We start from the raw sequence: 56757 nt of genomic DNA, 5'->3' as shown, positions 1-56757 counted from the left end.
TGCCGTCGTGGACCTGGATGATGTCGGCCTCGGTGATCGCGCGCTCGGCGCCGCCGTCGTCCGCTCCGCCGTCGGCGTCCGGCGCCGCGGCGCCGCCGCCGGCGCCCGTGCTGCCGCCGGCGTCTTCCCCCACGTCTCTCCCGCCGGGGCTCCTCGGGCTGCCCGAGATGAAGTCGGTCGGTGCGTCATCGGGTGAAGGCCCCGTCGTGGAGCCTAGCTGGCAGCCGGTGAGCCCGGCCGATGCCGCTGCCGTCGCGAGGACGAGCCAGCGGGTAGAAGTTCTGGACAGGAAGGTCATGGTCACCTCGTTCGCGACAAGACACGGAGCGTCATGGCTTCGCCGGTGTCCGGTGCGCTTGTGGAGTCCCGCGACGGGCGCACTTAGCAAGCGGCAGGCCAGGCAAAATGCAGCAGGAATCCCGCGGATCATCGCGGTGTACGCTGACCGTGTGCCAGAGTGTGCAGCGGCGCCTGCCACGGCTGGCATCCGCAAAGCGTGCGCCTCCTGGCCGCGTGTGCGCCCTTGTCCGGAGATGAGCTCACGTGGCCCGGGGGCGGCTCGTTTCCTCGTGCGCGCCGCTCGTTGCGGCGGGAGCGCCGCGTTCACGCGCCGAGGACGCCCGGGCACAGGGGTGTGAAGCGACAGGAGGGCGCTGGCGCCTGCGGCTTTCGGGTGGCAGGGTCGATCTCTCGATAGGAGGCTTGACCATGGATGTGTTCGGCAAACGTCATCGGCTCGTCTTTGCCATGCTCGTGCTCTTCGTTCCCCTGCTCACCGGCGCCGAGGGCAAGGGCTGTCAGGCCCCGGGCGACGGCGGGCCCGGAGGCGGCGGGACGGCGGGGGGTGGGCCCGGGGGTGGCGGGCCCGGGGCCTGCTTCGAGACCGGCTGCAGCGGGCAGATATGCGCCGACGAGCACGTGACCACCACCTGTCAGTACCGCGAGGAGTACGCGTGTTATGCGGAGCTCGGCGTCTGCGAGCGCGGCGCGTCGGGCGAGTGCGGCTGGCGGCAGACGCCGGAGCTCGCGGCGTGCATCGAGGAAAAGCGCGGCGAGCCCGCGCCGTGCGTGGTGACCGGCTGCAGCGGGCAGGTCTGCGCCGACGAGGACGTGGTCACCGACTGCGAGTACCGCGAGGAGTACGCGTGTTACGCGGAGCTCGGCGTCTGCGAGCGCGACGCGTCGGGCGCGTGCGGCTGGCGGCAGACGCCGGAGCTGGAGGAGTGCCTCGAGGGCAAGGACAACGGCGGACCGCCCGTCGAGCCCGCGCCGTGCGTGGTGACCGGCTGCAGCGGGCAGGTATGCGCCGACGAGGACGTGATCACCACGTGCGAGTACCGCGAGGAGTACGCGTGTTATGCAGAGCACGGCGTCTGCGAGCGCGACGCGTCGGGCGCGTGCGGCTGGCGGCAGACGCCGGCGCTGGAGGAGTGCCTCGAGGGCGAGGACAACGGCGGAGAGCCCGCCAAGCCCCCGCCGTGCGTGGTGACCGGCTGCAGCGGGCAGGTCTGCGCCGACGAGCCCATGGCGACCACCTGCGAGTACCGGGACGAATACGCGTGCTACGCGGCGCACAGCGTGTGTGAGCGCGACGCGTCGGGCGCGTGCGGCTGGCGGCAGACGCCGGAGCTCGAGGCCTGCATCGAGGAGGCCTCGGGCGGCAGCGGGACGCCCTGAGCGGGCGCTGCGGCGGGGAGCTCTGCGGCGGCCCTGCCCTGAACGGCGGTGTATCTCAGCGCGCGCCGGCGACGGCGCGCCACCACGGCGTCGGCGCGTCGATGTGCTCGGGCTCGACGGCCGCGCCGATGTGCGGCGTCACGACGCGCGCGCGCCGCTCGGCCGAAAGGGAGAGCAACGTCTCGGCCGGCTCGTCCCAGTCGTGGAGCGCGAGGTTGAAGGTGCCCCAGTGGACCGGCAGCAGCGTGCCGCCGCCGAGCATCTCGAGCGCGGTCAGCGCGTTCTCGGGGCCGAGGTGGATCGCCGCCCACGCGGGGTGGTACGCGCCGACCTCGAGCATCACCAGATCGAAGGGGCCGTGTCTCCGTCCGATGTCCGCGAGCTCGGGGAACAGCCCGGTGTCGCCGGAGAAGAAGACCTTTCGCCGGTCTGCCTCGATGACCCAGGAAGCCCAGAGCGTCTTGTTGCCGCTCGTCGGCCCGCGACCCGAGAAGTGCTGCGACGGCGTCGCGGTGAAGCGGACGCCGCCCACCTCCGCGTGCTCGTGCCAGTCGAGCTCGGTGATCCGCGCGGGGTCGACGCCGAGCGCCTCGAGGTGCGCACCCACGCCGAGCGCCGTGACGATGGGGACCCGCGTGCGGGCGAGCGCGTCGATGGTGGGAGCGCAGAGGTGATCGAAGTGGTCGTGCGACAGCAGGACGGCGTCGAGCGGCGGCAGCTCCCCGAGCGCCGCCGGGACGGGGTGGAAGCGCATCGGGCCTGCGAACGAGACGGGGGAGGCGCGCTCGCCGAACACCGGATCGGTGAGCACGCGGCGGCCGTCGATCTCGAGCAGCACGGTGCTGTGGCCGAGCCACGTGACCCGCAAGCCGGTCGCGCTCCGTCGTGCCCAGGTCTCGTGAGGTCGCGCGAGGGGCAGCGGACCTGGGGGCGCCCGCCGGCCACGCCGGAAGAAGTACTCGCCGATCACGGGCAACGCCGAGCCGTTCATCGCGGGGCCGGCGCCCGACGGGTTCCGGAACCTGCCGCCGCTGAACTGAGCGGAAGCGCGCGCCCGCTCGATCCGGAGCCCCTTGCGACGCTGAGAATCATTCATGACGTGACGACCTCCTGCCGGGCGCGGCGCCTGGCGAGCCAGAATCCGACCGTGACGATGACCAGAGCGGCGCCCACGCCGACCCACGTCGAGGGGGGCGCGTCGCGCAGGGCGTCGAAGACCCGCTCTCCGAAATACGCAGTCGCCAGCAAGGGAAGGAGATAACCGGCCAGCGAGCCCCAGAAGTGAGTGGAGAAGCGCACCCCGGAGACGCCGAAGAACGCGTGGAGCATGGGCGGCATCCAGAGGACGAGGCGGAGCACGAACACCGTCAAGAACGCCCGCCGATTGAGGGCCTCGTCGTAGGCGTGGAAGCGCGCCGGCACCCGCTTCGATACCCAGTCGCGGGCGACGAAGCGAGCGAAGGAGAAGCCCACGACGCTCGCCGCCATGGTGCCTGCCATGGAGAGCGCGAACGCCACCGGCCAGGGCCAGATGAGCGGCGCTGCGAGGATGAACACGGTGCCCGGCACGCCGAACGGCTGGAGCGCCGCGTACGCCGCCACGAACGCGACATACCCCCAAGGCCCGAGCTCCACGAGCGCCCGCTTGATCCGCGCGGGCTCGCCGAAGAGCTCGAGGAGGCCCGCGCGCTGCGCGACAACGAGGAGCGCGACAACAGCGGCGACGGCGCCGATCTTCGCGCTCCGAAGTCGGCCGCCGGCCGCGGACGGACCGGGGGGCGCAGGCGGCGAGGTCCCGGGCGGCTCGCCGGGGGAAGCGGCCGCGCCGCCTGGCGGGAGCGCGAGCTCGGGCGGGGCATCGGACGAGCGCACCGAACGAGGTTTACGTCTTGAGACCAGGTTGTCAAGTATGACGTTGACAAGAAGAGCCCATGCTGTCAACTTGAGTCACCGTGAGCGAAGGGAGCGCCACCGACACGCCCGTCGATGACCCGCGCCGCCGCAGGCTGATGGACGCGGCGATCACGGTGTTCCTGCGCTTCGGCTTCCGGAAGACGTCGATGGACGAGGTCGCGCGGGCCGCGAACGTCTCGCGACAGGGCCTCTACCTCCACTTCGCCACGAAGGAGGAGCTCTTTCGCGCGTCGGTGACGTACTTCCTCGACACCGCGCTCGCCGCCGCCGCGGCCGCCCTGGCCGACACAGAGCGCTGCCTGGAGGAGCGGCTCGTGGCCGCGTTCGACACGTGGATCGGCCGGTTCGTCGGCGCGCTCGGGTCCGACGCGGCGGACATCGCGGCCGCAACGAAGGAGCTCGTCGGACCCATGGTCGCCGATCGCGAGGGGCAGTTCGTCGAGGCCGTGGAGGAGGCCCTGCGCGCCTCCGGGCTCGTGGCCGCCTACGCGCCCGCGGGCGTCACGGGGCGCCAGCTCGCGGACACCCTGTACGCTGCGGCGCGCGGCCTGAAGTACGGCGCCGCGACGCGCGAGGCCTTCGTCGAGGGCGTGTCCGTCGCCGTGCGGGTGATGTGCCTGCCGCGGCGGGAGGAGCGAGAGGGGCGGACGGAGCGAGCGCCGCCGAGCCTTCGCCCCGAGGGCGACCGGCCGCGCAAGGCGCGCGGCGCGACACGATCGCGGTAGCGACACGCAAGCTCGGCGGCTCCTGCGCGCGCGACGGATCGTGGGGTACTTTGGCCGATGGTGGGGGCTTTTGAACCGCCAAGGCGCCATAAGACGCCAAGAAAACACAAGAATCTTGGCATCTTGGCGGTTCCATCATTCCGGCAGGGTGGGGGGATGGTGGGGGCTTTTGAACCGCCAAGGCGCCATAAGACGCCAAGAAAACATAAAAATCTTGGCGTCTTATGGCGTCTTGGCGGTTCCATCATTCCGGCAGGGTGGGGGAAGTCCCCCGCCACCGCGCGACGCGCGGGCCAGCGCGACGCCGCACGGGGCCAGCCGCCGCGGTCGGGCCCTCACTCGCTCACGAGCCGCAGCCCCACCGGCAGCCCCTCGCCGAAGAACGCCGCGCGCTCGGCCTCCTCCACGGCCACCACCTCGCGCACGGCCCTCACCCACGCCTCCGGCGCGCCCACCTTGACGAGCCGGCGCTCCACCTCGCCGCGGGTCCGGTCGGACACGTCGCGCGCCCGGTCGCCGGTCCGCCGCGCGAGCTGCACCGCGGCCGGCGCGGCGGACGGCAGCCCCTCCCACTTCTCGCGCAGCAGGTGGTCGAGCCACCGCTCGGCCGCGGCCGGCGAGACCACGTGGTGCACGCTCGCGTAGGCCGGTACGCGCGCCCCGATGCGGCCGATCGCCGCCCAGAGCCGCGCGTCGCGGTCGGTCCACGTGCGCTCCAGGATCCAGGCGCCGAGCTCGCTCCGCCGGCCGGCGGGCACGCGCTCGAGCGACGCGCACAGCTCGAGCAGGTCGTCGAGCGCCTCCGGCTTCACCCCCTTCGGCTTCTTCAGCCGCTGCTCGGCCGGGGCGAGGAACGGATCCGCGAGGTCGCGGATGGCCACCTGGAGAGGCTCGTCGAGCCCGCCCGCGACACGGCGCCACGCGATCCAGAACTGCTGCCACGAGCGCGCCTCCTGCGGGAACGCGAGCCGCTCGGCGAAGAGCGGCGCGAGCGCGGCGATGCGCGCCGGGTCGCCCGCGTCGCCGAAGCCGGGGCGGAGGCAGTAGCCCGCGAGCGACCAGAACACGCGCTCGTGATCGGCCGAGCGCCGCCGCGAGCGCGCGCTCGGCGCGAGCGTGTCGAACAGCGCCCGCGCGGTCTCCGTCGTCCAGGTGGCGCGCTCCCCGAGCACGCGCTCGAGCTCGCGCACGAGGTTCTTCACCTCCCGCGGCGCGACGTCGGGCCGTCCCTTGCCGAACACCCGCTCGATCGCCTCCCGCGCCTCGTCGAGCCGTTTGCCCCCCGGCGTCGCCGCCGCCTGCGGCCTCGCCGGCGGGCCTCCCCCGGCCTCGGCGGCGCGCGCGCCCCCCTCGGCTGGCGCCCCCTCGGCGGCGCGCGCGCCGCGGCCGTCGTCGCGCAGCTCGAACGCGAGCCGGAAGCGGCGCGGCGCCGGGACGCCCACCTCGACGCAGGCCAGATCCAGGGTGCCGATCGCGGTGAGCTCTCCCTCGATCTGCACGCGCACCTCGGCCCGCTTGCCGCCTCCTTCTTCGCCGCGCGCGCGCGCGGCGCCTGCGTCGAACGCCACCGCGACCGGCGGCAGCGCCTCGAACCGGTCCTCCTCGAGCGGGACGAGGTCGCCCGCGCGGTCCTCGCGCGCGTCGTCCGACGCGAACAGGTCGAACCGGACCGGGCGGCCCACGACGAGCGCGAACGTCCGCCCGGCCGCCGCGTGCACGCTGCCCTCCTTCGCGCCGCGCGGCACGACGCAGACCGCGGGCCGCGGCCCCCCGCCGGCGGGCGGCTCGAGGCCGACGTAGTAGCCGCGCGCCGCGCCCCCCTCGATGCGCACGCCGCGGCCCGCGAGCGCGAGCCCGTAGGCGACCGCGCCCCGCGCCACGGCGAGATCGGGGTCGGCGTGCGGGAGCATGTCGAGCGGCGGGCCGCCCCAGCGCTCGATCGCGCGCGCGAGCCGCTCGGCGACGCGGCGCGCGCGGAAGACGCCGCCGTTCAGGAGCAGCGCGCTCGGCCCGCGCGACGCCGGCGCGTGGCGCGCGAAGAACCAGGCCACGTGCCGGGTGATCGCGACGTCCCGCTCGTACGGCAGCCCGAACGCGACGAGCCCGCTGCGCCCGCGCTGCGGGCGGGCGTCCCGCGGCGTGTCCGGGAAGAAGCCGTCCAGCACGACGCGCTCGACCTCCTCGCGGCCGAGGCGCGTCGTCAGCGCGCCGCCGACGAGCCGCGCGCCGTGGGAGAGCACGGTGACCGGCGCGTCGTCCGGCGGCGCGGGCGCGGCCTCGCCGTCGTCCGGCGCGCCGCCGAGCAGGCGCTCCTTGGCGGCGCGGCAGGCGAGCACGAGCTGCCCGAAGCGCGCCGGGTCGAGCTTCTCGCCGGCGCCGACGAGGCGCGGCTCGCACAGGTGGGCGAGCGCGAGGTCCATGTTGTCGCCGCCGAGCAGCAGGTGGTGGCCGACCGCGACGCGCGAGACGTCGACGGGCGGGCCGCCGGGAGCGCCCTCCGGGGATCCATCGGCGGCGCCCGCGCGCCGGGCGACGCGGATGAGCGACAGATCGGTGGTGCCGCCGCCGACGTCGCAGACGAGGACCATCGCCTCGCCGCCCGACCGGTCGAGCAGGGCGTCGAGGCCTCCCGCGCCCGCGAGCCGCATGAAGTCGTAGAACGCGGCCTGCGGCTCCTCGAGGAGCCGCGCCGACAGGCCGGCGCGGTGGGCCGCCTCGACGGTGAGCTCGCGCGCGACCTGGTCGAACGAGGCCGGCACGGTGAGCACGACCTCCTGCTCCGCGAGCGGTCGATCCGGAAAGGCGTCGTCCCAGGTGCGCTTCACGTGGGCGAGGACGCGGGCGCTCGCGTCGAGCGGCGAGACGCGCGGCAGGTCGGGCGCTTCGTCGCCGGCGCCCCACGGCAGGATGGGCGCCGTGCGGTCGACGGCGGGGTGGCAGAGCCAGCTCTTGGCCGAGGCGACGAGCCGGCCGGGGACCTCGCCGCCGCGCCGGCGCGCCTGCTCGCCGAGGACGAACGGCGCGTCGCCGAAGGGGTCGGCCGGCGCCTCGCCGGGCACGGGCGCGTAGAGCAGCGACGGCAGCAGCGGTCGCGCCTCGACCTCCGTGGCCGTCACGAGCTGCGGGATCGGAAAGACGCGGATCGCGCCGGGGTCGGCGTCGCGCTCGGCCCACGCCACGACGGTGTGCGTGGTGCCGAGGTCGATTCCGACGATCAGGCTCGGGTTCTTCGCGGGGGCGGACATGCGTGCGCGCAGCAACGATACTGGATCGCGGCGGCGCCTTCCGCCCGCCGATCGGGCGGGGCGTCGCGCCGGGGCGCCGGCCGCGGCGCGTCGGGCCGGCCGTGAGCGCGCCGTGAGCGTACTTTTTTCGGGCGATTCCCCGTGCTAGAGCCGCGAAATGCGAGCGAACCGAGCGATCTGGCTTGTGGTCATGGGCGTCCTGGCGGCGGGGTGCGGGTCGGCGAACGCCGAGATGTCGCTGGCGGCGAGCGCGGCGCCGCCGCCCCCTCCTCCGCCTGCGCCCGTCCAGCCGGCGGCCCCTGCCGAGGCGGTGATCGAGGGGGATCGCATCAAGATCGCCCGGCCGATCTTCTACGATCTCGACAAGGACGAGATCCGGCCCGAGTCGTTCTCGGTCCTCGACGCGGTGGCGAACATCCTGAGGACGCACCCGGAGATCACCTCGCTCACGGTCGAGGGGCACACGGACAACCAGGGCACGGTGGAGCACAACATCAAGCTGTCCGAGCGCCGCGCGAACGCCGTGGTCCGTTACCTCGTCCAGCGCGGCGTCACGACGCCGATGACGGCTCCCGGCTACGGCGCCGCCGCCCCGCTCTGCTTCACGAACGACGAGGGCTGCCGCGCCATGAACCGGCGCGTGGAGTTCCGCATCAAGACGAAGTGACGCGCCCGCGGCCCGCCGCCGCCGCCGGCCGCGCGCCCTTCTTCCTCATCACGCCACCCGCGCCCGCTCTCCCGCGCCGCTCGTGCTCCTGGACAACAGGCCAGGTTAACACGGGTTCTCCCTCGAAATCGCCTCGTTTTCGCCGCGGCTTACGCGAGCGCGTTTGCCGCGTTGCGGCCCTCGCGTCCTGCGTCGCCCCGCGCGGCGGCCGGCGGGTGAGGGTGCCTGTCTCTCTGTGTGCCTGTGGGAGAAGCGGCTCCCGAAGATTGTTCGTGCTGCAAATTTCTGTTGAACGACGTCTCCCGATGGTGGTTAATACATCACGGGAATACGCGCGCTGAGAGCGACGCGCCGGTCCGAGCAACACATTGCAGTGCATGGTGGATCATGGCGAGCGTTCGTCGTTGTCCGTTGGGGATCGCTTGTCTCGTCCTTTCGGGGCTCTCGTGGCTTTCGCCGCGCCCTGCGGCCGCGCGTGACGTCGGCCATCTCAAGTGGGCCGAGCGCCTCGTTGATAACGTGGCTCCTGAGAACAACGAATATTCGACTGCCAGCTTCGTGTCCTGGGCAGGCGTGGGCGGCGCGCGTCGTTACATGAACCGGACGCAGTGCGCCACCTTCTTGACGGAGCTCCTCAAGCGGAGCTACGGGTGGACCGAATCGTCGTTCAGCAGCTGGCTCGGTAGCCGGAGCCCGACCGCCGCCGCGTACCACGACGCCATCGTCGAGGAGAATGGATTCGAGAGGATCCACGACCTCGGCGATGCGCGCGCCGGCGACGTCATCGCCCTGCGTTATTCATCGGACGAGTCGTCGACAGGGCACGTCGCGATCCTCCGCCGTGCCCCGCGGGTAAAGCTTCCCGTCAGCCCCTTCGTGGTGGGCACGTTCCAGTACGAGGTGAGCATCGTCGACTCGACGAACACGCACCACGGCCCGTCCGACTCCAGGCAGTCCTCGGGCGGCCGGTGGGCCACCGGCGCGGGGTACGGCGTGATGCGCATCTACACGAACGTGTGGGGCACCATCGTCGGGCACACCTGGAGCACGGCCACCAACACGACGTACTATCCGACCACGCAACGCCAGATCGCCATCGGCAGGCTGGTGCTCTCCGACGAGGACCGGGGGCCCGGCGGCGACGACTCCGACGAGGATCGGTAGCGACGTGCCGGCGACTGGTACGGTCCCCGGAGCGCATCGCTCCTGAAGATCGCGTACCGGTCGCTGAGCCTGCGAAGACCGGGCCGCCGGAATATCCAGCACCCGTGGCCCCCGCGCGCCCTGGCCCCCGCGCCTCGCCGCGCCGCGCCATCCGCGCCCAGATCCCAATGTAAAATTCGCACCACGACGTAATTCTGCGTTGTCTGCCACACACCGCCCGCGCCATGGAGTGCGACGGGAGCGCGACACCGCTGCGACCGATCGAAGTGCCGCATTTCGCCCGGAAAAACGCCGACCTACACCCCCGCTGGCCCCGTTGACAACCAGCGCGGCAGGGGTCTAGAGTGGCGGCCCTCTGAGCTCGCTCGGAGGCCCCTGACCCAACCATCATCGGCTTATCGAACTATCGAACCCGGGGCAGCCCTGCCGCTGGGTTTTTTTCTGTCGTTCACGGGAGAGAAGCCCCCCGCTTCCGACCCAGCTTACGACTCCACCGAATCCACGGAGACCGCGCGTCCATGAGCAATCAGTACGGCCACTTCGACGACGAGAGCCGCGAGTACGTCATCACCCGGCCCGACACGCCGCTGCCCTGGCTCAACTACCTGGGCTCGGATGAGATGTTCGGCCTCTGCACCAACACGGCCGGCGGCTACACGTTCTGGAAGGACGCCAAGCTGCGGCGGCTCACGCGCTATCGCTACAACAACGTGCCCATGGACGTCGGCGGGCGCTACCTGTACGTGAACGACGGCGGGGTCGTGTGGAACCCCATGTGGAAGCCGGTCAAGACGGCCCTGGATCGCTACGAGTGCCGCCACGGCCTCGGCTACACGAAGATCACCGGCGAGAAGAACGGCGTCGAGGTCGAGGTGCTCTTCTTCATCGTCCCCGGCGAGAACGTCGAGATCTGGCGCACCCGGGTCACCAACAAGAGCGGCGCGAAGAAGGACATCCAGCTCTTCTCCTTGCAGGAGTTCTGCTTCTTCGAGGCGCTCAATGACATGACGAACTACCAGCGCACCTACTCCATCGGCGAGGTGGAGATCGAGGGGAGCGCCATCTACCACAAGACCGAGTACCGCGAGCGCCGCTCCCATTACACGCTCTTCGCCTGCACGCGGGCCGTCGACGGGTTCGACACGAGCCGCGACGCCTTCTGCGGCAGCGTCCACCACGGCCTCCACGAGGCCCAGGTGCCGGCCCGGGGCAAGGCCACGAACTCCAAGGCGTTCGGCTGGAACCCCATCGGCAGCCACCAGGTGAGCCTCTCGCTCGAGCCCGGCGCGACCGAGACCCTGAGCTTCGTGCTCTCCTACGTCGACCAGGGGGATCTGCCGAAGTTCAAGGCGCCCTTCGTCATGAACAAGCAGAAGGGCAAGGAGATCCTGGCCAAGTACTCGGCGCCCGGCGTCGTGGACGGCGCGTTCGCTCAGCTCAAGGCCGACTGGGCCGGTCTCCTCGCGAACTTCCAGGCCGACTGTCCGGACGAGCACGCGCGGCGCATGCTCAACACCTGGAACCAGTACCAGTGCATGGCCACCTTCAACCTCTCGCGGTCGGCCAGCATGTACGAGACCGGCATCGGCCGCGGCATGGGCTTCCGCGACTCGAACCAGGATCTCCTGGGCTTCGTGCACCTCATCCCGGAGCGCGCTCGCCAGCGCATCCTCGACATCGCCGCCACCCAGCTCAGCGACGGCACCTGCTACCACCAGTACCAGCCGCTGACGAAGAAGGGGAACGCCGATATCGGCGGCGACTTCTACGACGATCACCTGTGGCTCATCCTCTCCACGTGCGCGTACATCAAGGAGACGGGCGACAGGAGCATCCTCAAGGAGGCCGTCGGCTACGCCGACAAGCCGGGCTCCAAGGAGGACCTCCTGCACCACCTGGAGACGTCGATCGCGTACACGATGAAGAAGCGGGGCCCGCACGGCCTGCCGCTCATCGGCCACGCGGACTGGAACGACTGCCTGAACCTGAACTGCTTCAGCACCGAGCCGAACGAGAGCTTCCAGACCGCGGGCGACGTGAAGGACTCGAAGGCCGAGTCCGTGATGATCGCCGGCCTCTTCCTCTACGCCAGCCGCGAGATGGCCGCGCTCTACGACTGGATGGGCCAGCGGTCCGACGCCGACCGCATGCGCGGGCACCACGCGGACATGCTCGCCGTCGTCGAGAAGGAGGCCTGGGACGGCGAGTGGTACCGCCGCGCCTACGACGCCGAGGGCCGCGCGGTCGGCAGCAAGGAGAACGAGGAGGGCAAGATCTTCATCGAGAGCCAGGGCTGGTGCGTGCTCGGCGGCGCCGGCGCGGACAACGGCCGCGCGAAGCAGGCGATGGAGAGCGTGCACAAGCACCTCTACACGAAGAACGGCATCGTGCTGCAGCAGCCCGCGTACTCGACCTATCACCTGGAGCTCGGCGAGGTGACCTCGTACCCGCCGGGCGTGAAGGAGAACGCCGGCATCTTCTGCCACAACAACACCTGGATTCACCTGGGGTGGTGTCTCCTGGGCGAGGGAGAGCGCGCGCTCGAGTACTATCTCTCCATCTGCCCCTCCGCCAAGGAGAGCCAGATCGAGACCTACCGGGCCGAGCCCTATGTCTATGCGCAGATGATCGCGGGCAAGGACGCCCCGGTCTTCGGTGAGGCAAAGAACGCCTGGCTCACCGGCACCGCGGCGTGGACGTTCGTGTCCGTCAGCCAGGGGATCCTCGGCGTGCAGCCGCAGTACGACGGGCTGAAGCTCGACCCGTGCGTGCCCAAGGCGTGGAAGAGCTTCTCCATCTCCCGCCGCTTCCGCGGCGCCACCTACGAGATCAGCGTCAAGAACTCGGGGGTGTGCAAGGGCGTCAAGAAGCTCACCGTGGACGGCAAGGCGGTCGAGGGCAACGTGATCCCCCTGGCCCCCGCCGGCAAGACGGTGCGTGTCGAGGTCGAGATGGGCTGAGAGGCCCTCGCCGGAGCGCGCCGCGGCCAGCCCCGCGGCGCGCACGGCCAGCCCGCGGCGCGCACGGCCAGCCCGCGGCGCCCGCGGACGCCCCGCTGCGCGCGGCTCAGTCGCCCTGAGGTGAGGCGACCCATTGCCCGTTCAACATGACCCGCTTCACCCGGCGCATCGCCCCGATGTCGGCGAGCGGGTCGCCCTCCACAAGGACGAGATCGGCGAGCTTGCCCGGCTCGACGCTGCCGAGGCGATCGTCGATGCGGAAGAACCGGGCGTTCTCCAGGGTGCCGGCGACGAGGACCTGCATGGGCGACAGGCCGCTCTCGACGAGCAGCTCCATCTCGCGCTGGTAGGCCCACCCTCGCTCGGCGCGCGGCGCCACGCCGTGAGAGCCGACGACCACCCGGACGCCGGCGCGCCGCGCGGCGCCGGTGAGCCGCATCATGTTCTCGAAGCCGCGCACGTGGGTCTCGGTCGCGCCCTCGTCGCCGGCGCGGCGCTCGAAGACGGCGAGGGTGGGGGTGACGAAGGTGCCGCGCGCCGCGAGCAGCCCGAGGAGCGCGGAGGTCCGCGGCGCGCCGAGGGAGATGCCGCGAAAGAGCTCGTAGCGGCCCTCGACGCGCGCCTCGTTGCAGGCGATCACCGCCTGCCGGTAGCGCTCGGCCTCGCGCGGCGGCACGAGCGCCGTGCCGAGCGACGTGATGTGCTCGATGCCGTCGAGCCCGGCCCGGATCGCCGCCGCGGCGTCCACCGTCTCGAGGTGCGCGGTGGCGATCACGCCGCGCGCGTGCGCGGCCTGCGCGACCGCCTCGACGAGCCCGAGCGGCAGGCGGAAATAGACCTTGATCGCCGACGCCCCGCGCTCGACGAGCTGGTCGACCGCCCAGCGCGCCTCGGCTGCGTCGCGCACGATCAGCGCGCTTTCCGGGTAGGCGGGATCCGGCCCGTCGAGCAGCGGCCCCGCCAGGAAGAGCCGCGGCGCCGGGCCGAGCTTGCGCGCGGCGTCGTACGCCTCGATCCATTGCCCGGGGTCGCGCAGCGAGGTCACGCCGCGCTGCAGGAAGAGCCCGGGCAGCCCGTCGTCGCCGTAGAGGTGGAAGTGCGCGTCGATGAGGCCGGGCAGGACCGAGAGCCCCGCGCCGCGGACGATCTCCGCGCCGGCCGGGACGTCCGCTGTGCCGCGCGCGCCCGCGGCGACGATGCGATCGCCGCGGACGACGACGACGGCGTCCCGCACGGGCGGGCCTCCGCGGCCGTCGATGAGCGTGGCCCCGACGATCGCCACCGGGCGCGACGTATCCGGCTGCGCGATCGCGTTGATCTCCCGTGCGGGCGGGAGCCTCCGCTGCCCCTCGGGCGAGGGCCACTGCACGGGCGCGCTCGCGCAGGCGCACAGGCCCGCGAGCATCGCCAACAGCCACACGCGCAACCGAAAGCTCATCGTACCCTCCCCGTGCCCTGAACCGTATGACAAGCGCGACGAGCGCGCGCCGCCGGCGCCTGAGCGGCGCGCGTGGGGCCGTGTCGCCGGCGCCCGGCACCCACGATCGCAGAGCGATGTCCGGATCTGCGGCCGCGGGCGGCTGCGAGCGTCGCGCCTTTCATCATAGCAGCTCCGGGCCGCTCGGCCGCGAACACGGGCGCTTTCCAGCCTCCACGCTCATGCCGCGTGATCGCTCCCGGCGACGTCCACCTCGATCTCCGGGCTCACCCGGTCGATCGACAGCGCGAGTCCCTGCGCGGAGCCGGCGCGCGCGGGCCCTTTCCGGGCTTCGTCGCGCGGTGTTTCGTGGAGCACAAGGCGGCTCGGAAATCGTGACTCGCTGGATTCGGCACGACGCCCAGGCGCCATCGCCGCCCGCTGCGACGCCGCGCTCGGTCCGCGGCGGGCAACTGCGGGTCTCCCGCTGTCCGGGGCCGGGGTCAGGCGATTCCCGATCCGAGGATCCCGGCGAGCGCGTCCTCGTCGGGCCCATGTCACTGTATTTCGGTCGCGCGCGGGGCGAAGCTCGGAAAGCCGTCGCTGCGCGCGTATCGAAGACTGTTGAGCGCCACAGCCTGGGTGGAGTAGGGTGCCACCGCCGGCGCGCGGGGAACGCCGCGACCGGCATGTCCCGGTGGGACCGGTGACGATGCGACTTTCGAAAGCTGGCGCTCGTTCAAGCGCTGGAGGACATCATGCGTAGCATCCACTTTGTTGGCACTGTCTCGATGGCTCTCATGCTCGGCGCGACCGCATTCGTCGCGGGGTGCGGAGACGACTCCGGCGAGGACACGAGCGGCGGGACGACCGCGAGCAGCACGACCTCCTCGAGCAGCACGACCGGCGCCGGCACCGGCGGCGGCGGCGGCGAGGATACCGGAGGAGAAGGCGGCGGTGGTGGTGGTGAAGACGCGGACTGTGTGAGCTGCTCGGCGCCCCTGCTCCTGGGGGCCGATTCGGCCGATCTGTGTGAGTCGTCGGTGCCGAAGTACGTTGCGCTCACGGACTGTATCTGCGAGGCCTGCGGCGCGGCCGAGGGCGACCCCTGCTACAACGTGTGCTCCGAGGAAGGCGGGGAGCGGAGCGCGGAGTGTACGACGTGCGGCGAGATGGCGGCCACCACCGCGGAGGGCGAGTGCGCGGCGGAGGGCACCACCTGTCTTCAGGACATGCCCGAGTGATCTCGACCCGCTGAGGGATCGCGGACGCTTCCGATCGATCCTCGGCGATCAGCCCCGCGGCCGCAGGGGCGGGCACGACGCCCGTCGCCCCTGCGGCCGTCTTCGCGCGGGCTCCGATGCGTTCTCGAGCGTCGCGATGGCTCCAGTCGACGCGCGGGCGATACCGCAGCGGAGCTCACCGCACCTCGGACACCGTCACATCGACGGTCATCGTCTCCGTGGCCGGCGTGTAGAGCGTCCCCGCCGTGGGAGTGACGTCCATGGTGTTGCCGCCGTGGCCGACGCGCACGTGATCGACGCTGGTCAGCACGCCGTTCGTTGGGTCGAACCCCTTCCAGCCGATGTTCGGGAGGTAGAGCTGCACCCACGCGTGCGTCGCGTCGGAGCCCGCGCGGGTCGTTCCGACATTGCCGGTATAGATGTACCCGCACACGTAGCGCGCCGGAACGCCGAGGAGCCGCGCGAGGCAGATGAACAGGTTCGCGAAATCCTGACAGACGCCGCGCCGGTTCACGAAGACGTCGTGAGGGGTTGTCGACAGGTCGGTCGAGCCCGGCGCGTACTGGTATTCGCGGAAGAGCGTCAGGTTGATGTCGAAGAGCGTCTCCATCAGGTCCGCGTCGTTTCGCGCGACGAACGACATGGCATGACGGAAGAGCTCCTGGAGCTGGTGTTCCGGAAGCTCGACCGGGCGCACGTACGGCGCGATCATCGCCTGCTCCCAGGGGGTCCAGACGAGGGGAAATGCGGGCCGGATCTTCGCCTTCGCGAACGCGAACGGATCCGCGTCGAGCAGCTCCACGACCGATTCCGCCGAGATGGTGAGCGCGGTATACGGGGAGGTGATCTCGAAGCGCGTGACCCGGTTTCCGAAGGCGTCCTCGAGCTCCACCGTGGGGACCGCCGGATCGAGCGTGAGCGTGTGCGAGAGCACGCGCTGATCGCCGTCGTCCACCGGGCGGAGATGCAGATCGTGCGCGCTGCGCTCCACCGGGCGATCGTAGGTGTATCTCGTCGTGTGGACGACGCGGAGCGTGCGAGTCGTCAGCGGCATGTCGCGATGTCGTTTCCTCGGTGAGCTCGAGAGCTCTTCCGGCGCGGTGACTTGCCCGCTCCCGGGCGTGGGCCGGGAGGGGGGAGCGCGCCGACGCGCCGGTGTGACGCTGTGCGTTGGTGCGCCTCGGGTCGTTTCCGACGCGGCGCGCCGCGCCTCACGTCTCCGCGCGCACGGACAGCTCGATCCGCCAGCGCTCGTTCGGCTTCTGCGCCTCGCGCGGGATCGCCTCCAGGAGCAGCGTCCCCACCTCGGTGACCGAGGCGCGCAGCCGCACCGGCACCATGTCCCCCTCGCGGCGCCCCTCGGCGGGCAAGGTGACCTCAATGGGCGAGAGCTCCTCGAGCTCGCCGGGCCTCCAGTCCTCGAGCTCGGTTCCGGCCTGGTCGTCCCGCCGCACCGACGAGCTGAAGAAGCGGAAGCGCACCGGCTCGCCGACGACGACCCCGAACTCCTGCGGCGGCAGCGTCGCCTCGGTGCCCTCCTCCATGCCGAACGGCGCCAGGCACAGCGCCGTGATCGGCGGCTCCAGGCCGGGCACCGCGGGCACCGCCCCCTCGATGCCCACGTAGTACGCCCGCGCCGTCCCGCCGCGGATCCTGAGCCCCCGGCCGCGCCGCGCCAGGCCGTAGGCGGCGGCGCCGCGCGCGACAGCGAGGTCCAGGTCGTCGCTCGGGAGCACCCGCGGCCGCGGCGCGCCGTCCTCCTCGAGCCAGGCGCCGAGCGTCGCGACGAGCCGCTCGCGCAGCGCCGCGCTCTTCATGACGCCGCCGTTGAACAGCACCGCCGTCGGGTGCAGGAGCTGCGGCGCGCGGCCGTGCTCATCCCCCGCCGCGCCCTTGGGGACGAACCCCTCCAGCTTCGCCGTCGCGCCCGCCTGCCGGCCGAGGAAGGCCGCGAGGTGGCGGGTGATCGCCGGGTCCTGCGCGTACGGCAGGCCGAGCTGCGTCAGCCCGGCGCGCGCGCGCGTCGCCGGGCGCGCGGAGGACGGGACCTCGGGGAAGAACCCGTCCACGAGCGTCCGCGTGATCTCGTCGCGCGTGAGCTCCGTCCGGATCGACGCGCCGAGCAGCTTCGAGCCGCGGCCAGCGATCACGATCGGCGCCTCGGTCATCGACGGATCGCCGAGCAGCCGCTCCTTCGCGACGCGCGCCGCGTGCGTGAGCGACGTCATCTGCCAGCGGTCGAGCTCCTTTCCCTCGGCCGAGAGCTTCGCCTTCACGACGTGCGCGAGCGCGAGGTCCATGTTGTCGCCGCCGAGCAGGATGTGGTCGCCGACCGCCACGCGGACGAGCTCGAGCGAGCCATCGTCGCGCGGCACGGCGGCGATGGCCGAGAAGTCGGTGGTCCCGCCGCCGACGTCGACGACGAGCAGCACGTCGCCCGGCTGGAGGTGCTTGCGCCACGCCTCGCCGGCCGCGTCGATCCAGGCGTACACGGCCGCCTGCGGCTCCTCGAGCAGCGTGAGATCCTCGAAGCCCGCGGCGCTCGCCGCCTCCACCGTGAGCTCGCGCGCGGCGGCGTCGAACGACGCGGGCACGGTGATCACGATCTCCTGCTTGGCGAGGGCGAGCTCCGGATCGTCCTTCGCGAACAGGTGGTCCCACGCCTCGGTGAGGTGCTCGAGGTAGCGCCACGACGCCTCGACCGGCGAGATCTTCTCGACGTCCTCGGGCGCGCCGACCGGCAGCGTCGACCCGCGCCGGTCGATGCCCGGGTGGGAGAGCCAGCTCTTCGCGCTCGAGATGAGGCGCGCCGGCGCGTCGACCCCGCGCGCGCGGGCGTGCTCGCCGACGACGAACCGCCGCTCCGGGTCCCACGGCAGGACCTGGAAGCCCTCGCTCTCGTGGGGGATGTACATGAACGAGGGCAGGAGCGGCCGCGCCTCGAGCGCGCCCTGCGCCACGAGCTGCGGCACCGCCAGCACCTCGGGCGGCGGCGTGAGCCGCGGATCGGCGCCCTCGTCCGGGATGCGCGCGTAGGACAGCGCGCAGTGCGTGGTGCCCAGATCGATCCCGATGATGTAACGCGCGCTCATAGCTCGACCTCCGCGGGGGCGATGACGCTGGCGTCGTGGCCGGCGACCGGCGTCGGCAGCGAGATCTCCTCGGCGCGCCAGCCGCGGTGGCGGAGCACGCCCCGGTACGGCGCGCTCCCGGACACGTTGCCGATGAGCTTGATCTCGGCCGGGCTGTAGCCTGCCTCCAGCGTCACGCTGGCCCCCTCGTCCTCGCGCCGCACGGGCGCGAGCTTCGCGTGGCTGCGCAGCGCCTTGCGGCAGCCCTCATGGACCATCCTCGCCGCCACGCCGACGTCCGCGTCGCCGAACGAGGCGATGTCCTGCTCGAGGAAGTCGACGAGCCGCCCCTCGCGCTGGAGCAGCGCGAGCAGCTGGAGCGCCGAGGTCGCGACGGGCGCGGCCGGCTGCGCGGGCGCGACCGGCTGCGCGGGCGCGGCCGGCTGCGCGGGCGCGGGCGCCTTCTTCGCGTCTTCCTTCACGGTCACGGCCTCCGGGGCGCCGGGGAGGCGGGGCGCGCCGCCCTCTCGTGCCCGCTCGATCGTCTCCTGCTCGCCCCGCCCGGCGGGCGGCAGGGCGGCCGCCGTCCGCGCTCGCCAGGCCCGCGCGGCGAACTGCGCATCGAACAGCACGCGGAAGAAGCACGCGAACGCGAACCAGAGCCGCGTGGACCAGGGGAGCGGGGGATCGTCGAGATCGGCCACGGCGAGAGCCTAACGCCGAGCGTTGCGATCGGCACAGAGACCGGCGAGCGGGGCAGGGGGCGCGCCCGGCCCCGCCGCGCGGGCCTCCGCCGGCCGATCAGAACGTCGCCCGCAGGACGGGGAAGCGGACCTCGTGCCCCTGCGCCACGCCGAACTTGACCATCTCGTCCTGCGAGTAGAGCGGCTTGAGCGAGAGCGCCGGCATGCCGAGCGCGACCTGGCCCGGCGTGATGTCGATGAGGCCGAGCCGGGGCTGCTCCCAGCGGGCTCCCCGGACGAACCGGGCTGCGTCCGTCGTGAGCTGAACGCTGACGCCCGGCTGGGGAGGCTCCACGGACGGTTCGTTGCGAATGGGTTCGCTCTGGTCGGTCTCCGGGGGCCTGTACGCGGTGGCGTTCAGCGTGACGACGAGGGTCGGGATGACCAGCGCCATGCCGCCGGCGAGCATGTAGAGCGGCGCCTCTGCGGGCGGCTCCGAGGCCTCGATGAAGTAGCCGGCGACGCCGCCGCCCACCGCGCCGAGCCCGCCGAAGACGAGGTAGGGCCAGGCGCGCTCGACCCCGATCGCGCCCATCGTCAGCATCACGACCTCACCGCCGAGCAGCGCGCCGCCGACGATCCCCTTGCCGGTGACGCTCACCCTGTCGCTCTCGCCCGCTTCCTGGGCGCTCGCGCGCTCCGGAGCGCCGGCGAGCACCGCCGCCGCCACCGACGCCCCTGCCAGACACTGCGCTGCCTTTCGATTCATGCGGTTGATCGGCATCGTGTTTTCCCCGTGTCGATGATCGCGAAGCCGGCGAGGGCCGGAGCTCCGGACCGCCGCCGGCCGCGCCTCGCGCGCGGCCCGGCGTCCGGCCCGTCCGGTCGGCGGTCCGCCTGGGCCGTCGAGCCGTTCTTCAATTGTGAACTGCTGGCGGAGCGAGCGGGGGCGCACGCGCCTCGTCTCTCCTCCAGCAAAGCCGGTCGCGCGAGCCTAGCACGGCTTTCAAGGCTCCGAACCGCTGCATTGCCCGTGCGGAGGATGGGTGGTATGGGTCGACGCGAACCGGGCCGTCGCCCGCCGCCTCTCGCGGGGAGCACGGCAGCCTTCGAGGGATCACCGCTATGGGCCGCATTGGACCGCTGGAAATCGCCCTTCTCATCGGGCTTGCCCTGCTCCTCTTCGGCGCGGGGAGGATCGCAGACGTCGGCAAGGGCATCGGCGAGGGCATCCGGAATTTCAAGAAGGGGCTCCGCGACGACGACGAGGACGACCCCTCCAAGCAGCTCCCGGCGAAGACCGACACCAAGGAAGAGGACACACACAAGCCCGTGTAGTGTCCGCCTCGGCGCGCCGGGCGCCGCGTAGCGCGCGCCCCGCGCCGATCGACGTCGGTCGACGCTCGCCGGCGCGCGTCTATACTCGAGCGCCGTATGCCCCATCGACTCCTGGAGCGCATCGTCAAGGCGCTCGTGGTCTTCGCCGCGTTCCCGCTGGCAGCGTACTTCGTTCTTCAGTTCGGCCCCGGGGGGCTCTGGCGAGGGTTCGAGCCGGCGCTCGCGGTCACCGGTCAGGTGGCCAAGGCGCCGTACGACCTCACCCGCCTCGAGGCCGTGAACGAGACGCTCAAGATGATCCGCGACAAGTACGTCGAGCCGGATCGCGTCAAGCCGAAGGAGATGCTGCTGTCGGCGCTGAACGCCGTGCAGCGCGACGTCGCGCAGGTGATCGTCCTCAACGAGGATCCCAACGAGGTCACCGTCCGCGTCGAGACCAGCGAGAAGAAGTTCCGGATCGACAACATCCAGGGCCCCTGGGACGTCTCGGCGCGCCTGCGCGAGGTCTTCGGCTTCCTGCAGAAGAACCTCAAGGGCACCGAGGTCGACCTCCGCGAGGTCGAGTACGCCGCGTGCAACGGCATCCTGCACACGCTCGATCCGCACTCGTCGTTCCTGAGCCCCGAGGCGTACAAGGAGATGAACCTCTCCACGTCGGGCGCGTTCGGAGGGCTCGGCGTCGTGATCTCGATCCGCGACCAGATGCTCACGGTGCTCAACCCGATGCCCGACACGCCCGCGGGCAGGGCGGGCCTCAAGCGGCTCGATCGGATCGTGAAGATCAACAACGAGTCGACGCTCAACATGCCGCTCGACGACGCCGTGCGGAGGCTCCGCGGCGACCCCGGCACCGCGGTCACCGTGTGGGTGACCCGCGAGGGCGAGGGCGGCTGGCAAGGCCCGAAGCCGTTCGAGCTGACCCGCGAGGTGATCAAGGTCCGGTCCGTCGAGTCGCGCGCCCTGGAGGGCAACGTCGGCTACGTGCGGCTGAAGACGTTCCAGGCGACGTCGACCGCGGAGCTCGACGCGGCGCTCGACAACCTGCGCAGCAAGGGGCCGCTGAAGGGGCTCGTGCTCGACCTGCGGGGCAACCCGGGCGGCCTGCTCGATCAGGCCGCGCGCATCGCCGACAAGTTCCTCGCCGACGGCGTCATCGTCTCGACGGTCGGCGCCTCCGAGGGGCGCGAGGAGAAGCGCGCCAAGGGGCCCGGCACCGAGCCGCTGTACCCGATCGTCGTGCTCGTGAGCGGCAACAGCGCGAGCGCGAGCGAGATCGTGGCGGGCGCGCTGAAGAACAACGACCGCGCCGTCATCGTGGGCTCGCAGACGTTCGGCAAGGGCAGCGTGCAGCTCGTCTTCCCCGACGTCACGGCCGAGAAGGCGGCGCTCAAGCTGACGATCGCGCAGTACCTGACGCCGGGCGACGTCTCGATCCAGGGCGTCGGCGTCACGCCGGACATCGAGCTCGACCCGATGACGGTCGACGAGCTCGAGATGGATCTCACCGTGCAGAAGGACGGGCTCCGGGAGCGCGATCTCTCGGCGCACCTCTCGAACGCGCGGGCGGCGGCGGGCAAGCCGTCCGAGGTGGTCCGCTACCAGCTCACGAGCGCCGAGCGCGAGCAGATGCGCGACCGCGGCGGCGACATCGACGAGGATTTCTCCCTCGACTTCCCGATCCGCTTCGCGCGCGAGCTCGCCGCGCGGATGCCCGCCAACACGCCGAGGATCCAGCAGCTCCGGTCGGTGCACGACCACATCGAGCAGGTCGGCAAGGAGGAGCTGGCCAAGGTCGCGGCCGAGCTGGCGAAGCTCGGCGTCGACTGGTCCGACGCGCCCGAGGGGACGGCGCCGGCGGCGAAGTCCGAGCTCGACGTGAAGGTCGAGACCGATCGCCCGAACGCCGAGGTGACCGCCGGCCAGCCGATGGAGCTCCGGGTCACGGTCAAGAACAACGGCAAGCAGCCGGTCTACCGCCTGCGCGGGACGACGGAGAGCGACAACCTCTACTTCGACAGCAAGGAGCTCATCTTCGGCAAGATCGGCCCCGGCCAGACGAAGACGGCGAAGGCGCCGCTCGGCTGGTGCGAGGTCGAGGGGCGGAAGATCGGCTCGACGAAGCCGAGGAAGGCCAACGAGAAGCGCGTCTGCAAGATCCCGATGGACGCCCTCTCGCGGAGCGACGGCCTCAAGGTGAAGTTCGAGGTCGCCGGCGCGCCGGAGCCGCCCCCGGTCGAGATCCGGCCCACGATCCGCGCGCTGGAGCGGCCGCTCTTCCAGTACGCCTACCAGATCGTCGACGACCGCGAGGGCAACGGCGACGGGCTCATCCAGAAGGGCGAGCGGGTCAGCATGTACCTGACCGTCAAGAACGTCGGCAAGGGCCCGTCGTACGAGACGCAGGCGAACATCGCGAACCTCTCGGGCGAGGGGCTGATGCTCCACGCCGGGCGCTTCGACGTCTCGAACATCAAGCCGGGCGACGTGCGCAAGGTGGTCTTCACCTTCGACGTGGAGCCGCAGCTCTCCGAGCCCGAGGCGACCCTCACCCTGTCGGTGGGCGATCGCGATCTCCGCGAGTTCGCCAGCGAGAAGGTGAAGATCCCGATCCTGCCGCGCCTCCAGCTCACGGGCGGCGGCTCCACCGTGAAGGCCGGGGCGCAGGGGGCGACGCTGCTGCCGTCGCCCCAGGCGAGCGCGCGCGGCTTCGGCCGGCTCCCTGCGGGCGCCGTGGTCAAGGTGCTCGGCGAGGCGCCCGGCGGGTTCCTCAAGACCGATCTCGGCGGAGGCCGCTTCGCGTTCGTCGCGGCGCGGGAGGTGACCCAGGGCGGCGGGCCGGCGCCCGCGACCGTCGCGTTCGAGGACGTCTACTCGCACGCGCCGCCGACGCTCGACATCGCCGCGGCGGCGCTGGCGACGACCGCCGACACCGTGAAGATCACGGGGACGGCGTCGGACAGCGAGCGGCTGCTCGACACCTTCATCTTCGTCGGTTCGCGCAAGCTCTACTACAAGTCGAACCGCGACGGCGCGGACCCGAAGAAGGCGGATTTCTCCTTCGAGGCGCCGCTCCGGCCGGGGGTCAACGTGATCACCGTCGTCGCGCGCGAGACGCCCGACACGACGACGCGGCGCACGCTCGTCGTGCGCAAGGACGGGCCCGACGGCTCGATCTTGAAGACCCCGAAGTCCGACAACCCCGTGGACGACTGGATTGCGGACCGCGGGGGTGAGGACTAAGGCGCCGGCCATGGCGATGGATGACGATGACGGGCGCAACGAGCGGCGCCTCGCCGGGCAGGGTGCTCCGGCGAGGCGACGTTCCGCCGGGCTGCCCTGCCCGGCGATGATCTGGTAGCTTCGACGCGTGGGACTCCTCGCCTGGCTGGGCCTGAAGCAGGGGGGCTCGTTCCCGAACCTCGACGCCCTCTTGAAGGAGCTCCGCGCGGCGCTCCCGGACGACGAGGCGGTGGTCCTCCGCTACATCGCGACCGTCATCGTCCTGCTCGGCAAGGTGGCCTGCGTCGACGGCCGCTTTTCGTCGAAGGAAGACGAGCTGCTCCGCGAGCTGCTCACGCACGTCGACGGGCTCGCGCCGAGCGGCGTCGACGCGGTGTTCAACGCCCTCCAGGGCAAGCTGCCCGCGCTCCAGGAGGGCGAGGTCGATCGCTGCTACCGCGAGCTCAAGGCGCTCTGCAACGCCAGGGAGCGGGTGGAGGTGGTGCGCCTCCTGATCCGGCTCGCCGCGGCGGACGGCGCGCCCACGCCGGCCGAGCGCGCGGAGATCACGAGCATCGCGGAGGAGCTCGGCGTCCCGCTCGCCGAGATCGAGCCGGACCTCTCCGGCCAGGTCGGCGGCGGCCCGACCAGCGCCCCGACGGCGCCGGACGAGCAGCGCGATCCCGGCGGCGACACCCGGGGGTGAGCCAAGCGGTCGTGGCAGCCGGCGCGCCCGAGCCGCGTGGCCCGGGCGGAGCCGCGCCGCGGATCAGTCGCGCGCGTCCCGCGGGTCGGCGCTGCTGTCGGGGCTGGGGGCGCGGCCCGCGGCGCCGAGCGCGCGGCGCTGCTTCAGCGCGGTGAGCGCGACGAAGAGGACGAAGAGGACGGCCCCGAGCACCGCCACGAGCGTGGCGAAGTTGAAGAGGTAGTGCGCGCCCGCCGCGCCGCCCACCCCCATCAGGAAGATGCCGAGCAGCGCGATGCCCGCGCCGATGGCCGGATCGGGGCCGGCGTCGTTCTCCGAGGTCGCATGCGAGAGCCCGCCCCCCTGGACCCCGCCCGCCTCGTTGCTCATCGGATGGCTCACGCGGGTGAGCTTAGCAAACTGGTCAACCGCCCGAAACCCGCCAGCGCCGGACCCGGGCTATGCTGCGCGGGTGAGCACGCCCACGCACCCCCCGAACGACCGTCCTTCCCGTCCAGCGTCGCCCGACTTCGCCGGGCGCCGCGTCATCACGTTCGAGAGCCGCCGCGCTACCGAGATGGCCTCGCTGATCCAGCGGTACGGCGGTGTGCCCGTCACGGCGCCGGCCCTGCGCGAGGTGACGATCGAGCGCAACGAGCGCGCGCTCGACTTCGCGCGGCGCCTCACGGGCGCCGAGTTCGACCTCGTGATCCTGTTGACCGGCGTCGGGACCAGGGCGCTCGTGGCCGAGGCGGCGCCCGCGCTCCAACCTCCGCAGGCGGAGGGCGTGACGTCCGACCAGGACGGTCGTGGTGCGCAGGGGGCGTCCCTCATGGCCGCGGCGCTGTCGTCCGTGCAGCTCGTCGTTCGCGGCCCGAAGCCAGCTGCGGCGCTGCGCGAGCTGGGCGTGACCCGGTTCGTCACCGTGCCCGAGCCGAACACCTGGCGGGAGATCCTCGAGGTCGTCCGCGGGCTCGGCGATCTGAGCGGAAAGCGCGTCGCTGTGCAGGAGCACGGGGCGCCGAGCCACGAGCTCTACGCCGGGCTGGAGGCGGCCGGCGCCCGGGTCACGCCGGTGCCGGTGTACCGGTGGGCGCTCCCGGAGGACACGACGGCGCTGCGGCAGGGGCTGCGCCTGCTGGCGGACGGCGATGCGGCGATCACGCTGTTCACGAGCCGCGCGCAGGTCGAGCACGCGCTCCACGTGGCGGCCGAGGAGGGGCTCGTCGAGCGGCTGCGCGCCGGGCTGGCGCGGGGCGTGGTGGCGTCGATCGGGCCGGTCTGCTCCGAGGCGCTCCGCGCGGAGGGGATCGAGCCGGATTTCGAGCCCGAGCACCCGAAGATGGGCCATCTCGTCAAGGAGGCGGCCGCGCGCTCGGGTGAGATCCTCGCGCGCAAGGGGAACCCGGGCGACGCGCCGGCGTCGGCTCAGTCTTCGTAGTCGGATTGCGCCACCGTCGCCGGCCGCGGCTCGGGAGGGGGCGCCGCGCCGGCGGCCGCCGCGGTCGCGCGCAGCGGCGCGTCCGTGTGTCCCCGGTCGACCAGCTCGGCCCGGTAGAGAACGCGGCCGTCCTCGGTCGTGATCTCGCCGCCCACGTCGCCCCAGACGAAGTCGTCGCTCTGGAGCGTGCGCATCGTCGCCTTGGTCTTGCCGATGCGGACGCGGAAGCTCGTCTTCTGGCAGGCGATGGCGGCGCCGCCGACGTCCACGTTCACCGCCTCGGTGCCGAGCACCTCCTCGTTCTCGTCGGCGGCGAGCGCGGTCTTGGCCATCATTGCGTCGTAGGCCGCGAGGGTCGCCGGGCGCTCGGCGCCGTCGGCGTCGATCCAGGCGGCGCCGAGGATCTCGCCGCGCCGGCTGGGCGCGTCGCTCATGCGGACCCGCAGCGCCTCGGTCTCCTTGTCGCCCTCGAGGGTCACGTCGACGACGAGGACGTCCCCCTCGCGCGCGATCACCCGCTGCGTGAGGAGCAGCGGCGCCTTCCTGAAGCTGCCCGAGAACCGGTAGGCGACGTAGTCGCCGGGCTGCCGCGCGGCGGCCGTCTTTTCGGCGCTGCGGCTGCTCTTGTCGGCGCCGTCCTGCGCGTGCTGCGCGACCTCGCGCCGCGTCTCGGCCGCCACCTTGGCGGCGGCGCCCCGGGGGTGGCCGGCTCGAGCGTTCGTTTCGAGCCCGGCCCCGCAGCCAACGGCCAGGATCGACGTGAGGGCGGCGAAGAGGAGCGGTCGGTTCATGCACCCCCGGTACCTGAGAGCGCCCCTCCTGGCCCAGTTTCTGGCATTTCCACGGACGCACCGAGGTTGAGCGGCAGCCGACCGAGGTTGAGCCGCCGACCGGAGCCGCCGACCGAGGTTGAGCCGCCGACCGGAGCCGCCGACCGAGGTTGAGCCGCCGACCGGAGCCGCCGACCGAGGTTGAGCCGCCGACCGAGGTTGAGCCGCCGACCGGAGCCGCCGACCGAGGTTGAGCCGCCCGCCGAGACCGACCGCCGGCGCTCCCCGGGCGGCGCGGGCTGCGCTCAGGGCAGCTTGCCGCTCGGGAGGAGATCGTCGAACGCGGCGTCGAACTCGTCCGCGATCATCTCGGCGCCGACGGCGCGCGCGGCCGGCTTCGGGACGTCGATGCGGCGCAGGCGCTCCGCGACGCTGCCGCGCGGGTCGTTGTAGCTCGGGCTCATCCGGGCGACGCGCTGGAAATAGTAGAGCGCCTGCTCGGGGACGCCGAGCATCTCGTAGGCGTTCGCGATCTCGTACGTCAGCGCGAGCTCCTGCTCGACCGTCTTGTGCGAGGCGTGCAGCCCGCGGATGAGCGCGTCGATGCCCGCCTCGATGTTGCCCATCTGGAGGTGGGTCATGCCGATCATCGACTGGCAGACGCATTCCCGCCCGGGGTCGCGGGAGGCGAGCTCGAACTCGGCGATGGCGTCCGCGTACAGGCCCATCTCCTTGTAGGCCACGCCGAGATCGTAGTGCGTCGACGCGTCCGACTCGGAGACCTGCGCCGCGACCCCCGCCTTGAACTGCTCGAACACGCTCTCGACGCTGATCTGCCGAGGATCGTCCTGGACGCCCGTGACGGAGCCCGGCGCGACCTCGAGCTCGTCGATCATCTTGAGCGACTCGGCGATGTCGAACGCGCGATCCTCGTCCGGCCGCTCGCTGCCGCGCGGGACGACGCGCGTGCCGCTCTCGGTGTCCGTCGCGACGCGGTTCTGCGACGCCAGCTCGGTGACCTCGCGCAGCCGCTCCATCAGGAGCGGGTGGTTCGGCAGCCGCGCGAGCTGCTCCTCGAGGATGTTCCGCGCCTCCTCGAACATCCCGTGCTGCGCGAAGAACTCGACCTCCTCGAGCGCGTCCTCGTCGAGCGCATCCGCGCGCCGGAGCGACCCCGGCGGCACGGAGCGCGCCGACGCCGGCCGGACCGACGCCGGCCGGACCGACGCCGGCCGGACCGACGCCGGCCGGACCGAGGACGGGCTGTACAGGGCCGGCGGCGGGGCGAGCACCGGCGGCGGGGGCATCGAGGACGGGGACGGCGCCGGCGGCGCCTGGGAGGCCGCGACGGCGAGGGGGTGCTCGGGCGCGCGGCTCGGGTTGACCGACGCCGTCTCCTCGTCGTCGTCCTCCTCGAGCTCCTCGATCTCCTCGACGTCCTCGACCTCTTCGACCTCCTCGACGTCCTCGATCGGGAAGCTCGGCAGCGGCGGCTCGTTCGCGAACGGGTCGTCGAGGTGCGTGACCAGCTCAGGCCGCCGCGGGAGCGCCTCGACGACGCCGTCCTCGTCGAGGGTGTACGCGGGCAGCGGCGCGTCGGGGTCGTAGAGGTCCTGGCTCGGCACCTCGGACGCGTACGCGTCGTTCTCCCCGGCCGTCGGCGAGACCTCCGGGCCCGTGTGCTCCTCGTCGGCGAGCTCGTCCTCCTGCGGCACGGCGTAGCCGAGCAGGTTGAGCATCTCCGTGGCCCGGGCGTTGCCCGGATCGAGCAGCAGCACCTCGTCGAGGAGCCTCGCGGCGTCGTCGACGGCGCCATCGCCGGCGAGCTGGTCCGCGAACGCGAGCATCTGCTCGACCGCTCCGTCCTGGTCACCCGCCTCGATGAGGATGTCGCAGAGCTTCTCGCGCAGCTCTCGCGCGGACGGCAGCCGGCTGATGCCGCCCTTGAGGAGGGCGATCGCCTTGTCGTACTGGCGGTCGCGCCGGAAGCTCTCGGCGTGCGCGACGAGCTGCCGGGGGCTCGCGACCGGGGACGTCGAGGGCTGCGACGCGCGAAGCGGGATCGGCGCCTCCGACGAGGGCTCGACGTCCTCGACCTCGAGCTCCTCCGGCTCGTCGTCCTCGTCGAGCTCGACGTCGATCGACGCGCGCGTGCTCCGCGCCGGCCCGAGCTGCGCGGCGAGCTGGCGCACGCCCTCATCGTTCGGGGCGCGTGCGACCAGGGCGGACACGAGGACGTTGAACTGGTCGAGCCGCCCCGCCTCCTTGGCGATGCGCGCCGACTCCTTCTGCACCTCGATCGCCTTCGCCGGCTGCCCGAGCAGGTCGAAGGCGCGGGCGAGGAGCGCGAGCGTCTCCAGGTCCCGCGGGTTCTCCTTGAACGCGATCTGCAGCTTGGTGAGGGCCGACATCCCGTCGCTCGGGTCGCCGCGGTCGAGGTAGATCTCGGCGGCCATGCGGGCGAAGCGGGCGTCCGGGCGGTGCTGCAGCAGGCGCTCGACGACCTTCAGCGCGTCGTCGCGCCGCCCGAGCTTCAGCAGGAGCTCGGCCGCCGTCCCGAAGCGCTGGATGGCGGCGTCGTAGTCGCGGACGCGGATCAGCGCCTCGGCGAGGCGCAGATACGCAAGCGGGTTGTTCGGGTCGAGGTCGACGACCCGCTTGAAGATGTCGATCGCGTCGCGATCGCGCCCCGCGCGGAGCAGGCGCGTCGCGACCTCGTCGTAGGCCGCGAGCGCGTCGCTCGTGAGCCCGAGCTGCGTGTAGATCTCCGCGAGGCGCGGGACGATGTGGCCGAAGCGGTCCTCGTACTGCGGGACGTGCTTGTGGATGATCTCGCGGATCTGCTTGTAAACGGCGATCGCCTTGAGCGCGAAGCCCTGAAGGGAGTAGAACTGGCCGACGCGCTCGTAGGTGGTGATCGCCTCGACGTACTCCTCCGTCCGCAGGTAGAGATCGCCGATCTTGAGCAGCGTCCGGACGTCCTTCGGATCCTCCGCGACCAGCTTCTGGTACTCGGCGATGGCCTTGTCGAAGCGCTTGCGCTCGACAAACTTCTGCGCGGTCTGGAGTACCTTGTCGCGATCGACCGCCACGGCGATGGGAATCTCCTACTGAGGGGAGCGAGGCGTTGCTCGGGCGCCCCGTCGGCATCCCTCACCTCACCTAAAAACACCTAGCCAATCCCGCTACCACGTACAAGCGCGCGGCATCGGAAGTTCCGGAAGCTACCGCCAAGGTGCTTGTTTGCAGCACGCGCCCTCCGCGGCCCCTTGTGGGGATCGCGGCGACCGCATGGCGCGGTGGCGTCGAGCCCCCGCCCCGGTCGGACGCCAGGCAGGTCCGGTCGAGGCGTGTGGAAGAGCGCGCCCCACCGTGGAAATGCGGGGTGAAGGCGCGCCGATCAGCAGGGGAAACGCGAAGATTGCGGAGAAAACGGCCTGCGCCGCCCTCCACGCGAAGACGGCTCAAAGCATAGCAGTCAAGCGACCTTCTTGCACATTTCTGCACACATCTCGGCACCTCGCGGGGCCGCCGATCCGCGTCCGCGCGCCCGCCCTGCGACCCCTGCGCGCCTGACACGCCCTCGCGACGCCTGAGCGTCTGACACGTCCGCGCCGGCGGTGGCCGCACGGCGCGCGTGCGACGGCGCGGACTCGCCTCCCGCGCTCTGCTGTGCTCGTCGGCCGTACACGCCGTGCGCCGCGCGCGCCGTGCGCAACGGTTGCGCGCCGAGGGCCCGCGACGCGCCGGGCGAGGACGCGGGAGGGTGGGAGGGGCCCGAAAGGCCGACCGCTTCTCGACCGCCCCGGCGAATGGACCTAGAGTTGGCCACCATGTCGCGCAGCCAGGCCTACCGCGCCCCGTTCGCTCCAGGAGAGGAAAATGCCGTCGACGCAGCGCTCTGTGAGCGGCTCCTCTCGGTCGCCCTGTCCAAGGGTGGTGATTACGCCGACCTCTTCTTCGAGTACCGGGCGGGGGGCGGGTTCACGTTCGACGAGGGCATCCTCAAGGCCGCGTCGCGCGGGGTGTCCATGGGCGTCGGCGTCCGCGTCCAGCGGGGGGACGCGACCGGCTACGCGTACACCGAGGACCTCACCTGGGACGCGATGAAGCGCGCGGCCGAGACGGCGGCGCAGATCGCGACCGGCTCGGGCGGCACGCAGAAGATCGAGCTCCGCCGCCGCGCGCTGCCGGGCCGCTACGAGCTGCCCTTCGTCTCGCTCGACGTCCCCGGCCTCGAGAAGCGCGCGCTGCTCGAGCGCGCGAGCGCCGCGGCGCTCTCCTTCGATCCCAGCATCGTCAAGGTGGAGGCCAGCTTCGCCGAGGAGGTGCGCGAGGTGCTCGTGGCCACGAGCGACGGGCGGATGGCGCACGACGTCCAGCCGCTCCTCCGCTTCGGCGTGCGGGCGCTCGCCGAGCGCGGCGGCAAGCGCCAGGAGGGCTCGAGCGGCGGCGGCGGACGCATGACCACCGCCTACTTCGAGGGCAAGTCGCCGGAGTGGCACGCGGAGGAGGCGGCGCGCCAGGCGGTCGCGATGCTCGACGCGCGCGACGCGCCCGCCGGCGAGATGAGCGTCGTGCTCGCCCCGGGCGACAGCGGCATCCTTCTCCACGAGGCCGTCGGGCACGGGCTCGAGGCCGACTTCAACCGCAAGGGGACGAGCAACTACTCGGGACAGATCGGCAAGGAGGTCGCGAGCCCGCTCTGCACCGTCGTCGACGACGCGACCCTCCTCCAGTCGCGCGGCACCATCAACGTGGACGACGAGGGGCACGAGCCCGAGCGCAGCACGCTCATCGAGAACGGCAAGCTCGTCGGGTACATGCACGACCGGCTCTCGGCCAGGCACTACGGGCTCACGCCGACCGGCAACGGGCGGCGCGAGAGCTTCGCCGCCGCGCCGATGCCCCGCATGACGAACACCATCCTGCTCGCCGGCCCCCACGATCCCGAGGAGATCGTGAGGTCGGTGAAGCGCGGGGTGTTCGCGAAGAAGTTCGGCGGCGGACAGGTCGACATCTCGAACGGCGACTTCGTCTTCTCGCTGACCGAGAGCTACCTCATCGAGGACGGCAAGCTGACCGCGCCGCTCAAGGGCGTGAACCTCATCGGCAACGGCCCCGAGGTGCTCCGGCGCGTGACGATGCTCGGCCACGACGTCGCCACCTCCGACGGCATCTGGACGTGCGGCAAGGACGGACAGAGCGTTCCAGTCGGTGTTGGCTGCCCAACAATCAAGATCGATCTCATCACGGTCGGCGGGACGCGGATCGGCTGATCCTTCGGCCGAACTCCGACCCATTTTTCGGCCGAAATTCGGCTGAATCTCTCGACCGAAACCCGGCTGATTTCTCCCCGAAACACGGTGGAAACGTGAGCCCCGTGGCGGGTTGGGCGCGTTTTGCGCGCTGCGTCTTGCGGGCCCGACGCCACACCCGTATACGGGGCGGACATGGCGCGTCGTTCGTTCATTGCCATCGTCGGACACGGACCTGACCTGGAGCGCGATGAGGGCGCGGCGTCGGTCCTGCGCTCGCTGGGCGCTGATGTGCGGACCCTCGACCTCTGGGACGACCCTCCGCGGCTCTTCGTCGACGACGAGAGCAAGGCGCGGGCGATCGTCGTCGAGGCGCTCGATCGACCGGACCTGGCCGCGGCGGCGCTGCGCGCGCTGCGCCGCGAGCCGCGCCTCGAGGAGGTCGGCGCGCTCGTCGCCGTGAGCGTGGCGCAGATCGCGCGGATCGAGCCGTCGAGCGGCTTCGACGACTTCCTGCTGGTGCCGTACGTCCCGGCCGAGCTCTACGCCCGCGTGCGCCTCGTCGAGTGGCGCCGCAGCGAGTTCGCCACCGAGGAGCGGGTGAAGGTGGGCGCGATCGTCATCGACCGCGCGGCCCACGACGTGTCGGTCGGCGGCATGCACGTGCCGCTCACGGCGAAGGAATTCGCGCTGCTCTCGTACGTGTGCGAGCGGCGCGGGAAGGTGGTGTCGCGCACCGAGCTGCTCCGGCGCGTCTGGGGCAGCCAGTACGAGGGCGGCGCGCGGACTGTCGACATCCACGTGCGGCGCCTCCGGGCGAAGCTCGGCGCAGCGCTGCCGCTCGTGACGCTGCGCGGGGCCGGGTACCGGCTCGAGTCGCCCGTGCCGGGCTCCGGCGGACCCGAGGGCGCCGATGCAGCCAGGACGGCGCAGCGGGGCGGCGCCGAGGCGCTCGAGGAGCGCGGCGAGCCGCGGGACGAGCGCGACGAGGACGAGGACGAGGACGAGGACAGCGACGACGAGGGCGACGAGGACAGCGACGACGAGGGCGACGAGGACGACGACGAGGCGGCCGCGCGAGCCGAGCGGCGGTCGGGGACGTCGGCGTCCGGCACGTCGACAACCGGGCGCGAGCGGCGCATCACCCGATGACGGATCCGGACCGCCGCCGCGCTCCGCGGGCCGGCGCCGGCGCGGGGCGCGGCGGAGAACGCTCGCGCCGGGCCGCGCCGCCGATCGTCGCGATCAGCGTCGGGTGCCCCAGCGGGGTAGGGCCCGAGGTGGCCGTGGCCGGCGCGGCGTCGGTCGAGGGCGCGCGCTGCGTGCTCGTCGGCGACGAGGCGGTCCTCCGGCGCGCCGCGCGGCTCGTCCGGGTGGCCGCGCGCCGGCTCGTGGTCGTCGACGGGCGCGCCGCCATCGAGCAGCTCGCGCCCGGCGAGGTGGGCGTCTGGGCGGGCAGCCTGCGGCTGTCGCGGCCGAGCGCGTTCGGCCGGCCCGAGGCCGAGGACGGCGCCGCGCAGCTCGCGTGGATCGACGCGGCGACGGACCTCGTGCGCGACGGCGTCGCCGCGGCGCTCGTCACGGGGCCGGCGTCGAAGCACGCGATCGCGACGAGCGGCGCGCCGGGGTCGGCGGACTTCCTCGGGCACACCGAGCACCTGGGGCGGCGGCTCCGCGCGCGCGAGGTCACGATGGCGTTCGCCTCGGGCAAGCTCGTGACCGCGCTCGTGACGACGCACCTGCCGCTGCGCGAGGTGCCCGAGGCGGTGAGCCCGCGCGAGGTGTCGCGCGCCGCGGTGTGGCTCGCGCGGCTCCTGTCGGATCTCGGCCACGAGAAGCCGCGGGTCGCGATCGCCGCGCTGAACCCGCACGCCGGCGAGGGCGGGCTCCTCGGCGACGAGGAGCAGGTGCGGATCGCGCCGGGCATCCGGCTCGCGGCGCGGCGGCTCGCGCGGTCGGGGCCGGCGGCGGAGCTCACGGGGCCCGTCGGCGCGGAGACGGCCTTCCGGCTCGCGGCGCGGGGCGCGCTCGACGGGGTCGTCGCGATGTACCACGACCAGGCGACGATCCCGAGCAAGCTCCTCGGCTTCGGCGAGGCGGTGAACGTCACGCTGGGCCTGCCGATCGTGCGCACGAGCGTCGACCATGGCACCGCGTACGACCTCGCGGGCACGGGGCGCGCCGACCCGCGCGGCATGCGCGAGGCGATCGCGCTCGCGGCGCAGCTCGCGGCCGCGCGCTGACGCGGTCGCGCGCCGACGCGATCGCGCGCCGACGCGGTCGCGCGCCGACGCGCCGGTCAGCGCGCGTCGGGCCGGCGTTCGATCGTGGTCATCAGCCGCTCGAGCGCCGGCAGGCTCACGCCGTGCTCGCGGCCGAGCGCGACGATGCTGGCGCCCATCGCGAGGTGCTGCGCGCGGAGCTTGGGGCCGAAGTGGGCGTCGAGGAAGCGCAGCGCCTCGGGGGCCAGCAGGCGCACGAGCGCGACGCCGGGCTTCAGCGTACGGGGACCGATCGCCCTGGTCAGCAGCTTCGTCCACGGGGCCACGTCGCCGAGCCGGTCCGCGAGCGCCGCGCTCTCCCGCGTCGCCTCGAGCGCCGCGCCGAGCACGCCCTCGTCCGCGAGGAGCGCGCTCGTGCCGCCGCCCGCGTCGATGGCGGCGATCAGCGGGAAGAACGCGACGGTCGTGGCGAGGTTCTGCGCGCCCACGCCGCGCTCGACGCGCGCCGGGAGATCGGCGCTCGTGAGGCGGCGCGCGAGCTCGTCGCGCAGCGGCCGATCGGCGGGGGCGCCGCCGTCCGCGTCGATGAGCGTCGACGTGAAGCCGACGATCCAGTACCGGACCACGCCGCGCTCGTCGAGGTAGCCCGAGACGCTCGGCATCGCGGGGGTGATGCGGCGCTGGGCGGCCTCCTCGAGCGCCGCGCGCTCCGTCGGCATGAGCGGCGTGAGCACCACCGCGGGGACGGCTGGCCCGTCGCGGAGGAGATCCGCCACCGTCCGGCGCCCTCCGGCGCGCGGCGCGACCCCGCCGAGGTCGCGCCGGGGGGCGAGCTGATCGAAGCGCACGGTGACGACGACGATCTCCGTGTCGGCCGGGATGTCGGCCGCGAGGCGCGGGCGCTCCAGCGTGTCGCGGCGATCGGCGCTGTTCACCTGCTCGACGACGAACGGCCGGACGTCGTCGACGCGCTCGGGGCGGACCACGAACGTGACGTCGTCTCCCTGGGCGGCGAGGCGCACGCCGTAGACGCGCCCGAGCGCGCCCGCGCCCACGATGCTGATCCGCATGGCCCCTCGCTAGCCTGCGCGGCGCCGGGCGGGAAGAGGCCGCCGGCGGCGAGGCGGCCGGAAGAGCGGCCTCAGAACGTCCGCTTTGAATCGATCAGGATGGTGACAGGCCCGTCGTTCTCGACGAACACGCGCATGTCGGCGCGGAAGCGGCCGGTGGCCACCTCGAGGCCGCGCGCGCGCAGGGCGGCGACGAAGCGCTCATACAGCGCCTCGGCGCGCACGGGCTCCATCGCGCCGTCGAAGCTCGGCCGGAGGCCGCGGCGGACGTCCCCGAAGAGCGTGAACTGGCTGATCGCGAGCACCCCGCCGCCGGCGTCCGCGAGCGCGCGCGACATCTTGCCGGCGTCGTCGCTGAACACCCGGAGGCCCGCGACCTTGTTCGCGACGCTGTCGGCGTCCGCGTCGTCGTCGTCCCTGGCGGCGCCGACGAAGACCACGAGGCCGCGCTCGATCGCGCCGACCACCTGACCGTCGACCTCGACGCGCGCCGCGAGCGCGCGCTGCACGACCGCGCGCACGGCTAGCGCTGGGCGGCCGCGCGCGGTGCGGGCGAGGGCGCTGGCTCTGCCCCGCTGCCCGCGCTCAGCCCGAGCTCGCGCATCAGCTTGGCCGTGAGCTTGAAGTAAGTGCTGCGATCGTACGGCTGGTTGAGGATGTGGAAGTCCTTGCGCACGAGGCCCACGCAGCCGAAGCAGTAGGTGCAGCCGGTGCAGTCGACCGAGCGCACGAGGTACGACGACTGCGTGCACCGCTCGGACGCGACGCAGTGGCTGCACGCGATGAGGTCGCGGCAGCCGCGGCAGTGCGTGCTGTCCGAGCAGCGCTGCGAGTCGACGCAGTAGTGGCACCGCTGGAGCGCCTTCGAGCTGCGGCAGAACGTGCAGTCGACGCAGCGCTCGCACGACACGCACGCGACGCACCGCTCGTTGCCGGTGCCCGTCTCGAACGCCTGGATCAGCTTGCGGAGCTCGGCCTCGAATTCCGCGCGCGTCATTCCGCCTCGCCGCCCGCCGCGGAGATGCCGTCCGCCGCGTGGGGCGCGACGGCCTGCGGGCTCGACGGCCGCGCCGGGAAGGCGCCGTCGGCGGGGGCGCCGCCCGCGCTCGGGGCCTCGGGCCTGCCGCTCACCTGGCGGCGCAGCCGCTCGGCGGCCTCGCGCGTCGCGGGCTCCTCCGCGAACTCCTCGATGCGCCGCAGCCGCGACTCGAGCACGGCGCGCCGCTTCGGCAGCTCGGCGACGAGGATGCCCGAGAGCTCGTCGATGGCCTCCTGGATGCGCTGCTCGTCGCTGTGCTCGAGGAGCTGGAGGTACACGTCCTGCTCGGCGGGGAAGGTGTGGCCGGCGCGGAGGAAGTCGTTCGCGGCCTTGGAGATGTTGGGCCGGCCCGACGCGCAGAGCAGCTTCGACAGGAGCCGCTGGCGCTCGACGGCCTTCGGGTCGCTCTGCGGAGGCGGGGCGAGGACGATGCGCCCCGGCGTCTTGGACGCGGCGTCGCGCCCGGACTTGACGCGCGTGCCCTTGCCGTCTTCTGCCTCCGGCTCCTTGCGCGGGGAGAACAGCGCCTCGAGCGCGGCGCGATGTTGCTTCGCCGCCCGCCTGTCCTCGCCGGTCTGCGTCGGGCGTGGCAACCCCGCGCTGTTCGGCTGACCACGGCCATAGGCGGTGTGGAGCTCGGGATTGTGCCAGACCTTGGTTGCGTCTCTACGAATTCGCCGCATGTCGTGCCCCTGCTGACCTGGGAGCGATCATGGACGCGCCACCGGGATCGGCTTCCGCGTCCCGCGTGTGGCGCCCCGCTTGCATCGGTGGTGTGGTGATTGAGGCTGGTGCGTGTTGGACCGGGCTTCCCCCCGCGATCCGCGATGGCCCGGACGATGTTTCAAGGGACGCGGCGCCTATCTCTCCGCCGATCGCTTCGATCCCGGAGAAAGGGCCGCGCCGCAGTGCGCCGAGAGGTACCCGGCGGCGGACCGTGGGATGAGGGGCTCTGCCCCCACGCACCCCGGACCCGCGCTCACGACCCGACCGCAGTCGCGAGGTAGCTGGTTCCTACCACAGCCTCTGGTCAGCGCCGCAGAAAATTGGGCTGCCCTCCGCACTTCATGACATTCGGTCCTCGGAGATCCTCGATCGCTCCTCGGAGCCGTTGAGCTTCCGCGAGGGGCGTCCTGGAGACGCTGTGTCGAGGTCGCTGACCTCGTCGCAGCTCCCTGTTCCCTGTCCCCTGTTCTCTGGATGTCCCTGGCTGTCCCCGGTTGTCCCCGGCTGTTCCCGGCTGTTCCCGCGTGATTCAAGAAGCGGACCGCCGACTGCCGTTCCCAATCTCCCATCCCGCGGACGGGCGGCGACGCCGAGTCTGGGAGATCCGATCCCAGGGTGGATGGCATTCGCACCCGACCCGACTGGAGCTTTCCATGATGAGCCTTCGATCCGTGAGCAGTGCAGGCGCGGCGCCGCGGGCCGCGGGGGAGCCCGTGCGCAGCGCGGGGCCGCGTGCGCGCCTCACGCGTGCTCGCGCTGCCGTGCTGTCGGTGCTCGTGAGCATGGTGGTGCCGGCCGTCCCGGCGGGGCCGCTCCACGCGGAGCCGCTGCCCAGGGCGCACACCGCGGAGAAGACAGGAGAGAAGGCGAGGGAAGCGGCCGGCAAGCAGGCCCGTCGCGATCGTCCGCCGGCGAGCGTCGGGGGCGAGCGCGCGGAGCGCGCGCGCGGGACACAGGCACGGTCGAGGTCGCCCCAGGGCGACGCCAGGGCGGCCTCCGCGGCGGGGGCGGGCGGAGAGGAGAAGACGCGCGGCGCGGAGAAGCCGAAGGGGCGCAGCCGCGGGAAGGCGCAGCGCGCGGCCGGCAGGGAGGCCGGCGCCGGGAAGACGGCCGGCGCCGGGAAGGCGGCCGGCGCCGGGAAGGCGGCCGGGGAGAAGAGGAAGGAGAAGAAGAGGGCGGCGCGCACCGTGGAGAGCAAGCGGCGCGCGGCGAAGAAGGGGGGGAGCCGGGAGGAGGGGAGCCGGGGCGCGCCTCCGAAGGCTCCGAAGCCGTGTCACGGTCCGACGCTGTCGCTCGATCGCAGCGGGATGGAGCCGGAGCGCCTCGAGCTCGTCGACTGCGCGGGACGGCCGCGTGAGGAGGCCCGGCGCGCCCTGTCGCTGCTCGCGCGCCCGTGGGGCACGCCGCGGCCGGTGCTGCCCGACGAGCGCGCGAGCAACGACAGGGCGCGCAAGCCGGAAGCTTCCGGCAAGCGGCGGTCGAAGGGCGACAGGCCGGGAGCGGCCGGGGGCAAGCGGGGGAGGGAGCAGGCCGGGGAGATCGCGCCGGGCGTGCGGCTGCTCGATCCCGGGCTGCTCACGCGCATCGACGCGCTCGCGCGGCAGTACCCGGGGCGGCTCGTGTCGCTCGTGAGCGGGTACCGGCCGCAGAGCCAGGGCAGCCTGCACCAGACGGGGCGCGCGCTGGATCTGCGCATCGCGGGGGTGCGCAACGACGAGCTCGCGGCCGCGTGCCGCAAGCTCGCCGACACGGGCTGCGGGTACTATCCGAACAGCTCGTTCGTGCACATCGACGTGCGCGCGCCGGGGACGGGGAGCGTCTCGTGGATCGACGCGTCCGGCCCCGGCGAGGTGCCCCGGTACGTCACCGCCTGGCCGCCGCCGCAGGAGGAGCAGCGGGCGGCGACGGAAGGCGTGTCCGGCGAGGACACGGAGGAGGTGCTCCGGCGCGAGCGCCGCGAGAAGCCGGCGGCGGTGACGGCGAGCGCGGGGCTGGAGAAGGTGGCGAGCGCGGTGCCGGAGAAGGCGGCGAGCGCGGTGGCAGAGCCGGAGAAGGCAGCGGGGGCGGCGCCGGAGAAGTCGGCCGCGGCGCCGGAGAAGGCGGCGAGCGCGGCGCCGGAGAAGGCGGCCGCGGCGCCGGAGAAGGCGGCGAGCGCGGCGCCGGAGAAGGCGGCCGCGGCGCCGGAGAAGGCGGCGAGCGCGGCGCCGGAGAAGGCAGCCGCGGCGCCGGAGAAGGCGAGGGCCGCGGCGCCGGAGAAGGCAGCCGCGGCGCCGGAGAAGGCAAGGGCCGCGGAGCCGGACAAGGCGGCGAGCGCGGCGCCGGAGAAGGCGAGGGCCGCGGAGCCGGACAAGGCGGCGAGCGGCGCGCCCGCGCGGGGGGACCTGTAGTATCGAGGCGCGATGGGCATCACCATCCCTCGCCGACAAGCCTCGGCGGTCGCCGGCAGCTTCGGTCCGCTGGCGGTGCACCGCCACGAGGTAGCGTCCCCGGGCGCCTCGTATACCGCTTTCACGCTGGAGCTCCCTGACTGGATCTCCGTGGCTGCGATCACCGATGCTGGGGAGTTCGTTCTCGTGCGGCAGCACCGGCACGGCGTCGATGCCGTGACCATCGAGACCGCAGGCGGCATCGTCGACCCCGGGGAGGAGCCGGACGCCGCGGCGCCGCGCGAGCTCCTGGAGGAGACCGGATATGCCGCGGCGTCGATCGAGCCGCTCGGGTGGGTGCACCCGAATCCGGCGCTCCAGGGGAATCGCTGCTTCCTCTACCTGGCGCGCGGCGCGCGGTGGGTCGGCGAGCCCAAGGGCGACGAATACGAGAGCACCGAGGCGGTCGTGATGAGCGCTGACGAGGTGAACGCAGCGATGCAGGACGGCCGGATCAGCCATGTGATCGCGGTGGTCACCCTGCTGCGGGCGCTCGCCGTCACGACGGCGCCACCGCGCTGATCGCGGCGCCTAGAGGATGGTCAGCCGACGCGGCGGGGCGGTGATGGGAGCCGCTCCGGAGGTCGAGGGAACGAATTCTCAGGGCAGCAGAACGGGATCGGCGCCCCGCAGGACGAGATTTCCGGTCGCGGCGCCAGCATGGTGGCTCCGGTCCTCGGGCGCGAGGGTCTCGAGGTCGGGGGCCGGGGTCGAGGCGCATCTCGAGACCCCGCGCGCGGTTCTCGCGGGTCGAGATCCCGTTCTCGAGACCCCGCTTTCCATTCTCGAGACCCCCTCGACGGACCTCGAGACCCCCACTTTGCATCCTCGTGACGCCCGCCGGAGGTCCGCTGGGGCGGATCTTTCGTCTGATCGACCGGCGCCGTCGATCATCGGACTGAACTTTCCGAACGCCGGAGCGAGCCGGGCGTGCGCGCCGGCAGCGCCGCGGAACCGCAGCGCGACGCGCGCGATCGTGAGACTACGGCGGCGAGAGGTGCGGCTCATGAGCTGGCGCATCGACCTCGAGATCGAGCTCCGGCGCCTGGGACGTCTCGATCACAACTGCTGGGTTGACGACTGCGGAGATGCCCGCTGTAAGCCCTGTCCAGACTGGTTCCCGGAAATCTTCAAGAAGCTGGTCCTGAACGCCTGGTGCTCCTACGTGTGCACCGAACCGGTGACCGACGGGAAAGTCGTGGCGGTGGGCGCGAGCGGGGTGTCTTTCCTCGAAAGAGCCCCGCTGCCAATTGGGTGTACGAATCCACCCTGAGGAAGGCATGGGTCTCGAAGAGAGTTTGAGGGCGCTCGGTGAAGCCTTGCGCAGAAAGTCGGGTGAACCGGACTCCGAGGAAGCGAAGGGCCGCCTTGTCTGGATGTTGACAAGCAGCTTGAGGGAACGCTCCAGGAGATCTTGATCCGAGGCGGTAAGGACGAGCGGCGGCGGCGCGTCCTCGGCCGAGACGGCCGCTGTGGACTTGGCGGACTTGGCAGGTGACTTCTTCGGGGACTTGGGTTTGGACATGAGTCGATCCTCCGGTGGCGGCGATGGTATTGGCGCCTACCGCCCGGGGACAACCGGCCGGACCCAGCCCAATCGTGCTCGCTCCCAGGCGCGTCCCACCGGAGCGGGTGACGATCCTGTCGAAAGCGTCACCAAGCGCTTCGTCGCCGCGCTGGCGCTGATCACGGCGAGCGATGCGGCTCGCGAGGCGCCCGGCGGTGAGCGCCCGGCGCCGGCGGACGCGGCGGCTCCGCGCCGGTCGAGTATCCTGCGCCCCATGCGCTCCCCCGACGCAGCCGGCTCCGATGCCGCCGGCCCCGGCGCCCCGCAGGCTCCCGCGCCGCAGGCTCCCGCGCCGCAGGCTCCCGCGCCGCAGGCCCCCCTCTCGCCCGCCGAGCTCTTCCACCGCGTCTTCGAGCTCCTCGCGGCCATGGAGGAAGCGCAGCGGGCCAAGGTCGTCGACCTCGCGCGGCGGCTCGTCCCGCACCTCACGGCCGAGGACATCCGCAACCCGCACGACTTCCCGGACCTCGACGACCCCGACTGGCACTTCGAGGACGGGCAGCTCGCAGGGATCGAGGCCGTCCGGTTTGCGCTCCGCGGTCTCGCGCGCGATGTTCTGGGGGATGGCGAAGAGCGCGAAGCGCGAGCGAGACCCGAGATCGGCGGCCAGCCCCGCGAAGGCGGCGGCGCGCAAGGCGAGTGAGGCGTTCTATCAACCGTTCTCCGCGCTCCGGCAGCTCACCAAGCCCAAGCAGAAGCCCACCGCAGCCGGCGCGCAGCCGGCCGCGGCGCCCGAGGCGAAGCCCGGGGCGAAAGCGCCCGCGGCCGGGGCGAAGGCGCCCGCGACCGAGGCGAAGCCAGGGGCGAAGGCGGCCCAGGGCGCCGGCGCGGGGCGGGCGGCCGCCGAGCCGGCGCCGCGGCCCGTCGATCCGGGGCCGCGGCCCGTCGATCCGGAGACCTTCGCCATCTACATGGCGGGCGTCCGCGTGCTCGAGGACCGCGTGAACCGGATCCCTGTCACAGCGAGCCGCGTCGAGCGGGCCGCGCTGCCGACGCTCGCGCACGACCCGGACGAGGACGCGCGCTCGCGCATGCGCTCGCTCGTCATCGACGGGATCAAGTTCGAGATCACCGACGACAGCGAGCGCATCGAGGGCAGGCGGCTCGACGTGGACCCGCGCGAGCTGAGGCGGCTCCGCCGCGCCCGCTACGCCATCGACGGCACCCTCGACCTGCACGGCCTGCGGCTCGAGGCGGCGCGCGACGCCGTCGAGGCGTTCGTCTGCAAGCGCCAGCGCGACGGGGACCGCGTCGTCGCCATCGTCCACGGCAAGGGCAACCACTCGCCCGGCGGCCACGCCGTGCTCCGCGGCGAGATCGCCGCGTGGCTCAGCCACGGCCGCGTCGCCCGCCACGTCGCCGCGTTCACGACGGCGCCGGATACCGAGGGCGGGGCCGGCGCCCTGCTCGTGCTGCTCGCGCGATGAGGCCGAAGGTGCGCGCCCACGTCGCCGGGGCGGCGGGCACCGCGCGGCGAACGGCCATGGCCGCGCCGCGCCGCGCCCTCCTGCCCGCCGCGGCGCTGCCCGCCGCGGCGCTGCCAGCGGCGCTGCCCGCCGCGGCGCTGCTCGGCGCTGCCGCGCTGCTCGCCGCCGCGGCGCTGCTCGGCGCGTGCGCGCCGGCGCCGGCAGCGCCGCCAGCGCCGCCGCCGAGGCCCGCGGCGCTCGCGCCGCCGCCGTCGACGCTCGGCGACGGCGAGCTCGGCGAGTACCGCTCGGAGCGCTTCGATCTGCGGCTCCCGCTGCCCGACGCGCGCGGCTTCCGCGTCGAGGACGGCGAGGGGCCGTGGCTCGTGGCGACGCACGCGGCGTCGTCGACGTCGCTGCTCGTGCGCACCTGGCGAGAGGACGGCCGCGCGAGCCGCGCGGCGTGCGAGGCGCGCGCGCGGCTCTGGCGCGATCTGCCGCGCCCGGACCGAAGCCTCACCGCGGTGGAGCGCCGGATCGACGTGCCCGAGGGCTTCGACACCGTCGTGGAGATCGGCGTCGCGGACGCCCCGCCGGGCGCGCCGATCCAGGGCTTCGCTGTCGCCTTCGGCGGCTACGGACGGCGCTGCTTCGCCTTCATCGCCGAGACGCGCGCCGCCGGGCCCTCGGCCGAGCGGCTCGTCGCCGAGCGGCTCGCCGCGATGGTCGAGATCTCGCTCGCCGGCCTCCGCCTGGAGCGCGAAGTGGCGCCCGCGATGCCGCGCGAGCCGCTGCCCTGAGCGGGCGCCGCTGCCCTGAGCGGGCGCCGCTGCCCTGAGCGGGCGCCGCTGCCCTGAGCGGGCGCCGCTGCCCTGAGCGGGCGCCGCTGCCCCGAGCGCGCCGCCGCCCTGCTGCGCCCGCTCAGCGGTAGACGCCGCCGCGGGCGCGGGACTCGAGCGCGGCGGCGAGCTCCTCCTCGCCGATCGACCACGCCTCGGCCGACAGCTCGCGCGCCTCGGCGGGCCGGAGCGCCTCCAGCGCGTGCGGCACGAGGCGCAGGCGCACGAGGGACAGGAGGCGCTCCAGCGTGTCGGACGTCGTGCCGCTCCGGAGCTCCCGCCGCCACGCGCGCTCGATCGCGCCGAGCCGCGCGGGGCTCCCCCAGGCGTCGGCGAGCACCACGCGGCCGAGCCGCGCGTCGAGGGCGTCGATCCCCGTCGGCAGCGCCACGATCGCCTGCTGCGCCGCGCGCGCGGTGTCGCCGAGGCCGAGCGAGAGGAGCGCCCGCGCGGCGTCGAGCAGCCGCACCTCGTCGGGCCGGAGCGCGACCCGTTCGACGTGCGGCAGCCGCTCCAGCGCGACCGCGTAGCGCTCGCGGCGCACGGCGTCGATCACGTCGGCCAGCGCGCGCAGGACCCGCGCCGTCGGCGGCGAGAACCACGGATCCGCGGAGGCGACAGGCGGCTGCTCCGGGTCGTCGAGGTCCAGCGTGGCGGCGCGCCACAGGGACGCGCGCGCGTCGTGGACGGCGTGCGCCGCCAGCACCGCGAGCGCGAGGAGCGCGGCCAGGGGGAGCAGGCCCCGCCCGCCCCAGAGCCCGCGGAGGACGAAGCTCGCCGCGATGATCAGCGCGAGCGCGAGGACGAGCTGCAGCCGGCGCCGCGCGCCGCCCGCGGAGCCTGTAGCCCCGCCCGTCGCGCCGACGAGCTCGGCGCACCGCTCGAGCAGCCACGTCCAGGCAGATCCCACGTCCCGGGGATCAGGATGCCCCCGGCTACGCCTCGGCGCGAGGCCTTTCGATCGCCGCGCAGAGCGCCCGGGTGAAGTCCTCTGTGCTCGCCGCGCCGCCGAGGTCGCGCGTGCGCACCTGGCCGGCGCGGTAGACCTCCGTCAGCGCACGCTCGATCCTGTCGCCCGCCTCGTGCTCGCCGAGGTGCCGCAGCATCATCACGGCGCTCTGCACGAGCGCCGTCGGGTTCGCGTAGCCCTTGCCCGCGATGTCCGGCGCCGACCCGTGCACCGCCTCGAAGACCGCCGCGTCGTCGCCGATGTTCGCGCCGGGGACGATGCCGAGCCCGCCGACGAGGCCCGCGCCGAGATCCGAGAGGATGTCGCCGTACAGGTTCTCCGTCACGAGCACGCCGAGCCTGTTCGGGTCGCGCACCATCGTCATGGCCGCCGCGTCGACGATCATCTCGCCGAGCTGGACCTCGGGGTGGCGCACGGCGACGCGCCGCGCGCAGTCGAGCGCGAGCCCGTCGGAGAGCTTCATGATGTTCGCCTTGTGGACGATGGTCACCTTGCTCCGGCCGTGCTGCTTCGCGTACCGGAACGCGAACTCGGCGATGCGCGTCGAGCTTCGCTCGGTCGTGAGCTTGATGCTCTGCGCGACGCCGGGCAGGATCATGAGCTCGAGCCCGGCGTAGAGCCCCTCGGTGTTCTCGCGCACGATGACCATGTCGACGTCGAACCGCGGGTCCACGCCGGGCAAGCTGCGGATCGGCCGCACGTTCGCGTAGAGGTCGAGCGTCTGGCGGAGCGTGACGTTGACAGAGCGGAACCCGCCGCCGATCGGGGTTGTCACAGGGCCCTTCAGGGCGACCCGGTTCTGCCGCACGGCGTCGATGACGTTGAGCGGGAGCGGCGAGCCGGTCAGCTTCGCGACCTCGATGCCCGCGTGGTGGACCTCCCAGTCGATGGCGACGCCGGCGGCGGAGATCACGTCCTGCGTCGCCGTCACGACCTCCGGACCGATGCCGTCGCCGGGGATCAGCGTGATGCGATGGGCCATGGGCCGTCCCCTTAGCAGGTGCGCAGGCGGGAACAATGGGCAAGCGCGTGCGCGAGGCGACAGCGCGGGCGCGGCGGTCCGGCGGACGCGAGGCGCGGCGCAGGAGGCGGAGTCCGGCGCGGGGCGCGGCGCAGGCGGCGGAGTGCGGCGCGGGGCGCGGCGCAGGCGGCGGAGTGCGGCGCGGGGCGCGGCGCAGGAGGCGGAGTCCGGCGCGGGGCGCGGCGCAGGAGGCGGGCAGGGGGCCGGTGGGGGGAGGCGATCGATGCGGCCTTTTACAACCGCGCGCTACCTCGCTAGGGTACGCCCCCGCACGGCCTCTCGGGCCGCTGTTCCATGGAACCGGGCGCAGATCGAGCCCATCGACCTTCGCCCAGGTTCCGCAACCAGGATGAAGGAGCGTGCTCATGCACCCTCGTGTCTTGAAAGGTCGCAGAACCGCGTTCGCGGCCTTCCTGCCTGTCGTGATCGCGTCGCTCTCGCTGGGGTGCGGTTACTCCGAGGAGGAGTGGAAGGCCCAGCTCGACAAGTACAACCGCCTTCAGAGCCAGCAGCAGGCCACGGAGAGCCGCCTCGCCCAGACCCAGAGGGAGCTCGAGGCGGAGCAGGCGAAGGTCGCTGAGCTGACGAAGCAGCTCGAGGCGGCCGGCGTCGACATCGGCAAGCTGAACGAGAACCTCCAGGCGACGAGCACCAAGGTGTCGCAGCTCAGCTCGACGCTGGAGGAGCGCGAGAAGGCGCTCGCCGAGTTCAAGGCCCGCGCCCGCCAGCTCGAGCAGATCAAGGCGCGCTTCGAGACGCTGAAGAAGAAGCTCGACGAGCTCACGAAGCTCGGCCTGGCGGTGAACATCCGGAACAACCGGATGGTCATCTCGCTGCCGGGAGACGTCCTCTTCGACTCCGGGCGCGAGACGCTGAAGAAGGAGGGGAAGGATATCCTCGTCAAGGTGGCGACGGTCGTCCGGAACGACCCGTCGCTGCTCCAGCGCTACTACCAGGTCGCCGGCCACACCGACAACAAGCCGCTCGCGGGCGGACAGTTCCGCGACAACTGGGGCCTGTCGCTGATGCGCGCCCGCGAGGTGCTGCTGTTCCTCGTCAGCCCCCCCGACGTGCGGGGCGGCGGCGGCGGGCTCCCGGCCGCGAAGTGGAGCGCCGCGGGCTTCGCCGAGACCGACCCGGTCGCGACGAACGACACCGACGAGGGGCGGGCCAAGAACCGCCGGTGCGACCTCATCGTGGTCCCGAGCGTCGAGGAGATGCTCGACCTCAGGGCGATCACGCAGTAGCCCCGGAGCTGTCGACCGGGGGAGCGCGCGCGCCCGCGCCCGCGGCGCGCGCTCCCGCGGCCCGGCGCTCGCGCCGCGGCGGGCGGCGCCTGCGCTGTCAGCACGAGACGCGGCGCCTGCGCTGTGAGCACGACAGGCGGCGCCCGCGCTGTGAGCACGACACGCGCGCCTGCGCTGTGAGCACGACAGGCGGCGCCCGCGCTGTCAGTCGACCTCAGGCGAGGAGCTCCGCTCCTCGCCGTCCGGCGAGCGCCGGGCGGTCCTTCGAAACTCGCTCGGCGACTGGCCGGTCACGGCGCGGAACGCGGCGGCGAACGCGCCGAGGCTCTGGAAGCCGACGTCGACCGCGACCTGCGTGACGCTGGCGCCCGGGCTCGCGAGCAGGTCGAGCGCCCGGAGGACGCGCGCGCGCGTGACGAAGGCGCGCCACGTGACGCCGGTCTCCTCGCGGAACCGCCGCCGCAGGGTCCGCTCCGTGGCCCCCGCGAACGCCGCGGCCCGCGAGAGATCGGCGCTCGAGACGTCGCGGAGCGCGCACGCGATCGCCCGCTGCACGGGCCGCGTCCTGCCGCGGGGCAGGCGGTACGTGGCGCCCCGATCGAGGAGCGGGCCGAGGACGTCCGCCATCGCCGCGAAGAACGTGTTCGCCGCGGCGTCTTCCGGGCGGCGCGCCACCGGCCACCGCCGCGCGTAGAGCACCATCTCGCGGAGCAGCGCGGGCGCCTCGAAGACCCTCACCGACGCGACGGCGCAGGGGAACGCCGCGGGGTCGAAGTAGATCGAGACGACCGACGCGTCGCGACGGGCGGTCGCGTGCCGCTCGCCCGCGGGGATGAGCGCGGCGCGCTGCGGGGGGAGCAGGAAGGACGCGTCCTCGACGTCGAGGCGCGCCATGCCGGCGATCGCGTAGAGGAGCTGGTGCCGCGCGTGCGTGTGCCACGCGTAGGTGGCCCCCGGCAGCTCATCCTCGTAGGCGAACGCGCGCGCGGGCGCATGGTCGAGCCCGAGCTGCTCGAGGTGCCGCGTGGTCTCCGCCGGGGTCATGACGCGGGATTGCAAGGCGTGGCCTCCCGGCGGCGATCTTTGTCCGTTCGTCGGCAGCCGTCCAGACAGAGCTCGTCCATCCTCGAGCCGCATGACACAAGCCGATCCGACCCCGCACAATGCGCTCATACTGGAACAGTTCACCCGCCAGGCGAGGCCGTTCGCCGAGGTCCGCGCCCACTCGTCGGAGGACGCCATGGCGCTGCTGCTCGACGCGCTCGCCCCGTCGCCGAGCGATACGGTGCTCGACGTCGCCTGCGGGCCGGGGATCGTCGCCTGCGCGCTGGCGCCGCGGGTGGCGAGCGTGCGGGGGCTCGACATCGTCCCGGCGATGCTGGACGAGGCGCGCCAGAGGCAGGCGAGGCTCGGCCTGTCCAACGTCGCGTGGGAGCTCGGGGACGCGAGCCGCCTGCCGTATCCGGACGAGAGCTACCGCCTCGTCACGACGCGCTACAGCTTTCACCACCTGCTGGAGCCGCTCGTGACGCTGCGCGAGATGGCCCGCGTGTGCCAGAAGAGCGGGCGGGTCGCCGTGATCGACGCGGTCCCCGCCGAGGACAAGCGGGACGCGTACGACCGCGCCGAGAAGATCCGCGACCCGTCCCACGCGCGCGCGCTCACCGAGCGCGAGCTCTGCGCGCTGTTCGACGCGGCCGGGCTCGAGGTCGAGAAGACCGCGCGCTACAGGCTCGAGGTGGAGCTCGAGACCCAGCTCCGGGCGTCGTTCCCGGAGCCGGGCGGGGCGGACCGGCTCCGGGCGCTCTACCGCGCCGACGTGGGCGTCGACGCGCTCGGCCTGGGCGCGGAGCTCCGGGGGGACGAGGTCCACTTCGCGTATCCGATCGCGATCGTGGTGGGACGCAAGCGGGGCTGAGGGCGCTCTGGCGGCTCAGGGGGCCGGCCCGGCCGGGCAGGCGGGGTCGGTCGTCGCCTCGACGTCGTCGATGTGCAGGGTCTCGCGCTCGAGCGGCTCGTCGCAGACGCCGCTGGCGCCTATCTTGAACGAGAGGTGCTGGGGCCTGCCCGCCGTGCGCGCGTCCAGGCAGATCGTCCGTTGCGTCCAGCCCTCGCTGGCGGGCAGCGCGGCGCCCGGCGTGGAGGAGGCGGTCGCCACGCTCAGGTGGCTCGTGCGGTACCAGAACTTCAGCGCCGGGCCGGCCGTCCCCTCGGGCTCGGGGACCGTGAACACGGTGGAGGCCGAGGGCTCCCGGCACGGCTTCCGCACGGACAGCGAGAGCGAGACATCGCCGGAGCGCGCGACCGCAGGGTCGATGGGGAGCTCGGCGCTGCCGGCGGCGTCGTCGTCACCGTCGTCGAGGACCCACGCCGGCGCGAGGCCCTCGCCGACGCTGGCGTTCTCGAAGCCGGGGTCGAAGAGCGAAGCGCCCTCCGGGCAGCGATCCTCGGAGACGAACGCGATGTCGTCCACCGCGAAGTCCCGTTTGTTCTCGTCCGTGCACGGCTGGCTGCCCCGGTTGCGGTAGGCGAACGCGAGCCGGTGCGCCATGCCCAGCGCCCACCGCGGCAAGCAGAGGTGAGAGACCTGCCCCTCGCCCTTGCCCGCGAGGGCCGTGAGCTGGTGGGTGCTCAGCATCACGTTGACGACGGCGCCCGGGCTGCCCTGGCTCCAGATGCGGAGCGCCGGCTTCGGGAGCTCGGCAGAGGGCAAAGGCGCCGAGACCGTGCCCTCCAGGGTGGGATACTGGCAGAACAAGGTGGTCGCGATGTGCCCGCCCTTGCCGCCGCGCTGGCCCGCGCCGCGCTTCACCTCGGAGACGCCGTTCTCCGGCGTCGCCTTCCAGCCGGCGCCCCCTCCCTCGAAGTCGCCGTTCATCACCTGCCCCGGCGCCGGGCACTCGTTCATGGCGTCGCGCTGGATCGCGACGTCATCGAACGCGAGCGTGTAGCCCTGCCCGGCCGCCTCGTCGCAGTGCGGAGAGCGCCGCGAAGGACCGAGGAGCAGCTCGATCGGCCCGCCGTACGCGCGCGCGCCGAGGCACACGCGCTGGGGGGCGAAGGACGAAGAGGGCATGAGATCGATGTTGCTGAGACCTCCGTTGATCCGGACACCGACCCCGGGGGGGCCGAGGCAATCCATCATCGCGTCGCAGCCGATGTGCGCGGCGAACGTGAGCAGCAGCGGCTCGGCGCACGCGATGTCCGGCATCGTGAGCCTCTGAGAGAAGCCGGCCATCTCGCACAGCGCGTCTCTGCCGATGACCCCCGCGCCCGGGTTGCCGTTGCCGTCGGCCTCGGGAGAGACGATGGCGGCGCCCGTGGTGCTCCAGGCGTCGGCGCTCTGAAACGAGGGATCCGCCGGGCCGCCCTGCCACACGCACTCTCCGTCGACCACCGCGTAGCCGTCGGTGCAAGCGCAGCCCAGGAGACACGCGCCGTCCACGCAGCGGAGCTCGCCCTCGCACTGGCCCTCTGCGCCGCACGGGCAGCCCTGCTCACCGGGAGGGCAGCCTGCGCCGCCAGCGTCGCCCGCGCCGCCCGCGCCCTCGCCCGCGGCGCCGGTGCCCCCTCCGGCGCCGCCCGCGCTCTCTGGACCGCCTTCGTCTCCCGCGCCGCCTCCGCCCGCGTCGCTCGACGCCGCGGGGGAAGGGGCCTGCTCGGCCCCGGAGCAAGCGCTCGCGAGCGCGCCGAGCAAGACCCAGCCGCAGCAGGTCAGCGCGCGTGTCCTCGTGATCATCAATTCAAGTTAGCGGCCGAAACACGCTATCGCAAGGTAGAGACCCTCTTTCGACAACAAGAGAGTGAGATAAGGAGAACAGGAGAGCGTGATAGGGAGAACTCGCAAATGCATCGGGCGAAGCCGGAGATTCGACGCCCTCTCGACGGACTCGCGCTCACCGCTCGGCGATCGAGCAGCGTAATTCCGGCGTGAGCGCCCGAGAGGGAGCCCGCGGCAACTCACGAGTTGCCGCGGAGCAGCGCGCGTCAGCCGCCGGACGGCGCGCCGGCGGGGCCGCGCGTCAGCCGCCGGACGGCGCGCCGGCGGGGCCGCGCGCCGGGGAGGGCGCGAAGCGCGACACGGGGGTCGGCCCGGCGGCGTCCGCGCCGAGGAAGGCCCGCAGCTCGGAGACGAGCGGGCGCGGCTCGCCGACGAAGGGCAGGTGGTCGTCGCCGGGCAGCTCGACGTAGCGGGCGCCAGGGATGAGGCCGGCGAGGTCGCGCCCGGCCGCCGCGGGCACGGCGCGGTCGCCGGCGCGGTGCAGCACGAGCGACGGGGCGCTCACCCGGCCGAGCGCGGGGCGGATGTCGGTCGCCGCGTGCGCCCGGAGCATGCGCGCCGCGCCGCTCGGGCTCGCGCCGAGCCGCAGGTACGAGGCCCAGAAGCGCCGGAGCTCGCCGTCCTCGGCCGCGGACGGGGCGAGGCGGTCGAGGAAGAGCGGCTCGCCCCAGCCGGTGCGCACCGCGCGCTCGGCCGCCTCGGCGTCCTCACCCGTGAGGCCGAAGAGGCACCCCGGCCAGGCCGCCATCTGCGCCGCGCTCCCGAGCGCGATCAGCGCGCGCGCCCGCGCGGGGCGCGCCGCCGCGAGCAGCGCGCACGGCGCGAAGCCGGCGCCGACGCCGAGGAGCGCCGCGCGCTCGACGCCGGCCGCGTCCAGCACGGCGAGCAGGTCCTCCGCCTGCTGCTCGGCCGGCGCGCCGGCGCCCTCGCGCTCGCTCATGCCGGTGCCGCGCTGATCGAGCACGACGAGCCGCGCCCACGCGCTGAGCTCGCCGAAGAGCCGGGACGTCAGCGCGTGCTCCCACGCGGCCTCGACGTGCGTCACCCACCCCTGGACGAGCACCAGGTCGACGGGCCCGTCGCCCACGACCTTGTAGGCGAGGCTCGCGTCGGCGCGCGTCGCGAAGCGGGTCTCCGCGGCGCGCGGGTGCGCGGGCCTCCGCGTGGAGGGGGCCGCCGCCCGCGCGGCGTCGAGCCCGCGCCGCATCGCCTCGGCGATCTGCGCGTAGGCGCCCGACCAGGCCCGCGCGGCGGCGGGCGTCCACGCGTCGGCGTCGAGCGCCTCGAGCGCATCGAGGAGCGCGCGCCCCACGGCGTCGAAGTGCTCCGGCAGCGCGGCGTAGGCGGCGTGCCGCCGCCCGAGCGCCTCGAGCAGCTCGAGCAGCTTGTCGGGCGCGCGCAGGTTGTCGATGACGAGCTGCAGCGTCGCGGCGAGCTTGAGCCGCTGCTCGCGCATGTCCGGCGGGAACAGCGCCCGGAGCGACGGCTCCAGGGCGAAGAGCCGCTCGTAGAAGCGCGCGACGAGCGCCTCGGCGCGGGGCGCGACGCGCGCGAACGAGGCGCGCACGACGTCCGCGTCCGTTTCCTGGAACCCTGCCGCGCCCGCCGCGCTCGAGGGCGGCCCGGGGCGCACGATGTGGAACGCCCGGCAGAGCGCCTCGGTCTCCTCGAGCGCGGCCTGCACCTCCTCGGCCGACGCGAAGCGCGCCTCCGGGGCGCGCTGGACGCAGCGGTCGATGACGTCCGCGAGCATCTCGGGGATCTCGGGGCAGATCGAGCGCAGCGGCGGGAGGGCGCGCGCCGTCACCCAGCTCGCGATGGCGTGCACGTCGAGCCCCGCGTGGGGCAGCCGGCCGGCGCAGAGCTCGTAGAGCACGAGCCCGAGCGCGTAGACGTCGGACCGCGGCGTGGCCGCCGTCCCGACCCAGAGCTCGGGCGCGAGGTAGAGCGGCGTGCCCATCATCATGCCGCCGTCGGTCAGGTGGACGGTCGCGACGGCGCCGAACGCGTCGAGCGCCCCGGGGATGGCGGTCGTCACCGCCGACATGTCCGCGCGCGGCGCGGGCGCGGGCGCGGTGAGGACGCGCGGCGCGGCGCCCGCGTCGAGGCGGGCGGCGCCCGGACGATCGACGAGCTTCGCGAGCCCGAAGTCGAGCAGCTTCACCTCGCCGGCGGCGTCGAGCATCACGTTCGCGGGCTTGATGTCGCGGTGAAGGACGCCCCGGCGGTGCGCCGCGGCGAGCCCGCGCGCGAGGCCGAGCGCGACGCGCAGCGCGGTCTGCCAGGGGGCCGGCTTCGGGAGCAGCTCGAGCGGCTCGCCCTCGACGAACTCGTAGGCGATGTACGGCCGGCCGCGCACCTCGCCGATCCGGAAGACGGCGACGACGTTGGGGTGCTGGAGGCGCGCGATCGCGCGGGCCTCGACGCGCAGCCGCTCGATCGTCCTCGGATCGGGGGTGTCGGCGGCGACGAACTTGAGCGCGACGGGCCGGTCGAGGACCTCGTCGTGGGCGAGGTACACCTGCCCCATGCCGCCGCGGCCGAGCGGCCGGATCACGCGGTAGTCGTCGAAGGTCGAGGGCGGCGCCCAGGGGACGGACGACGACGGCGGCGGCTCGGTGTCGCTCGCGGGCCGCCGCGTGGAGGCGACGAGGAGCGGCGCGCCGATGTCGCTTTCGCTCGGGCTCGCCGAGATCAGGGCGCGGCACTCGGCGCAGCCGTCCACGTGCCCGCGGACGCTCGTCGCGGCGTCCTCTGGGAGATGGCCCTCGATCCAGGCGGCGAGGGCGTCTTCGGGCGGGCACGTGGTCATGCGCTGCGGCTCTCCGGGCGGCATTGTCCGCGCGCGCTGTGGACAGCGCAATGGCCGCGCGGGAGCCGCCGCGTCGTCGGGCGGGCCGGTGGACGAACGGGCCGACGCGCGGCGTCGGCGCTGGCCTCGCCGAGCCGGGATGTCACGCTCTTACCGCCATGAGCAACCCGAGACCACCGCCGAGCCCCGCGCCTCGCTCGGAGACGGTGCGGCACGCGCTCCTGGAGGAGCTCCGCCGCGGCGCGGCGACCGCGTGGGAGCTCTCCACGCGCCTCGGGATGCGCGAGCGCGACGTGACGCCGCACCTCGAGCACCTCGCGCGATCGCTGCGCGCGCGCGGCGAGCGGCTGTCGGTGGCGCCGGCGCGCTGCCTGCGCTGCGGTTACTCGTTCGACGAGCGGCGCTCGCTCGCGAAGCCGAGCCGCTGCCCGGAGTGCCGGGGGGAGCGCATCGAGGCGCCGCGGTTCCGGATCGACGCCGGCGACGGATGACGCGCCTGCCGGGGCGAGAGCCGACAGGGCGCGCTCACAGCGCCGGCCGATCGGCGGGCTCGGCGCGCCTGCGCCGCGCGGCGCGCGCCTCCACCTCGCCGAGCAGGCGCGGGCCCGCGCGGTCGCCCGCGCCGGCGAAGAACGCGCGGGCCTGATCGAGGTCGCCGTGGGCGGCGTAGAGCTCGACGAGCTCCCGCTCGGCGGCCTCGTCGATCGCCGCCTCCGGCGAGCCGGCGCGCGCGGGGCCGAGCTGCACGATCGCGCGGAGCGCCCGCAGGGCCTCGCCCGTGGCGGCGGTGCCGCCGAGGCCCCGCAGGCTCCACGATTTCACGTAGAGCGCGCGCTTGCGCAGCGCGTGCGGCGGCGCGCCGCGGAGCGCGGCGTCGCACGCGAGCACGGCCTCGTCGAGGCGCCCCGCCGCGAACGCCAGGTCGGCCAGGGCGAGGTGGGCCTCGGGCGCCTCGCTGGACGCGGGGTGCTCGAGGGCGAGCTGGCGCAGCCGCGCCTCGGCGCCGCGCAGGTCCCCGCTGTCCAGGAGCGCCCGCGCGAGCGCGAGGAGCGCCCGGGGCCGAGGCGGCGCCGCGCGCAGCGCCGGCGCGTCGACGAGCGCGGCGTAGGCCGCGACGGTCCTCGCCAGCACCCGCGCCGCCTCGGCCTCGAGCGCGTCGCGCCGGGCCGCGCCGCGCTCGCCCGTCGCGCCGGCCGCGCCCGCCTGCGCGGCCTCGTCGAGGACGAAGAGCTGGACGCCGATCGCGCGGCGCCGGCTCGCCAGCGAGTCCGCCTCCCGGAAGAGCCGCTCCGCCGTCGCCGCGCTCGCGCCCGGGACCGAGGCGGCGCCGGGCGCCGTCGCCGCGGTCGCGCCCGGGGCCGAGGCGGCGCCGGGCGCCGTCGCCGCGGTCGCGCCCGGGGCCGAGGCGGCGCCGTGCGCGGCGCGCGCCGGAGCGCCCGCGGCCGCTGCTCCGCCGCGGGCGCCGCACCCCGCCGAGGCGAGGGCGAGCGCCGCGAGGGCGGCGATCCGCCGCGCCGACGCCCGGCGCCGCTCCGTGAGACTCCGCTCTTCCCTCGCTGTGCGCCCCAGCACCCGTGACACGTCCTCTCCTCGCGGCTCGCCGCGGAGGGCGCGAAACGCCGCGCCTCGCCGAGCCGAACGGCGCGCGAACATAGCGGCGAGCGCCCCGGGGACCAGCGCAATCCACCGCCTGCCGCGCCGATTCTCGCCCTGAACCACGCGGAGAACAGGGCGTTTCCAGCGCCGGCGCGGGCTCGCACACGTGGCGCGCGGGGCGCCGCCGGGGGCCGGCTCGCCGCGGCCCGCCCATTGCGTCTCGGCGTCGCATCCACCCCGTCCGGGCCGGCGCTTCACACCGGGCGAGGAGCGGACCGACGGAGAGTCACGACATGGCGACAAAGGTGAACTGCCTGCCGTTCACGATCCCGACGCTGCCGCGCCTCGGGCTCGCCGACCTCGAGAAGCGCTTCGGACGGCTGGCGCGGCTGATGTACGACACGAGCGTTCCGCTCGCGACGCTCGAGAAGGAGGTCTATCCGCACCTCGCTCCTGGCATCGAGTTCGTCAATCCATGGCGGCGCGTGCGCGGGGTCGAGACGTACCGGGTCGATCTCTCGGGGGCGCGCGGCTGTGCCCGTTTCGACCTCGACATCTCCCAGATGAGCGTCCGGCTCTGCGAGCCGCGGCACGCTGGCCGCGCCCTCGTCGACGGCACCTTGTACCTGAGGCCGTTGCCGCGCTGCGCGATACCCTTGCGGATGGTCCTGACCTACGACTTCGACATGATCGAGGGAGGCGAGAGCTTCCAGATCGCGCGCCACGAGGAGATGTGGCGTCTCGGGGACATCCTCCGGAGCGCCCCGTTGATCGGCCGCGCTCACGACGTCTTCCGGTCCTGCTCCGGTTACGTCTTCACCGGGGCGGTGCTCCTGTCGCGCGCCCTCTTGGGCCATCCGTCCCGCGCCGAGGCCGCGCGAGCGGCGCGCTGAGGCCGCGCAGGCGGCGCCCTGCGGCTGCGCTCGCGCGGCCCGCCGCGGCCCGCTGACCGACCCGCCGCGCCGTGAAACGATCACGCGAGACGTCCCGCTTGACGGACTCTGCACGCCGCTCTACAACTCTCTTCGTGAGCTCCCGCCTCACCGCGACCACGACGACCACGACCCGCAGCGGCGGGACTGGTCTCGTGTGCGTGCAGTGAGCTGACGAGAACACGAGAAACCAAGCCCCGCCGGAAATCCGGACGGGGCTCGTCGCATTTCAGCGCCCCGTCCGGCCGGCCATCGCCGACGGAGACTGACATGCTCGACGAGGACGATCATCGTTATCTGGGCCAGCGCCTCGACCTGTTCCATTTCCAGGAGGAGGCGCCCGGCATGGTGTTCTGGCACGCGCGCGGCTTCGCGCTCTATCGCCTCCTGGAGGAGGCGGTCCGGCGCCAGATGATGCGCGACAGCTATCGTGAGGTCCGCACGCCGCTGATCCTGCGGCAGGCGATCTGGAAGGCCAGCGGCCACTGGGACAACTTCTCCTCGAACATGTTCCGGCTGTCCGAGGAGGATCACGCCGCGGCCATCAAGCCCGTGAACTGCCCGGGCCACATGCAGATCGTGGCGCGCATGGCGCCGTCGTACAGGGACCTGCCGCTGCGGATCGGCGAGCTCGGCATGGTGCACAGGGACGAGCCGAGCGGCACGCTGCACGGCCTCTTCCGCCTGCGCCAGTTCACTCAGGACGACGGCCACATCTTCTGTTTGGAGGAGCAGGTCGAGGCGGAGGTCGTGCGCTTCGCGAGCGCGCTCCGCGACTTCTATGCCGGCTTCGGCTTCGAGGACATGGCGGTCGGCTTCTCGACGCGCCCCGCCGAGCGCCACGGGAGCGACGCCGTGTGGGACCGGGCCGAAGCGGCGCTGTCCGCCGCGGCGAGGAGCGCCGGCCTCGATTACCGGCTGCAGCCCGGGGAAGGGGCCTTCTACGGGCCGAAGCTCGAGTTCGTGCTGCGCGACCGGCTGGGGCGGAGCTGGCAATGCGGGACGATCCAGCTCGATCTCGTGCTGCCGGAGCGCTTCGACATCACCTATGTCGACGCGTCGGGCGCGCGACGGCGACCAGCGATCCTCCACCGGGCGCTGTTCGGCAGCGTGGAGCGCTTCCTCGGCATCCTGCTCGAACATTACCGGGGCGCGCTGCCGCTCTGGCTATCTCCCGAGCAGGTCGTCGTCGTGCCGGTGACAGACGCGCAGCGCGCCTATGCCGGGGAGGTCCTCCTGCAGTTCCAGCAGAAGGGGGTGCGCGCGATCCTCGACGCGGGCGAAGACTCCCTCTCGCGGAAGATCGCCGTCGCGCACGCCTCCGCGATCCCCCTCGTCGCGGTGGTCGGCAAGCGCGAGGCCGAGCGCCGCGCCGTCGCGCTCCGGGAGCGGGAGGGCGGGCACCAGCGCGAGCTCCCGCTCGACGAGGCCGTCCTCGAGGTGGTGCGGCGGAGCGCGCCGCACGCCTGATCGAACGCGCGCCGGCGATCTGCCGGAACCAACCGCCGGCGCGCGTGTCGACCCTGTCCCCGGCGCCATCCTGCACCCGGCCGGGGACAGGACGACAACCCTCTCTCCCCACGGAGCCACTCGATGGGAAACCTGCCGCCCGGGCCGAGCGCGTT

General features: G+C 73.4%; 47 protein-coding genes (2 of these 47 only partly in view). 25 read left to right on the top strand and 22 right to left on the bottom strand.

The features are described 5' to 3' along the window. A protein-coding gene (locus WMF24_RS33865; protein WP_437731574.1) for a beta-propeller domain-containing protein crosses the window boundary here: on the bottom strand, positions 1 to 298 show its beginning. The gene continues 2744 nt to the left of window position 1, outside the view; 298 of the gene's 3042 nt are visible here — the first part of the coding sequence; it begins with the start codon at positions 296 to 298; its stop codon lies off the left edge, out of view. 410 nt (positions 299 to 708) lie between these two features. Between WMF24_RS33865 and WMF24_RS33860 the strand changes: the two genes are divergently transcribed. Continuing rightward, a complete protein-coding gene (locus tag WMF24_RS33860; protein WP_437731573.1) occupies positions 709 to 1677 on the top strand; it encodes a hypothetical protein in 969 nt (322 codons plus the stop codon). A 55-nt stretch (positions 1678 to 1732) separates the two neighbouring features. On the opposite strand, the gene WMF24_RS33855 is transcribed toward WMF24_RS33860, so the two are convergent. Continuing rightward, on the bottom strand, positions 1733 to 2773 hold the full coding sequence (locus tag WMF24_RS33855) for an MBL fold metallo-hydrolase (RefSeq protein ID WP_437731572.1): 1041 nt from the start codon (positions 2771 to 2773) through the stop codon (positions 1733 to 1735). Then, a complete protein-coding gene (locus tag WMF24_RS33850) occupies positions 2770 to 3549 on the bottom strand; it encodes a TVP38/TMEM64 family protein (RefSeq protein WP_437731571.1) in 780 nt (259 codons plus the stop codon). Before WMF24_RS33850 ends, WMF24_RS33855 begins: the two co-directional genes overlap by 4 nt. A gap of 80 nt (positions 3550 to 3629) precedes the next feature. Here WMF24_RS33850 and WMF24_RS33845 point away from each other — a divergent pair, with 80 nt between their 5' ends. Then, positions 3630 to 4316 carry a TetR/AcrR family transcriptional regulator gene (locus WMF24_RS33845; RefSeq protein ID WP_437731570.1) on the top strand — a complete coding sequence of 229 codons (687 nt, stop codon included), beginning with the start codon at positions 3630 to 3632 and terminating at the stop codon, positions 4314 to 4316. A gap of 335 nt (positions 4317 to 4651) precedes the next feature. Here WMF24_RS33845 and WMF24_RS33840 read toward each other — a convergent pair whose 3' ends face one another. Continuing rightward, positions 4652 to 7561 carry an Hsp70 family protein gene (locus WMF24_RS33840; RefSeq protein ID WP_437731569.1) on the bottom strand — a complete coding sequence of 970 codons (2910 nt, stop codon included), beginning with the start codon at positions 7559 to 7561 and terminating at the stop codon, positions 4652 to 4654. Between the two features lie 157 nt (positions 7562 to 7718). On the opposite strand from WMF24_RS33840, the gene WMF24_RS33835 reads away from it, so the two are divergent. From WMF24_RS33835 to WMF24_RS33825, 3 genes are all read left to right on the top strand, one after another. Next, positions 7719 to 8228, top strand: coding sequence for an OmpA family protein (locus WMF24_RS33835; RefSeq protein ID WP_437731568.1), 510 nt, complete (start codon positions 7719 to 7721; stop codon positions 8226 to 8228). A 519-nt stretch (positions 8229 to 8747) separates the two neighbouring features. After that, the gene (locus WMF24_RS33830) at positions 8748 to 9392 is read left to right on the top strand and encodes a hypothetical protein (RefSeq protein ID WP_437731567.1); all 645 of its coding nucleotides are present in this window, start codon (positions 8748 to 8750) and stop codon (positions 9390 to 9392) included. 518 nt (positions 9393 to 9910) lie between these two features. Next, entirely contained in the window at positions 9911 to 12352 is a 2442-nt protein-coding gene (locus tag WMF24_RS33825; RefSeq protein ID WP_437731566.1) for a GH36-type glycosyl hydrolase domain-containing protein, read from the top strand. Positions 12353 to 12458: 106 nt separating this feature from the next. On the opposite strand, the gene WMF24_RS33820 is transcribed toward WMF24_RS33825, so the two are convergent. Further along, complete coding sequence (locus tag WMF24_RS33820; protein WP_437731565.1) at positions 12459 to 13790, bottom strand: amidohydrolase family protein; 1332 nt, start codon at positions 13788 to 13790, stop codon at positions 12459 to 12461. A gap of 737 nt (positions 13791 to 14527) precedes the next feature. Here WMF24_RS33820 and WMF24_RS33815 point away from each other — a divergent pair. After that, a complete protein-coding gene (locus tag WMF24_RS33815) occupies positions 14528 to 15013 on the top strand; it encodes a hypothetical protein (RefSeq protein WP_437731564.1) in 486 nt (161 codons plus the stop codon). A 175-nt stretch (positions 15014 to 15188) separates the two neighbouring features. Here WMF24_RS33815 and WMF24_RS33810 read toward each other — a convergent pair whose 3' ends face one another. From WMF24_RS33810 to WMF24_RS33795, 4 genes are all read right to left on the bottom strand, one after another. Beyond that, complete coding sequence (locus tag WMF24_RS33810; protein ID WP_437731563.1) at positions 15189 to 16067, bottom strand: transglutaminase family protein; 879 nt, start codon at positions 16065 to 16067, stop codon at positions 15189 to 15191. A gap of 157 nt (positions 16068 to 16224) precedes the next feature. Beyond that, entirely contained in the window at positions 16225 to 18105 is a 1881-nt protein-coding gene (locus tag WMF24_RS33805; RefSeq protein WP_437731562.1) for an Hsp70 family protein, read from the bottom strand. Further along, positions 18102 to 18788: a DUF2760 domain-containing protein gene (locus WMF24_RS33800; protein WP_437731561.1), complete on the bottom strand. Its 687-nt coding sequence runs from the start codon at positions 18786 to 18788 to the stop codon at positions 18102 to 18104. Before WMF24_RS33800 ends, WMF24_RS33805 begins: the two co-directional genes overlap by 4 nt. Positions 18789 to 18885: 97 nt before the next feature. Then, positions 18886 to 19551, bottom strand: a complete 666-nt coding sequence (locus tag WMF24_RS33795) for a hypothetical protein (protein ID WP_437731560.1) — start codon at positions 19549 to 19551, stop codon at positions 18886 to 18888. A gap of 341 nt (positions 19552 to 19892) precedes the next feature. Between WMF24_RS33795 and WMF24_RS33790 the strand changes: the two genes are divergently transcribed. The 3 genes from WMF24_RS33790 to WMF24_RS33780 all read left to right on the top strand — a co-directional run bounded on the left by WMF24_RS33790 (position 19893) and on the right by WMF24_RS33780 (position 24030). Next, positions 19893 to 20105 (top strand): twin-arginine translocase TatA/TatE family subunit, encoded by a 213-nt coding sequence (locus tag WMF24_RS33790; RefSeq protein ID WP_437731559.1) that lies wholly within the window; start codon positions 19893 to 19895, stop codon positions 20103 to 20105. Between the two features lie 96 nt (positions 20106 to 20201). Then, complete coding sequence (locus WMF24_RS33785) at positions 20202 to 23345, top strand: MXAN_5808 family serine peptidase (protein ID WP_437731558.1); 3144 nt, start codon at positions 20202 to 20204, stop codon at positions 23343 to 23345. A gap of 127 nt (positions 23346 to 23472) precedes the next feature. Further along, positions 23473 to 24030: a TerB family tellurite resistance protein gene (locus WMF24_RS33780; RefSeq protein ID WP_437731557.1), complete on the top strand. Its 558-nt coding sequence runs from the start codon at positions 23473 to 23475 to the stop codon at positions 24028 to 24030. 63 nt (positions 24031 to 24093) lie between these two features. Here the strand turns inward: WMF24_RS33780 and WMF24_RS33775 are convergent, their stop codons facing one another. Continuing rightward, positions 24094 to 24411: a hypothetical protein gene (locus WMF24_RS33775; RefSeq protein ID WP_437731556.1), complete on the bottom strand. Its 318-nt coding sequence runs from the start codon at positions 24409 to 24411 to the stop codon at positions 24094 to 24096. Between the two features lie 70 nt (positions 24412 to 24481). Between WMF24_RS33775 and WMF24_RS33770 the strand changes: the two genes are divergently transcribed. Next, a complete protein-coding gene (locus WMF24_RS33770) occupies positions 24482 to 25450 on the top strand; it encodes a uroporphyrinogen-III synthase (protein WP_437731555.1) in 969 nt (322 codons plus the stop codon). Here WMF24_RS33770 and WMF24_RS33765 read toward each other — a convergent pair. Then, a complete protein-coding gene (locus WMF24_RS33765; RefSeq protein WP_437731554.1) occupies positions 25438 to 26241 on the bottom strand; it encodes a hypothetical protein in 804 nt (267 codons plus the stop codon). The genes WMF24_RS33770 and WMF24_RS33765 overlap by 13 nt on opposite strands. 284 nt (positions 26242 to 26525) lie before the next feature. Then, positions 26526 to 29312 carry a tetratricopeptide repeat protein gene (locus tag WMF24_RS33760; RefSeq protein ID WP_437731553.1) on the bottom strand — a complete coding sequence of 929 codons (2787 nt, stop codon included), beginning with the start codon at positions 29310 to 29312 and terminating at the stop codon, positions 26526 to 26528. A gap of 741 nt (positions 29313 to 30053) precedes the next feature. Between WMF24_RS33760 and WMF24_RS33755 the strand changes: the two genes are divergently transcribed. The 3 genes from WMF24_RS33755 (at position 30054) to pdxA (ending at position 33721) form a co-directional block, all read left to right on the top strand. Further along, positions 30054 to 31499: a TldD/PmbA family protein gene (locus WMF24_RS33755; protein ID WP_437731552.1), complete on the top strand. Its 1446-nt coding sequence runs from the start codon at positions 30054 to 30056 to the stop codon at positions 31497 to 31499. Between the two features lie 174 nt (positions 31500 to 31673). Beyond that, on the top strand, positions 31674 to 32630 hold the full coding sequence (locus WMF24_RS33750) for a winged helix-turn-helix domain-containing protein (RefSeq protein WP_437731551.1): 957 nt from the start codon (positions 31674 to 31676) through the stop codon (positions 32628 to 32630). Beyond that, positions 32627 to 33721: a 4-hydroxythreonine-4-phosphate dehydrogenase PdxA gene (gene pdxA, locus WMF24_RS33745; RefSeq protein ID WP_437731550.1), complete on the top strand. Its 1095-nt coding sequence runs from the start codon at positions 32627 to 32629 to the stop codon at positions 33719 to 33721. Before WMF24_RS33750 ends, pdxA begins: the two co-directional genes overlap by 4 nt. 56 nt (positions 33722 to 33777) lie before the next feature. Here the strand turns inward: pdxA and WMF24_RS33740 are convergent, their stop codons facing one another. The 4 genes from WMF24_RS33740 to WMF24_RS33725 form a co-directional block, all read right to left on the bottom strand. Continuing rightward, positions 33778 to 34770 carry a ketopantoate reductase family protein gene (locus WMF24_RS33740; RefSeq protein ID WP_437731549.1) on the bottom strand — a complete coding sequence of 331 codons (993 nt, stop codon included), beginning with the start codon at positions 34768 to 34770 and terminating at the stop codon, positions 33778 to 33780. 71 nt (positions 34771 to 34841) lie between these two features. Continuing rightward, positions 34842 to 35291, bottom strand: coding sequence for a D-aminoacyl-tRNA deacylase (gene dtd, locus WMF24_RS33735; RefSeq protein ID WP_437731548.1), 450 nt, complete (start codon positions 35289 to 35291; stop codon positions 34842 to 34844). Between the two features lie 2 nt (positions 35292 to 35293). Continuing rightward, positions 35294 to 35767: a hypothetical protein gene (locus WMF24_RS33730; RefSeq protein WP_437731547.1), complete on the bottom strand. Its 474-nt coding sequence runs from the start codon at positions 35765 to 35767 to the stop codon at positions 35294 to 35296. Then, positions 35764 to 36492, bottom strand: coding sequence for a hypothetical protein (locus tag WMF24_RS33725; protein ID WP_437731546.1), 729 nt, complete (start codon positions 36490 to 36492; stop codon positions 35764 to 35766). The genes WMF24_RS33730 and WMF24_RS33725 overlap by 4 nt, the downstream gene beginning before the upstream one ends. 804 nt (positions 36493 to 37296) lie before the next feature. On the opposite strand from WMF24_RS33725, the gene WMF24_RS33720 reads away from it, so the two are divergent. The 6 genes from WMF24_RS33720 to WMF24_RS33695 all read left to right on the top strand — a co-directional run bounded on the left by WMF24_RS33720 (position 37297) and on the right by WMF24_RS33695 (position 42734). Beyond that, on the top strand, positions 37297 to 38922 hold the full coding sequence (locus WMF24_RS33720; RefSeq protein WP_437731545.1) for a YcbK family protein: 1626 nt from the start codon (positions 37297 to 37299) through the stop codon (positions 38920 to 38922). A 12-nt stretch (positions 38923 to 38934) separates the two neighbouring features. Further along, positions 38935 to 39483: an NUDIX hydrolase gene (locus WMF24_RS33715; protein ID WP_437731544.1), complete on the top strand. Its 549-nt coding sequence runs from the start codon at positions 38935 to 38937 to the stop codon at positions 39481 to 39483. 484 nt (positions 39484 to 39967) lie between these two features. After that, positions 39968 to 40234 (top strand): hypothetical protein, encoded by a 267-nt coding sequence (locus tag WMF24_RS33710; RefSeq protein WP_437731543.1) that lies wholly within the window; start codon positions 39968 to 39970, stop codon positions 40232 to 40234. A 214-nt stretch (positions 40235 to 40448) separates the two neighbouring features. Next, the gene (locus WMF24_RS33705; protein WP_437731542.1) at positions 40449 to 41171 is read left to right on the top strand and encodes a hypothetical protein; all 723 of its coding nucleotides are present in this window, start codon (positions 40449 to 40451) and stop codon (positions 41169 to 41171) included. Beyond that, positions 41092 to 41955 carry a Smr/MutS family protein gene (locus WMF24_RS33700; RefSeq protein ID WP_437731541.1) on the top strand — a complete coding sequence of 288 codons (864 nt, stop codon included), beginning with the start codon at positions 41092 to 41094 and terminating at the stop codon, positions 41953 to 41955. The genes WMF24_RS33705 and WMF24_RS33700 overlap by 80 nt, the downstream gene beginning before the upstream one ends. Continuing rightward, positions 41952 to 42734 carry a hypothetical protein gene (locus WMF24_RS33695; protein ID WP_437731540.1) on the top strand — a complete coding sequence of 261 codons (783 nt, stop codon included), beginning with the start codon at positions 41952 to 41954 and terminating at the stop codon, positions 42732 to 42734. Before WMF24_RS33700 ends, WMF24_RS33695 begins: the two co-directional genes overlap by 4 nt. Positions 42735 to 42855: 121 nt before the next feature. On the opposite strand, the gene WMF24_RS33690 is transcribed toward WMF24_RS33695, so the two are convergent. Both WMF24_RS33690 and WMF24_RS33685 read right to left on the bottom strand, forming a co-directional pair. Further along, on the bottom strand, positions 42856 to 43683 hold the full coding sequence (locus WMF24_RS33690; protein ID WP_437731539.1) for a hypothetical protein: 828 nt from the start codon (positions 43681 to 43683) through the stop codon (positions 42856 to 42858). A gap of 25 nt (positions 43684 to 43708) precedes the next feature. After that, entirely contained in the window at positions 43709 to 44725 is a 1017-nt protein-coding gene (locus WMF24_RS33685; protein WP_437731538.1) for an isocitrate/isopropylmalate dehydrogenase family protein, read from the bottom strand. 419 nt (positions 44726 to 45144) lie between these two features. Here WMF24_RS33685 and WMF24_RS33680 point away from each other — a divergent pair, with 419 nt between their 5' ends. Continuing rightward, positions 45145 to 46011: an OmpA family protein gene (locus WMF24_RS33680; protein ID WP_437731537.1), complete on the top strand. Its 867-nt coding sequence runs from the start codon at positions 45145 to 45147 to the stop codon at positions 46009 to 46011. A gap of 204 nt (positions 46012 to 46215) precedes the next feature. Here WMF24_RS33680 and WMF24_RS33675 read toward each other — a convergent pair whose 3' ends face one another. Then, positions 46216 to 47070: an AraC family transcriptional regulator gene (locus WMF24_RS33675; protein WP_437731536.1), complete on the bottom strand. Its 855-nt coding sequence runs from the start codon at positions 47068 to 47070 to the stop codon at positions 46216 to 46218. A gap of 76 nt (positions 47071 to 47146) precedes the next feature. Here WMF24_RS33675 and WMF24_RS33670 point away from each other — a divergent pair, with 76 nt between their 5' ends. Beyond that, entirely contained in the window at positions 47147 to 47929 is a 783-nt protein-coding gene (locus WMF24_RS33670) for a class I SAM-dependent methyltransferase (RefSeq protein WP_437731535.1), read from the top strand. A 15-nt stretch (positions 47930 to 47944) separates the two neighbouring features. Here the strand turns inward: WMF24_RS33670 and WMF24_RS33665 are convergent, their stop codons facing one another. Together WMF24_RS33665 and WMF24_RS33660 are read right to left on the bottom strand one after the other, a co-directional pair. Then, positions 47945 to 49750, bottom strand: a complete 1806-nt coding sequence (locus WMF24_RS33665) for a hypothetical protein (RefSeq protein WP_437731534.1) — start codon at positions 49748 to 49750, stop codon at positions 47945 to 47947. A 283-nt stretch (positions 49751 to 50033) separates the two neighbouring features. Then, positions 50034 to 52604: an alpha/beta fold hydrolase gene (locus tag WMF24_RS33660; RefSeq protein ID WP_437731533.1), complete on the bottom strand. Its 2571-nt coding sequence runs from the start codon at positions 52602 to 52604 to the stop codon at positions 50034 to 50036. Between the two features lie 158 nt (positions 52605 to 52762). Between WMF24_RS33660 and WMF24_RS33655 the strand changes: the two genes are divergently transcribed. Next, entirely contained in the window at positions 52763 to 53095 is a 333-nt protein-coding gene (locus tag WMF24_RS33655) for a transcriptional regulator (RefSeq protein WP_437731532.1), read from the top strand. 34 nt (positions 53096 to 53129) lie between these two features. Here the strand turns inward: WMF24_RS33655 and WMF24_RS33650 are convergent, their stop codons facing one another. After that, positions 53130 to 54185, bottom strand: a complete 1056-nt coding sequence (locus WMF24_RS33650; protein WP_437731531.1) for a tetratricopeptide repeat protein — start codon at positions 54183 to 54185, stop codon at positions 53130 to 53132. A 308-nt stretch (positions 54186 to 54493) separates the two neighbouring features. Here WMF24_RS33650 and WMF24_RS33645 point away from each other — a divergent pair, with 308 nt between their 5' ends. The 3 genes from WMF24_RS33645 to WMF24_RS33635 all read left to right on the top strand — a co-directional run. After that, positions 54494 to 55093, top strand: coding sequence for a hypothetical protein (locus tag WMF24_RS33645; RefSeq protein WP_437731530.1), 600 nt, complete (start codon positions 54494 to 54496; stop codon positions 55091 to 55093). Between the two features lie 309 nt (positions 55094 to 55402). Then, a complete protein-coding gene (gene thrS, locus WMF24_RS33640; RefSeq protein ID WP_437731529.1) occupies positions 55403 to 56602 on the top strand; it encodes a threonine--tRNA ligase in 1200 nt (399 codons plus the stop codon). 123 nt (positions 56603 to 56725) lie between these two features. Then, on the top strand, positions 56726 to 56757 hold the 5' portion of the coding sequence (locus tag WMF24_RS33635; RefSeq protein WP_437731528.1) for a cytochrome P450. It continues 1402 nt past the right edge of the window; the window shows 32 of its 1434 coding nt (coding positions 1-32); the start codon lies at positions 56726 to 56728; its stop codon lies off the right edge, out of view.

It is taken from the genome of Sorangium sp. So ce1335 (assembly GCF_051521615.1).
Classification (GTDB): Bacteria; Myxococcota_A; Polyangia; order Polyangiales; family Polyangiaceae; genus Sorangium.
The sequence above is the reverse complement of the archived record's forward strand: the minus strand, read 5'-3'. Positions and strand labels throughout refer to the sequence as shown.

Bases quoted from the DNA above. Each gene is read 5' to 3' on its own strand.
- WMF24_RS33750 (WP_437731551.1), top strand. From the start codon at position 31,674: ATGGCGCGTCGTTCGTTCATTGCCATCGTCGGACACGGACCTGACCTG.
- WMF24_RS33740 (WP_437731549.1), bottom strand. From the start codon at position 34,770: ATGCGGATCAGCATCGTGGGCGCGGGCGCGCTCGGGCGCGTCTACGGC.
- WMF24_RS33810 (WP_437731563.1), bottom strand. From the start codon at position 16,067: ATGCCGCTGACGACTCGCACGCTCCGCGTCGTCCACACGACGAGATAC.
- WMF24_RS33725 (WP_437731546.1), bottom strand. From the start codon at position 36,492: ATGCGGCGAATTCGTAGAGACGCAACCAAGGTCTGGCACAATCCCGAG.
- WMF24_RS33700 (WP_437731541.1), top strand. From the start codon at position 41,092: ATGGCGAAGAGCGCGAAGCGCGAGCGAGACCCGAGATCGGCGGCCAGC.
- WMF24_RS33835 (WP_437731568.1), top strand. From the start codon at position 7,719: ATGCGAGCGAACCGAGCGATCTGGCTTGTGGTCATGGGCGTCCTGGCG.
- WMF24_RS33685 (WP_437731538.1), bottom strand. From the start codon at position 44,725: ATGGCCCATCGCATCACGCTGATCCCCGGCGACGGCATCGGTCCGGAG.
- WMF24_RS33815 (WP_437731564.1), top strand. From the start codon at position 14,528: ATGCGTAGCATCCACTTTGTTGGCACTGTCTCGATGGCTCTCATGCTC.
- WMF24_RS33795 (WP_437731560.1), bottom strand. From the start codon at position 19,551: ATGCCGATCAACCGCATGAATCGAAAGGCAGCGCAGTGTCTGGCAGGG.
- WMF24_RS33655 (WP_437731532.1), top strand. From the start codon at position 52,763: ATGAGCAACCCGAGACCACCGCCGAGCCCCGCGCCTCGCTCGGAGACG.
- WMF24_RS33730 (WP_437731547.1), bottom strand. From the start codon at position 35,767: ATGACGCGCGCGGAATTCGAGGCCGAGCTCCGCAAGCTGATCCAGGCG.
- WMF24_RS33665 (WP_437731534.1), bottom strand. From the start codon at position 49,750: ATGATCACGAGGACACGCGCGCTGACCTGCTGCGGCTGGGTCTTGCTC.
- WMF24_RS33755 (WP_437731552.1), top strand. From the start codon at position 30,054: ATGTCGCGCAGCCAGGCCTACCGCGCCCCGTTCGCTCCAGGAGAGGAA.
- WMF24_RS33660 (WP_437731533.1), bottom strand. From the start codon at position 52,604: ATGACCACGTGCCCGCCCGAAGACGCCCTCGCCGCCTGGATCGAGGGC.
- WMF24_RS33695 (WP_437731540.1), top strand. From the start codon at position 41,952: ATGAGGCCGAAGGTGCGCGCCCACGTCGCCGGGGCGGCGGGCACCGCG.
- WMF24_RS33715 (WP_437731544.1), top strand. From the start codon at position 38,935: ATGGGCATCACCATCCCTCGCCGACAAGCCTCGGCGGTCGCCGGCAGC.
- WMF24_RS33645 (WP_437731530.1), top strand. From the start codon at position 54,494: ATGGCGACAAAGGTGAACTGCCTGCCGTTCACGATCCCGACGCTGCCG.
- thrS (WP_437731529.1), top strand. From the start codon at position 55,403: ATGCTCGACGAGGACGATCATCGTTATCTGGGCCAGCGCCTCGACCTG.
- WMF24_RS33855 (WP_437731572.1), bottom strand. From the start codon at position 2,773: ATGAATGATTCTCAGCGTCGCAAGGGGCTCCGGATCGAGCGGGCGCGC.
- WMF24_RS33710 (WP_437731543.1), top strand. From the start codon at position 39,968: ATGAGCTGGCGCATCGACCTCGAGATCGAGCTCCGGCGCCTGGGACGT.
- WMF24_RS33805 (WP_437731562.1), bottom strand. From the start codon at position 18,105: ATGAGCGCGCGTTACATCATCGGGATCGATCTGGGCACCACGCACTGC.
- WMF24_RS33790 (WP_437731559.1), top strand. From the start codon at position 19,893: ATGGGCCGCATTGGACCGCTGGAAATCGCCCTTCTCATCGGGCTTGCC.
- WMF24_RS33820 (WP_437731565.1), bottom strand. From the start codon at position 13,790: ATGAGCTTTCGGTTGCGCGTGTGGCTGTTGGCGATGCTCGCGGGCCTG.
- pdxA (WP_437731550.1), top strand. From the start codon at position 32,627: ATGACGGATCCGGACCGCCGCCGCGCTCCGCGGGCCGGCGCCGGCGCG.
- WMF24_RS33860 (WP_437731573.1), top strand. From the start codon at position 709: ATGGATGTGTTCGGCAAACGTCATCGGCTCGTCTTTGCCATGCTCGTG.
- WMF24_RS33765 (WP_437731554.1), bottom strand. From the start codon at position 26,241: ATGAACCGACCGCTCCTCTTCGCCGCCCTCACGTCGATCCTGGCCGTT.
- WMF24_RS33840 (WP_437731569.1), bottom strand. From the start codon at position 7,561: ATGTCCGCCCCCGCGAAGAACCCGAGCCTGATCGTCGGAATCGACCTC.
- WMF24_RS33670 (WP_437731535.1), top strand. From the start codon at position 47,147: ATGACACAAGCCGATCCGACCCCGCACAATGCGCTCATACTGGAACAG.
- WMF24_RS33785 (WP_437731558.1), top strand. From the start codon at position 20,202: ATGCCCCATCGACTCCTGGAGCGCATCGTCAAGGCGCTCGTGGTCTTC.
- WMF24_RS33825 (WP_437731566.1), top strand. From the start codon at position 9,911: ATGAGCAATCAGTACGGCCACTTCGACGACGAGAGCCGCGAGTACGTC.